The sequence below is a fragment of the Anaerocolumna jejuensis DSM 15929 genome (assembly GCF_900142215.1).
GTDB lineage: Bacteria > Bacillota > Clostridia > Lachnospirales > Lachnospiraceae > Anaerocolumna > Anaerocolumna jejuensis.
In genome coordinates, this window is the sequence record NZ_FRAC01000008.1 from 342,042 (window position 1) to 399,712 (window position 57,671).

Below are 57,671 nucleotides of genomic sequence, written 5' to 3' on the forward strand. Positions count from 1 at the left end.
ATCATCTGAAAGGTTCCATCCTTGCTGCCATCATCGATGATAACCAGTCTACTGCCATTTCCTGCCTTTTCTGCTACCTGATACCATTCATTAAGGACCCTTTCTATATTCTCTTCTTCGTTATAAGCTGGTATGATGATATACAGTTTATCCACGAAAACCTCCTTTGAAGGCATTCAATACACGCCTTACCACACCGTCCATATTATAATAACGATACTCCGCAAGCCTTCCAAGGAAAACAACCTTCTCTTCCTTTTCAATCTCTGCCTGGTAAAGCTTAAACTGCTGCTGGTATTCTTTAGTAGGGAAAGGATAATAAGGCTCGCCCTCGCTGGTGGGGAATTCTTTTAAAATAGTGGTTTTTTTATGTTCCTGTCCTGTAAGTTTTTTGAATTCCGTAATTCTTGTAAAGTCGTAGTCATTGGGATAGTTGACCACCGGCGCTTCCTGATATTCTTCCCTGGAATAGGTCTCAAACTGAAATTCAAGGCTTCTGTAAGCCATCTTCCCATGTTTATAATCATAGAAATAATCCGTCGGGCCGGTATAGATTAATTTATCATATTCCAAGTCCCTGATAATTTCTTTATAATCCGTATTCAATAATATCTTTATTTTCTTATTCCGGGTCATGTTTTCACACAGCTTTGTGTAGCCATATTTGGGCATTCCCTGATATTTGTCGCTAAAATACCTGGTATCCCTGTTTGCCCTGATAGGAATTCTTGAAATAACAGCGGTATCCAGCTCAGCCGGGTCAACTCCCCACTGCTTTCTTGTGTAATTCTCAAATATTTTCTTATAGATGTCTTCTCCAACCTTGCTAAGCGCCACATCCTTGCTGGTGCGGATTTCATCCACAGACACAGCCTGCTTCGCCAAAAATTCCTCCACCTCAAAGCAGCTTAAATTCAGGTTATACATCTTATTGATTGTCTCAACCGTAATGGGCATGGGTATCAGATTCCCGTCCACATAAGTCAGGACCCTGTGCCAGAAATGGTACCAGGGAGTAAACTGGCTTAAATAATCATAAACTTCCTTATCATTTGTATGAAAAATATGGGGTCCGTAATTGTGGATCAGGATACCTTCTTCATTATAGGAATCATATACATTTCCTCCAATATGGTTTCGCTTCTCAATTACCAGAACCTCTTCATCCAGCACTTCTGCTATTCGCTCAGCGGCTGTCAGACCTGCCAGCCCTGCTCCTACTACGACGTATTTATACCTCATACGCTTCTCCTTTAATTTTCCTTATTTATACACTAACAACCATGCCTTCCCAGTACGCGCCGCAATATTGAGCCGAGGATTTCACAGGCACTTGTGTGAAAATTGCTTTTTAATTTTCACACTAACACCCATGCCTTCCCAACGCGCCGCAAGATTGAGCCGAGGATTTCGCAGGCACTTGTGTGAAAATTGCTTTTTAATTTTCACATTAACAACCATGCCTTCCCAACGCGCCGCAAGATTGGGCCGAGGATTTCGCAGGCACTTGTGTGAAAATTGCTTTTTAATTTTCACACTACGTCCAAAAGATTAATTACGGCTACCTGCTCCTTTGTAGGCTTGTCCAGGACAGCCAGACGGTTTGCCTGGTTTATCAGTATCTTTTCAAATATATTACGTATTCCTCTGGCGTTGCCAAATTCCTTTGTTTTCTCTGCATCCATAGCAGCTAAATACTCCGTTATGTGCTCTATGGCCTCCTCTTCTACCGTAAGGCCGGCCTTTCCGGCCATGCTCAAAAGAATCTCTGTCAATTCCTTCGCCGTATAATCCGGAAATTCAATAAAACGGTTAAACCTCGAGATAAGTCCTGTGTTGGACTTTAAGAAGGATTTCATTTCCTCCTTATATCCCGCAACGATGACCACCAGATTATCCCTGTTATCTTCCATAAGCTTCACCAGGGCGTCCACCGCTTCCTTTCCGAAATCCCCGGAAAGGTTATCTCCTGCCAAAGAGTAGGCTTCGTCAATAAACAATACTCCACCTAAGGCTTCTTCTACCACTTCCTTGACCTTAAGGGCTGTTTGCCCGACATAGCCTGCCACAAGGCCGCTTCTGTCAGTCTCTACCAGGTTTCCCTTGCTTAAGATTCCAAGCTCTTTATAGATGGCTGCTACAAGCCTTGCCACTGTTGTCTTTCCGGTTCCTGGATTCCCCGTATATACCATGTGATAGGATATATTCATGGCAGGCATACCGTATTCTTCTCTGATTTTCTTTACTTTAATCAGGTTAATCAAAGAATTGATTTCCTTCTTTACCTCATCAAGTCCTATCAAAGCATCCAGTTCCGACAGCAGTTCCTTTAAACCATCCTTTTCGGTCTCAGCGTCAGTGTGTGCACTACCAGCTGTCAGCTCCTGCTTTTCTGCCACGGCACTTTTTTGGCTCTTAGGCGTATGGCTCTCTTTTGAGCCGCCCCTGTCATTATGCGTTCTGTCTTCCCCTGCCATTCTATGGGAGGTCTTTAAAAATAAGGGCGTTGTGCTGAATTCCTCACTGTTGATCTTCCGGAAAACCTCCCTTTCGCCCATACGGTAAATATAGGTATCTCCGCTGTTATAAAAAACATTCACCTTTTTATAATATGCCATAAGATAGGAAGCCGTATCCCTGTTTCTTGCCTGGCAAAGGTCTGTCAGGGCAAGAAGTATGTTAAACAGGGCATCCATAAAAGTCGCCGCCATGCAATCCTTCTTCTCCAGATCATATAAATTGCACAGCTGAAGAAGGATGGGCGGTGAATTCACAATCCTGTCCGCAGCTTCCCTGATGCCTTCAAAGGATATATTTTCCTTTTCTATGCCAAGGATGTCAGTCTTTGTAATATCCAGGATAAACTCCATGTCTTCCCTGTGATAAGTCTTGCAGAACAGACTGAGTGACACACACAGGGCCTGAACATAGAGGGCAAGCATGTCTTCAACGCTTTTATGGATGACGCTTTCAGGGGTCTCCCAATAACCTTCCTCCGATAGTACGAGGGATAGGTCATTTAATTTATCATAATTCTCATGTCCGATACAGTATAGGGTTTCCTTAGAATAACTGCTTTGCATATGCCCTCCCTGCTGCTTTCCATTCTGTACAGGTAAATGTTAGAAATATTATACAATATACAAATTAAAATAAAAAGAGAAAAGTAAAACAGCTTCGTAAAATAATTATAAAGTCCCACCCTTAAATTCCACGATTTTCAATTTAAGCTCCGGCGATTTCAAAAAGATAGCCTCAAGCTCTTCTTTTGTCAGCTTCTTTGCCGCCTCATTGGCCTCCATCAGCACCTTTGCATCCTGATAGATATCTCCCAGCTTAAATTCCATCTCACCACTTTGACGTATGCCGAACATATCTCCCGGGCCTCTCAGCTTTAAATCTTCTCCGGCAATATAAAAGCCGTCGTTGGACTGGTTCATGATTTCAAGCCGCTTCCTGATATCCTTCCCCTCCCTGCCGCACACCAGTATACAGTAGGATTGATACTTCCCTCTTCCGACTCTGCCCCTTAACTGGTGAAGCTGTGCCAGGCCAAAACGTTCTGCATTTTCAATCATCATAACGGTGGCATTGGGAACGTTTACACCGACCTCCACTACCGTGGTTGAGACCAGCACCTGTATTTCTCCTTTAGAAAACCGCTCCATTATATCATTCTTTTCCTGAGGCTTCATTTTACCGTGGAGATATTCCACATGGGCAAAGGGCAGTGCTTCCTTTAGCTTTTCCGTGTATTCTATTACATTTTCCGCCTCTATTACTTCGCTTTCCTCCACCATGGGGCAGATAACATAAGCCTGGCGACCTTCCTCCAGCTGCTTTCCAATAAAACGGTAGGCAGTACTCCGGTATCCGGTATCAACCACACAGTTTTTAATCGGAAGTCTTCCTGCCGGAAGTTCGTCTACCAGGGAAATATCCAGATCTCCATAGAGTATGATTGCCAGGGTTCTCGGAATTGGAGTGGCGCTCATAACCAGGACATGGGGATGCTCTCCCTTACCGGAGAGCATCTCCCTTTGCCTTACTCCAAAACGGTGCTGTTCATCCGTTACAACAAGGGCAAGCTTCCGGTACTCCACCTTTTCCTGAATAAGTGCATGGGTTCCTATAATAATCTGCACCTCTCCTTTTTTTATTCTTTCATATACCCCTCTTTTAGCGGCTGCCGTCATGGAACCGGTAAGCAGGACTGTCTGAATCCCAAACTCCAGAAAAGCATCACTGATTGTCTCATAGTGCTGCTGGGCAAGGACTTCCGTTGGCACCATCAGACATCCCTGATAGCCGTTCAATGCAGTTAACAGTAAGGATAGAGCCGCAAGGACCGTCTTTCCGGAACCCACATCTCCCTGAACCAATCGGTTCATGGTATGCTCTGACTTCATGTCCTTCCTGATTTCTTCCCAGGCCCTTCTCTGGGCTCCTGTTAAATCATAGGGAAGACTGTTTTCGTAATCTCCGCAGCCCTGCCTGTCCTCCAGCACAAAGTTGTTCTTCCAGCTTTTTTTGCTTTCCTTAAGATAAGACAACGCCAGGGTGAACTGGAAGAATTCATCAAAAACAAGCCGCCTTCTTGCCTGGGCAAGCAGCTCCTTATCCTTTGGAAAATGCAGTTCCAAAAGGGCATTCTTACTGTTCATCAGCTTATATTCTTTTATAACAGCTTTGGGAAGGTAATCCTCCGCCATCTCTGCCTCTCCCATAGCTGTTTTTATTGCTTTTGTCAGAAGATTATTGGTAATTCCTTCTGTCAGAGGGTAAATGGGCTGAAGAATATTCATTTTTCTTTGGTATTCCTCTCTGGTGTAGATTTCCGGCTGCTCAATTACCAGCGCCCCATTCTTACGCGCAGCTTTTCCCCGGAAGATATAATGATAGCCTGACATAAGCCTGTTCTTTAAAAAGGGCATATTGAACCAGCTAAGACTCAGGCTTCCGCTTACATCCTTCACCCGGATAGTGATAATCTTTAAATTTCTTACCTGCTTTACAAGGGGCGAGGTGATAATGGAGGCTTCTATGGCTGCCTTTTCCCCCTCCTTTACGGAAGTTATGGGAACCGGCGGCTCATAGGTATCATACCCTCTTGGATAATGTCTGACCAAATCCGATACGGTAAAAATAAGTAATTTATTCAGCGCTTTTTCTGTTTTTGCACCTATGCCCTTTACCTCTGTTACAGAATCTGTAAGCTTTAATTCCTTCATGATAACCTCTTTCCTGCCGGGAAGCAGAGTCATAAAAAGGTCCTCTCCGCTAATAAGAGTGACTGCACAGCCTTTCTCCTCCAGCTTCAAGAACCTTATTTTATCTATTCAATCTATTCTACTGACAGAACGTAATAATAAATCGGCTGGCCGCCATAATGGATTTCAACCTCTGTCTCAGGGAACTTTTCTCTGACGCGTTCCGCCAGAGCATTGGCAGTATCCTCTGTTATCTCTTCTCCGTAATATAAACTGATTAGTTCAGAATCCTCATCCGTAAGGCCGCATACCAGTTCATAGGTCGTTTCTCCGATATCAGAGCCTACGGAAAGTATGGTCTTCTCATCCAGTCCCATGATGTTGCCCTGCTTGATTTCCTTACCGTCTATATTGGTATCCCTGACTGCATAGGTAACCTGACCGCTCTTAACCTTTTTCATCTCAGCAGTCATTCTGGCTTCGTTTTCCTCTGCGGTCTTATCGTGCACATAATTGATTATGGCCGTAATTCCCTGAGGAACAGTCTTTGTAGGAATGACTACGATATTCTTATCCTGAGTAAGCTCTTTAGCCTGATTAGCCGCCAGAATGATATTACTGTTATTGGGCAGGATAAAAATAGTATCCGCATTTACTTCCTCAATAGCATTCAGCATATCTTCCGTACTGGGATTCATGGTCTGCCCTCCGGCTATGATATAATCCACTCCCAGCCCTTTAAAGATTTCATTGATTCCTTCTCCTATGGATACGGAAATGAACCCTACATCCTTTTTCGGCTTTTCCTTTACCTGTTCTTTTGCTTTCTTTTCCTCTGCCTGCTGTCTGGCAAGATTTTCAGCATCCTTAATCAGTCTTTCATGATGCTCTTCCCTCATGTTGTCAATCTTCATTCTGGAAAGTGAACCAAAGGTCAACGCTTTCTGAATGGCAAGTCCAGGGTCATTCGTATGTACATGAACCTTGACAATGTCATCATCAGATACTACTACAAGGGAATCACCGATAGATTCCAGATAGGCTTTAAATTGTGAATCCGTTTTTTCGTTATATTCCTTCTCCAGCATAATAATAAATTCCGTACAGTAACCGAATTTAATATTTGCCGTATCAATATTCTCTCTGTTCACTGCTGTTCCGGATTGACCTCCCTGGGCAGTCTTTGCTCCTTCCGTTCCATTAGGAATACTGCTTCCTTCCTGAACGCGGTCAAAATCCACTTCTTTGCCAAGAAGTGCATCATAAGCTCCTTTTACGATTTCGAGAAGTCCCTGGCCGCCGGAGTCTACCACGCCAGCTTCCTTCAGCACAGGTAAAAGATCAGGTGTCTGTTCCAGTACTTCCTCCATGTGCTTTATTATCTCATAACAGAAATAGACAAGATCCTTTGTCTCGGCAGCAAGGCTTGCCGCCTTTTCCGCACCGCCTCTTGCAACGGTAAGGATTGTTCCTTCCTTGGGCTTCATTACAGCCTTATATGCGGTTTCCACAGCTTTTTGGAAAGCAGCGGATAAAGCCAGGGTATCCAGTACCTGGTATTCCTTAATTTCCTTACAGAAGCCTCTTAAAAGCTGGGAAAGAATAACGCCTGAATTTCCTCTGGCTCCTCTCAGGGAACCGCCTGATATTGCTTTTGAGAGCCCCTCCATGGTGGGATTTTCCATCTGGTTCACTTCACGGGCCGCTGACATAATAGTTAGTGTCATATTAGTACCTGTATCACCGTCCGGTACAGGAAAAACATTCAATTCATTAATATATTCTTTTTTGGATTCAATGCTTTTTGCTCCCGATAAAAACATCTTCCGGAGCATACCAGCATCTATAGTATTTATAACCACAAATCTATTCCTCCTTAACAGTAATTCTTCTGCTAGTCAATGACTCTTACGCCTTCGACAAAAATATTAATTTTAGTGACTTCCATACCGGTAAATTCTTCTACCTTATACTTGACATTACTGATTAAGTTCTCTGCTACAGCCGAGATACTTACTCCATATGCAACAATGATATGCAAATCAATAATTATTTTATTATCTTCCAGCAAAATGTTCACACCATGCTTCAGACTTTCCCGCATAAGAAGTTTAACAAGGCCGTCTTTCATATTGACCGATGCCATGCCCACAACGCCAAAACACTCAACCGCTGATGAACCTGCATATTTGGCCAGCACATCGTTATCTATCGATACTTCACCAATTTTTGTATTCATGTGTCCCTTCATAGGAATCCTCCATTCTATTAATATTAACTATGACGAATCTACGCGCAAGGTAAAGGCGGTATTATTAACGTCTCTAGGTTTCCATTCCTTTCTATTATAACCTTTTTTTATAGAAAATGGAATACTAATTTTATTCATAAGGCATTATGTATGCTCTTTTATAGTATTCCATAAATTTTTCCATTTATAAGCCCATTTTAATAGTAAGAAAAAATAATCTGCATATATTGTTTAATAAGAAACTATCTGACATTATTTACCACTTTAATTTCTTACTTTACTGAAAATGAGGTCTGCCTATGAAAAGAATGATTGGTTTTATCCTTTTCTGGATAGCTATCGGTATGACAATTATGCTGTTTATCACAAACGGAGTGCTTGCCATATTGATTATTATCCTTCTTCTTATCCTTGGATATAATTTATTTGCCTGCTAACTTCCGCCAGGCATAATAATAGACGAAAAATAAGCCCGCTGTTTCAACAGCAGGCTTATTCTTCAATGCCATTATGTATCTTCGCACAAAAAATCAGGACCATCGTGTTACCGATGGCCTTGATTATAAATAATTATGCACGTTCCACTTTACCTGATCTAAGACATGAAGTACATACATAAGTTTTCTTTGCTGCACCGTTAACCAGAATCTTAACAGACTTCACATTTGCCTTCCACATCTTATTTGATCTTCTATGAGAATGACTCACAGCATTTCCAAAGTGAGCACTTTTTTCACAAATTGCACATTTAGCCATTAAAAGCACCTCCCTAGGTATAATCTAAGTCTTTCGACCTGCAAACAAAACCATTTTAACAGATGAACCGGCATATTGCAAGAGAAATTTTATAATATATTAATTATTCACTTTGGCCTGACTGTCTTTTTAAAGCTTCATCCACCTTATCGGATACATCCTCCGGCTTTTCCGCCTTATCCTTCTTGAACTTATTCAGTACATCCGGTACCATATCCAGTAACTTTGTGACACTATCCTGATTCTTTACATTTACAAGGCGGGCAGAACCGTTCTGAATCACCAGTACTGCGCTTGGGGTTATCTTTCCGCCCATACCGCCGCCTGCATTACTTTTACTGGTATCCTTTGCAAATGCACCGGCAGCAACGCCAAAGCTTACATCTACCAGGGGCAGGATGACCGTTCCATCCTCAAATTTTACTGCATCACCCACAACAGTTTTTGTAGTAATAAAATTATCCATTCCTTTAAACAATGACTCTACGGTGTTATTAAAGTTGTTATCTGCCATTAGAATTCCTCCTTCAAGGTTTGAAAGTTTTTAATGAGAGCCCTTATATCACGGTTTCGAATTACTTTAATTCCAAGTATAAGTAGAATAATTCCGCGTATTCTTCCTTTGCAATAGAAGTTTCCCTTTAATACCTCATTTTCAAAATCAGGTATTATCTGTACGGAATCTTTGTATATTCCCATAAAGGCGGCTGCCACACCCAGAAGCTGCCCCGTTGAGCAGGGATCTCCTGTTCCGAATTCGATATAAGCCTTGACTTTCCTTGGCCCCATATGCTTCAGCAAGCCCTTTATTCTCTCAAATCCATATTTTAGTCCAAGCTTATTTGTTTCATTCTGAAAAAACCTTTTAATCAAATTATATTTATCATAGATATTAGAAAGGCTAAGACTGAGATTTTTTACTTTTTCCTTCACACTTTCAAAGAAGGCTTTCAGTTTATTCCACAGATTTTTTATCCGTCTTCCGATTTTTCTTATAAAACGAAAGCTTCCTTCCGTGGAGCCATCAGGTTCTTTCACATCAACAGATATCTCCTCCTGAAGGACCTGCTGCTCTTTTTCCCTGGCCTTTTCGTTGTTCTCCATACCGGGAACTGCTTCGGCTGCCGCTTTTGTTATCCTCACAGCTTCTGCCCTTTTAATGGATTCTGATTTCTCTTCCGTATTGATGGATACTGATTTTTCTATTGTGTGGATATCCGGAGCTGCTTTTATGTCAGCTGTCAGGTCAGCCTCTTTTCTCTTTTCGGCCTGCAGGACAGCATCTGTCATTGGGGCTGTCTCCGGTTCCGTTATAGCCTTCGCTTCAGGTATGGACAGCTGTCCCTCTTCTGCTTTTCTCTTAGCCTTCGTTTTCTCTTTTTTTCCTTTTGCCAGGGACAGTTCACCGTTCTCTGTCCTTTTCCCGGATTCCCGGCCCTTTTTGCCTCTTAGAGAAAACACTCTTTTCTTTTTTTCGGAAGCTTTTTCTTCTTTCTCTTCTTCCTTTTTCGAGCTGTCAAATAATATTTTCCCAAAAATTTTTAATCTCATTCGGAAATTCCCCTGGAGATCACTTTCTTCTTCCAGAATTTCAGTAACATCCGAAATTTCTATATCTTCTCTGCCGTATTCCGCCGTAAAGCTCACTATTCTTAGAAGCCATGTAAATCTTGCCGCTGCCTTGAAATCCTCTTCATATTCTGCATTCAGCTTATAACGAATGGGCACAAACAATGCAATTAAAATAAGTGCAATAAGTAATCCCAGTACAGAAGCAAGAATTATACCTATTATTTTTAAAACTATGAAAACAATGTGGATCATAGATTCCCGGATCCTCCTGTAAAAACTCTATTGGCACTTAAAAGTTAAAAATATTCCCTTACTAAAAAGCCACCGGTCTCCCTGTATATTTCTTCCATCATGCCTCGAACCAGCTCTCTTGCTTCGCTTTTGGAACCGGCAAGCCCGATAATATACATTTCCTTTTTTTGATAATAAGGAAAACTCAGCTCGTTGGCATCTATTATATCCAGCAGATTATCGGGATTGGAAGCATAGGTGATGCAAAAAACCGCAAAGGTCAGCTTTCCGTTTTCCACGGACTTCATAACCTTTTTCTTTCTGCTTTCAATGCTTTCTCCCAAATAGAGCTTGTCCGCCCATCTTATCATAACGTCCTCTTCCTCAATATCAAATCTTATTCTCTTTATTCCCCTTAAACACTCACTGGTTTTTATTGGAATATTTCGCCTGACGTGTACATTATACCACAGATGGAATGGAAAAATACAGACTAATTATCAAAAAATGACTGTATAATATGAATACAGGCAGTCTTTTCGGCCTGGTCCTGGCATTGCTCCAGGCTGCTTTCTATATATTCTTTCATTTCAGACTGGTTCTTAAAGAATACCGGGAGCTTTGACAGGGTATTTGCCATAATTGCCCTTGTTACCGCCCTCTCACTTTCTGAAAAGAGACTGGATAGCTCGTTTAATACCTCTTCCTGGGTTTTTGTGATATCCTCTTCCTGTACTTTCTCTTCCTTGTCCGCCTTCTCCAGGTCAATAAATAAGCTGCTGGAAAGAAGCTTTTCCGATAACAGCACGCTGTTAAATACCGGTCCAAGCATCAGGCCTTCAATAAGGTCCCCATACCGTCCTTTAACTTCCGGAAGATAAGCCTCAAGCTTACTTAATTCTTCTATCAATGTCTCCTGTTTTCCTTCCGTATAGGACAGCTTCTCCTCCATTTCCTCGCCGAGGGGTTCAACTCCTCTGGCAAGGAATTTATTGTTTACCCCACCTATGATATCCCTTAATTTATCCATATCCTGAGGGAGAATCAGATACTTCATTTCTCCCTTTAAATTCTCAAGCTTATATCCGCCTTCCATATAAATATAAGGAGAGGATAACAGCATGACATACAGGTCATTGATACATTCCTGCAAGCCAAAGTAAAAATCCACTCTTGTATTAATATATACGGCAGATACTTCTAAGAGCTTTGTAAGCTCTTCGTAACGCTCTTTTGTAATTTCCTTGTATTTCTCACCTGCAAATTCCTTTCTCAGGTTAAGAAGATAAGGATATTCCTTCATTTCCTCCGTACCATAGAGCATGGAACAGGTCTTAATCATATAGAGAAAGCTGTCAAGAGCACTTTTATCCCCGTCCTTATAAAGGGAAATACTGCTCTTTAGCAGTTCGAAATATCTCTGTTTTGTCATTCTTATGGGAAGCTGTCCCAGCACCTCTTTGATTTTACCGTTGACCACCACATTATCCTGAGTATCAAAAATATAAGCCATGGCACTTTGTACAAACTCTTCCGCAGAAGGTTCTTTCTCCGCCTCCTTGAATCTGTGTTCAATACGGTTCAGGACATATTCATATACCTGAAAAATATCCGTATAGGCTGTAAGAACCTGCATTTTCTGAATGCAGCTGTTACGGAGGGTATGTAATCTGGCGATTCCCTCCTCCGTCTTGCTTCCGGCCTCTCCGCCCAGAAAATATTCCTTCAGCAGCAGGTTAAATTCCTCTAAGAGACCATCCTCTTCCCATCCATTCGGAAAGGTCTCCGTATAATACTCATAAAAGGTATAGTAATGTATGGTAAATTTAACCTCCGCATATTGACTGTAAAGGTTAATAAGCTGGTTGATAAAAACCGGCAGGCTCCTGTCAAGCTCCTGTCCTTTTTCAATATCCATGCATACTGCCCTTAAATGCTTATTCATAACAAAGGTTCCTCCTAAAATCAATTATTCCTGTTTTTCATTATCCATTCCAAGACACTTTGAATCTTTTCATCCCAATATTTCCACTGATGATCGCCCGGTGATTCTTCATAGGTCAGCTCGTAACCAAGCTTCGTAAGATGCTCCTTCATATGCACATTCTGCTCATAGAGAAAATCCTCCGTACCGCACCACATGTAGAGCTTCGGGAGAGGCTTACCGGATTCTTTTAATCTGGCTGCTTCTGCAAATAAATCGTTGGAGCCATTCTCTACCTTATCAAGGTCTCCAAAGACACTCTGCCAGTAGCGCTTTTCTTCTTCTGTTTTACCCCATCCGCTGACAGTTGCCACATCCAGGCCTCCTGAAAGGGACGCAGCCATACCGAATGTTTCAGATGCTGAAAGTCCAAGCTTCATGGCGCCATAACCGCCCATAGACAATCCTGCTGCAAAGGTATCCTCTCTTCGGTCGGATAAATTCGCAAAGAAGGAACGGCAGATTTCAGGCAGTTCCTTTGAGATAAAGGTCCAATAGCGGTTGCCCCATGCCATATCGGTATACCAGCCAAGATGGGTCGTGGGCATGACAACAGCTATTCCCAAATCACTTACATAACGTTCGATTGAAGTTCTTCTCTGCCAGATAGTATGGTCATCGCTCATTCCGTGAAGCAGATACAGGGTGGGGATTTTTCCTTTATTTCCTTTTCCCTCCATACCAATCTGTCCCTTTGTCTGCTGAGGCAGAATAACATCCATCTGCATACACATTCCAAGTACATCGGAAAAAAAATCCACATGCAATAACGCCATAATTTCCTCCATTTCTAAGAAAACAGACAGATATTTCAGTTCCTGCCTCATATCTGCCTGTCTCATTTTTATTTATAATTTAATGATTGTCATTTCCCGGTTTCTTAACATGTTCATGGGTAAATAAATGATCCATGCAATACTCATAATTTCCGTCACATTTGGAACAGAACCTGAATTCCAGATTCTCATCGTCAAGCTCCGTTCTTCCGCAGACTGCACATTTATGGCGGGTAACCTGCCTTCTTCCGTTGAAGTCCACTACATTGCTGCCCTTCTCACCGCTTTTCACCTGACTCTTGAACTGCCTCTTCCGCTTGACCTCATTGGGTGAAAACCTTTTGTAATTTCTGCCGGAAAAGAAATATAACAGGAAATTGCCAAGAGCCAAAACAATTGCAACAGCCAGGAAATACTCACCGGCAGCAATTGCCTGCACTAACTGCAGTCCGATAAAAGCCGCATCCAAATAAGCCAGGTACTTGATCTTGATAGGTATTATGAAGAAAAAAAGCACCTGTGTATTCGGGTACAGGGTGGCAAAAGCCAGGAACATGGCATAATTGATATAATCCATGCCAAGAGGCACACTGACACCTGTAACCAGATAGTTTACAACCACCGCCAGTACATTTAACAGCAGGCCGCTGAGATAATACAGGTTGAAGCGAAATGCCCCCCAGGTATTCTCCAGTGCCGAGCCAATCATATAATAAAAATAGATACCGATAGCAGCAAATAACAGGTTACCAAACTGCGGCTGAATTAAAAAGGTAACGATTCTCCATACCTGTCCCTGGAGCAGCTTTTGAATATCAAGCATCAGATATTCCTGATAGAACTGGGGATTTATCTGATTGACTATAAAACCTGTAGCATAGAGAATGGACACATAGAGCATCAGGTTATGGATTGCATATCTGCCGAACTTGCGTTCCAGCTTATTCAAAAAATTCATTCATTCACATCCCTTTAATTATTCCTAAAACAAATCTTTCTTACGGAATACCATAGCAATAACAGAGGTCACAAGAAGGGTAATAATAATAATAGTAACAAATCCATAGGACTTATTCAAAAAAGGCATCCCGCCTACATTCATTCCGAAAAAGCTTGCAATCATGGTGGGAACTGACATTACAATGGTGACCGTTGCTAAAAATTTCATTACGATATTCAGATTATTGGATATTACGGAAGCAAAAGCATCCATGGTTCCGCTTAAAATCCCGCTGTATATATTAGCCATCTCAATAGCCTGCTTATTCTCTATGATGACATCCTCCAGCAGCTCCGTATCCTCCGGATATTGCTTGATAGTGTCTATCTTGAGCATTTTTTCCAATACTACTTCATTGGACCGCAGGGAAGTAGTAAAGTACACGAGACTTTTTTCCAGTTCCAAAAGGTCAATCAATTCGCTGTTCTTTGTTGAAATGTGCAATTTATGTTCTATCTGTTCACTTCTTCTGTCAATAATCCTTAAGTACTGTAAGAATACTGAAGCATTTTTATACAGAATCTGAAGTATGAACCTTGTTTTCTTAAAGGTATAAAAATCTCTTACCCTGCCGTCCATGAAGCCTTTTAAAACCTTGGTTTCTTCCAGGCATACCGTAATAATCATATCTTTTGCTACTATTATAGCAAGTGGTATTGTAACATACCTGTCCTTATCATTTCTCTCTTCCATCGTGGGGATGTCCACTAAAATCAGGGTATAATCATCCTCCACTTCAATTCTTGAGCGTTCCTCTTCATCCAAAGGCGCTCTTAAGTGGTCAATGTCAATATGGCATCTCTCCGATATTTCCAGCAACTCCGTTGCTGATGGGTCTGTCATAACCACCCAGCATCCTGTCTCAATGCTATCAAGATAATGTATTCCGTCCTCAAATGTCTTTAAAATCTCAATCATGATACACTCCTTCTACTGCACAGCAAAGCAGAAGAAGTTATAGACCTAAACTGCCCCGTACAGTGCGTTATTTTGTTTTAATCGTCGGTACTTACAACTGGGTCCCGCTTCCATACGGTGTTTACGTCCTTTCTCTAAAATTGATACCATTGGCATCCTTTGTTTATTGTCATTTGGTGTCCACTACATTATATGTTTTCTCATATTTAATGTCAAATAAAAATCTTGAAAAGAAAGGTGAAATTTTTATGAAGACCACAAAACAGGTACCGGGATATCCCTCAATAATTCTAACTGTATCAGGAGATATTCCTATGATTGGTATTTTAAGCTGAAATTATGTATGAAAAAAATACAGGGTGGAGAATATGCAGGTTTCATTCAAAGAAGGTGTTTTTCCTTCACACCTTCTTTGAATGAAACCTGCATTATTCAGCACCTTCTGCCAAAGTATAGAGGCCCTTATACAATATCATTGGGAATATTAAGCGTAGTTCCCGGTAAAAGCATGATGGAATTTAAACCGTTATTCCTGATGATATCCTCAATGTCTATTCCAAATTTATCTAAAATTGATTGTATGGAATCGCCTTCCTCCACCATATACTCAAATACATTCTCCTGAGTGGCACCCTCAACAACCGGAATACAGATTTCATCGCCTACCTGAAGATTATATATGTCTACAAAGGGATTTAGTCTTAAAATCAGAGGCAGCGGGACATTATACTCTCTGCTGATGCTATAGAGGGAATCCCCCTGCCCGATTACATAATTCATACAACTGTATTCTCTGAAATTTGTGCTCATTCCTTTCACGTTCTTCACCTAATAGTCTCTTTTCCCGCAACAGACCCGAGCCGGTTACGTTTCTCTTCCTTATATTATATTATCAAAGAGCTTCCATTGTTCCAAATATTGTTTTTTCTCTCTCAAAACTTACTATAAATTCCCATTAATAGTAAGCCAAAAAAATTCCGGTGTTGAACTTCCTATTTTTGTGTCGTATAATATAGCTTAGCGGAATTACGCTATAGGACTTTGTAATCATTTTACAATCATCTCATATACTATAGTGTTACAATTCTTGTAAGGAGGTAAAACGTTTGAGCGATTATAAAAAACCATTCACTTTAGGAATCGATATTGGCTCCACTACCGTTAAAATTGCGGTATTAAATACAGAAAACAAAATCCTCTTCTCTGAATATGAGCGGCATTTTGCCAATATTCAGGAAACCCTAGCCAAGCTGCTGACCAACGCGAAGGAACAGCTGGGTAATATGGAAGTAGCGCCCATGATAACTGGTTCCGGTGGCCTTACCATATCAAAGCATCTTGGTATTCCTTTTATCCAGGAGGTTGTCGCCGTATCTACTTCCCTTCAGGATTATGCTCCAAAAACCGATGTAGCAATCGAACTTGGCGGTGAAGATGCCAAGATTATATATTTTACAGGCGGAATAGAGCAGAGGATGAACGGTATCTGCGCAGGGGGTACCGGCTCCTTTATAGACCAGATGGCTACTCTCTTGAATACGGACGCTTCCGGTCTTAATGAATATGCCAAAGAATATAAAGCCATTTATCCCATAGCTGCCAGATGCGGCGTATTCGCCAAATCGGATATCCAGCCGTTAATTAATGAAGGGGCTACAAAACCGGATCTTTCCGCTTCCATTTTTCAGGCAGTGGTAAATCAGACCATCAGCGGTCTGGCCTGCGGCAAACCCATCCGGGGAAATGTAGCTTTTCTTGGGGGACCCTTACATTTCTTAACTGAGCTGAAGAACGCGTTTATCCGCACACTGAATCTTACGGAAGATCAGATAATTGCTCCTGAGCATTCCCATCTCTTTGCAGCCGTAGGCGCTGCCATGAACACCAAGTACGATACGGTTGCCACCCTTGATGATATTATCCAGAAGCTTCACCAGGGAATTACCATGGATTTTGAAGTAAACCGCATGGCTCCCCTGTTTAAGGATGATAAAGATTATCAGGAATTTAAGGAGCGTCATTCCAGACAAGCCGTTAAAAAAGGTGATCTAAAGACCTATAAAGGTGACTGCTTCCTGGGCATTGATGCCGGTTCCACCACTACTAAAATTGCAGTTGTAGGGGATGACGGAACCCTTCTTTATTCCTTCTACAGCAATAATAACGGCAGCCCTTTAAAGACCGCCATAAAAGCAGTAAAAGAAATCTATTCCCTACTTCCCAAAGAAGTCAGAATAGTCCGTTCCTGCTCCACCGGCTATGGTGAAGCTCTCTTAAAGTCCGCTCTTATGCTGGATGAAGGAGAGGTGGAAACCGTTGCCCACTACTATGCTGCCGCCTTTTTTGAGCCAAAGGTGGACTGCATCCTGGATATCGGCGGACAGGATATGAAATGCATTAAGATCAAGAACAGCTCCGTGGACAGTGTCCAGTTAAATGAAGCCTGCTCCTCCGGCTGCGGTTCCTTTATTGAGACCTTTGCCAAATCCTTAAATTATGAAGTAGCTGACTTTGCCGAGGTTGCCCTCTTTGCCAAAAATCCTGTTGACTTAGGCTCCAGATGTACTGTGTTCATGAATTCCAAAGTGAAACAAGCACAAAAGGAAGGGGCACAGGTAGCAGATATCTCCTCCGGTCTGGCTTATTCCGTTATCAAAAATGCTATTTTTAAGGTTATCAAGATTACGGACCCCAAGGACCTGGGCGAGCATGTAGTCGTACAGGGCGGTACCTTCTATAATGAAGCAGTTTTAAGAAGCTTCGAACTTCTTACCGGCTGCGAGCCTGTAAGACCGGATATTGCGGGAATCATGGGTGCCTTTGGCGCAGCGCTGATTGCCAGGGAGCATTATCAGGGCGAGGAAACCACCCTGCTGTCCCTTGATAAAATCAACGAATTGACCATTGAATCCTCCATGGCCAGATGCAAGGGCTGTACGAATAACTGCCGTCTTACCATCAACCGTTTTACCGGCGGAAGGCAGTTTATCAGCGGTAACCGCTGTGAGAAAGGTCTTGGCAAGGTAAAGAACAAAGAAAACGTACCGAATTTATTTGATTATAAATTGAAATCCCTCTTCTCCTATGAGCCCCTTGCTGAGGATAAAGCTCCAAGAGGTGTCGTGGGAATACCAAGAGTCCTTAATATGTATGAGAATTATCCCTTCTGGTTCACCTTTTTTACAGAGCTTGGATACCGTGTAATCCTCTCACCTGAATCCACCAGGAAGATTTATGAGATGGGTATCGAATCCATTCCCAGCGAATCGGAATGCTACCCTGCAAAGCTTGCCCACGGACATATCATGTGGCTGATCAAGCAGGGCGTAGATTTTATCTTCTATCCAAGTGTTCCTTATGAACGCTGTGAGGTGCCCGGTGCCAATAACCATTATAATTGCCCTATTGTTGCCTCCTACAGTGAAAATATCAAGAACAATGTAGAAGAACTGAGAAGTGATAACATACGTTACGAGAATCCCTTTATGTCCTTTGAAAATGAAGAAATCCTGACCAACCGCCTGGTTACCGTTATGAAGGGCATTAATGATGCTTCCGCCAAGGAAGTAAAGGCTGCCTCACATAAGGCCTGGGCTGAACTGGAAGCCAAGAGAATCGACATTCAAAGAAAAGGGGAGGAAACCGTTGCCTACCTTAAAGAAACCGGTAAGAAAGGCATCATTTTAGCCGGCCGCCCCTACCATATTGATCCCGAAATCAATCATGGTATTCCCGAACTGATTAACTCTTACGGTGTTGCCGTATTGACAGAGGATTCCGTTTCCCACCTGGGAAAGGTCGACAGACCTCTTGTGGCAGTTGACCAATGGATGTATCACTCCAGGCTTTATGCAGCGGCTGCCTACGCAAAGACAGTGCCCAGTCTGGAATTGATTCAGTTAAACTCCTTCGGCTGCGGTCTGGATGCTGTTACAACTGATATGGTTAATGATATTCTAACCAAATCCGGTAAGATTTATACCGTATTAAAAATAGATGAGGTAAATAATTTAGGAGCTGCCAGAATCAGAATCCGTTCTCTTTTATCCGCTGTCAGCGACAGAGACAGAAAGAAGCTCTCCTGTGATGTACCGATTGCCTCAGATGCTCATACCAGAGTTGTATTTACCGAGGAAATGCGTAAGAATTACACGCTTCTTTGCCCCCAGATGTCACCCATTCACTTTGATATCCTGCAAAGTGCCTTAAAGTCCGGCGGCTATAATGTTGAGATACTTCCCAATGATAACCATTCCGCAGTGGACGTAGGCTTAAAATATGTTAATAATGATGCCTGCTACCCTTCTCTCATGGTAGTCGGACAGATTATGGATGCACTCCTCTCCGGAAAATACGACTTGAATAAGGTAGCCGTTATGATTACCCAGACAGGCGGAGGCTGCCGTGCGACCAACTATATTAACTTTATCCGAAGAGCCCTTGCAAAGGCAGGCATGACCCAGATTCCTGTCATATCCTTAAGCGTGACCGGACTTGAAAAGAATCCGGGTATGAAATATACGCCTAAGCTGATTATGAGCGCTATTCAGGCTCTGGTATACGGCGACGTATTTATGAGGGTACTGTACCGCACAAGGCCTTACGAAGAGGTTCCCGGTTCCGCCAATGCCCTGCACCAGAAATGGAATGAAAAGTGCAAGGCATCCGTAACCAATGCCAAATGGGGTGAATTTAAGAAAAATATCCGAGGCATCATCGAAGACTTTGATAACCTGCCTCTTAAGGATATCAAAAAGCCCAGAGTCGGTATTGTAGGTGAGATTTTAGTTAAATTCCTTCCTGCCGCCAATAACTATCTGGTTGAATTATTGGAGGCAGAGGGAGCAGAAGCTGTTGTTCCGGATTTATTAGACTTCTTTATGTATTCCTTCCATAACGCCACCTTTAAGGCTGAAAATTTAGGCTTTAAAAAGTCTGCGGCAAGAATAAGCAACATCCTTATTCAAGCGCTTGAACTTTGCAGGAAGGAAGCACGGGTTTCTTTTGAAAAGAGCAAACGCTTTACTCCTCCCGTACCGGTAAAAACCCTGGCTGACTACGCCTCTCCTATTGTATCGGTTGGTAACCAGACCGGTGAAGGCTGGTTCTTAACCGGTGAAATGGTTGAATTAATCCATTCCGGCGTCAGCAATATTGTGTGCACCCAGCCCTTTGCCTGCCTCCCTAACCACATCGTAGGAAAAGGTGTTATTAAGGAGCTGCGTCTGCGATATCCTGACTCCAATATCGTAGCTGTGGATTATGACCCCGGTGCCAGTGAAGTTAACCAGTTGAACCGTATCAAGCTGATGCTTGCAACAGCTGTTAAAAATATGGAAAATAAGCCTGCTCACACAATGGAAGTAAAAGATTCTTATCACACCCTTCCGGTCACTTCCAAAACAAGTCTGGATACGGGTATGTAAAATAAAAAAAGCTTTAGTCAATAAATGAGGCGGAATTCAGAGAATTCCGTCTCATTGCTGTATAAAAGCTCATTGAAATTTTTCTTATAACAGAACTATAATTTGTGACAATCGGGAAAATCATTATAAGGAGTAATCTTTTCATCTATTAATGCTGCTTTAGGGATTTGATTGCCTTCAGGCTTAACGATTTTATCAGACTTCCTCTACAAGCAGGACACCATCTGCACTGTTAAGTAACTGTATAATATCCGTATGTGATTGTTTCTTCTCCAGGCGAAGTGTAAGTAATACCGCAACTTCCGTCTTATCGGCAAGCTTAAATTTCGTAACTTCCACGTCGCTGATTTTCATATTGTACTGTTTTACATATTCAATAAAACTTCCTACAAAGGAAAGCCTGGCAAATTCTATATAAAGGTCCATTACTTTCGTAGAAGCGGCCACATGATTATCTAATTTATGCAAAACGGACATTACAAACAAAGTCATGAGGCAGCCGATTATTGCTCCGGCATAAAAGCCTATTCCGATAGAAAGGCCGACACAGGCCGCAACCCAAAGCCCGGCTGCCGTGGTCAGTCCCTTGACCCGGTTACGTGCGGTTACAATAATTGTACCCGCCCCCAGAAAGCCGATGCCGCTGACTACCTGGGCCCCCATTCTGGACGGGTCTACATTGGCATAGGTTTCCGAAATGTACTGGTTGGTAATCATAACCAAAGCAGAGCCCACGCATACCAGCATATAGGTCCGAAAACCCGCTGGCCTGTTTTTTCTTCCGCGTTCAATTCCAAGTATTCCTCCGCAAATAAACGCCAGCAATAAACGTACAAAGGTTGACAGAGCATTTAAGTCTCTTAAAAATTCAGGCATTTATTTCTCCTCCTCTTCCCTGCTATGGCATTCCCGGCTGCCTATTTGCTAATCTGTCTGCAGGCAGCAGGGCTGATGCCATAAACGCTGCGGAAGTTCTGGCAAAAATAAGAGCAGTTCGTATAACCGATTTGTTTGCTGATATCGACTATTTTCATGTTTGTATTTTCCAAATATTCTTTTGCCCTTTCCATTCTGTATTCCTTGATAAATTTTACCAGGGTTGTCCCTGTTTTCTTTCTGAAAATATAACTGAGATAGCTTGGTGTTAAATACACTTCCTTTGCCAGCTCTTCCAGGGTAATATCCCGCTGGTAATTGTTGTGGATATACTGAATAACAGTATCCGTAATTTTATTATTTTGCTGTTCGTTTTCCTTCACTTCCAATTTTTCAATACTTTTTTCCATGATTTCAATAATTTCTTCATAGCTGCTGCATTTTAATATCTGCTGCATTTCTCTGCTGAACTCATATTCGCTCAGCAAATTTTCACTGATAGCTTTCAGCATCTCGGAAAAAATATAATTCATATACATTTTGGAAAAGCCCTGCCGGTAGCGGTAATGCCTGCAAAAATACAGAACACATTGGCGCAGGCTGTAAGTATCCTTCATGGTAGCATAGTAATGGATACGGCTTATCAAATCACTCATATATTCCGAAGAAGCATTTTGTTTTAAAGGATAGGAAATGACAGGCGTATTGCCTGTAAAGAACCTGGATTCCTGTATTTCCTCAAAAGCCGCATACTCTGCCGGAATTTGAGTATAGTTGTTAAATTCCCTGCTGAGTACAATATAGCAAAGGGTTTTATACTCCTCTTTTAAAAAGTCATATATCTTTTCCCCTAACCGTACAAACTCCTCCTGGTCTGCCCTATAATTTTTCAGGAATAGAATACTTTGATACTGATTAATATTAAGGTAATCAAAATTTGCGGTAAGATTTTCTCTTAAGCCTTTTTCAATTATTTCATTGGATATTTCAAAGAAATTATCGCTGGTCTCAATTAAGAGCATTCTGGTGTATTCCTTGAGATAACCGATATGCATATTGCTTTTATTTGTGAAAGGAAGCTTATCCGGTAATATGCCGTTTAACAGATTGAGCAGAAGGTAATCCCGCTCATAGTTCCGTTTCGTTTCATCTTCTTCCAGTTCCAGAAGGATTTTATCAAAAACCTGTTGAAACTCATCAATATTAACGGGTTTTAAAACATAATCCGACACGCCGAGATTTATTGCTGTTTTGGCATAACCAAATTCTCCATATGCACTGAATATAATAATCTTAAGCTTTGGCTGCAGGTCCAATGCATGTTTGGAAAGCTCCAGGCCATCCATAAAAGGCATCTTGATATCAGTGCATAATATATCATAGTTTTCCGTTTCTAATCGCTTCAGGACCTCCTCCGAAGATTCAACAGAGGCGGTCTCAAATAAATCCCCGTACTGTCTGATTAAAAATTCTATCCCCTGTCTTTCTATCTGTTCATCATCAACAATTATAACTTTATACATGATATTTTCCTTCCATCCTAAGCTTATAGATAAAATCCTGCAATTCTTATTCCTTCACTGAGCCCATTACTATTCCGGTTACAAAATAGCGTTGTAAAAACGGATAAATTAACAGCAGCGGCACAGTGGATACCACTATCTTAGCGGAATTCATGGCCCTGTTTGACAGCTTTGCCATTTCTTCCAGCATTTCGGGATTGGTACTGTACATCTCTGAGAAATTAACGGTTAACTGCTGTATGTATGTCTGCAAGGGGTATTTCGTTGCCGTATTAATGTAAATCAGACCGCTGAAATAATCGTTCCAATGGGTCACAATACAGAATAGGGTTATGGTGGCGATGGCAGGCAATGAAACCGGCAAATATATTTTAAGCAGAACCTGCCATACAGTGGCACCGTCAACTGTGGCTGCTTCATCCAGGGATTTGGGCACCGCTTTAAAGAAATTCATCATCAATATTACATCGAATACAGGTACGGCATGGGGTAATATCAATGCCCAGATACTGTTTAATAAATGCAGGTTTTTAACGGTAATATACAAAGGTATTGTACCGCCGCTGAACAGCATGGCAATCATTAAGAGCATCATATATTTATCACGCTGCCTGAATTCATTTTTAGCCTTTGACAAGGGATAAGCCATAAGGATAACCAGGGTTAAATTTAATGCCGTTCCTAACACTACCCGAAGTACCGATATAAAAAACGAACGCCAGAATTGAGCATCTTCCAGTATTTTGCTATAGGAGGCCAAATTAAAACCAACGGGCCAGAACCAAACGATATTTCCCGTAGCCGCTGCCTGATTACTGAAGGAAACCGCTACTGTGTTGACCAACGGCAGCAGACAGGCAAGTGCAAACAGAATAATCACAATCCAGATAATAAAATCAGCGAGTATTCCGCCGATACTTTTCTTTCTATATTTACTCATAATCTATTTTCCCTTCCCTAGAAAATCTGATAATTGGCGAATTTCTTCGCTAACAGGTTAGAGGACATAATCAGAATAAAGCCAATTACGGATTTCATTAATCCGACGGCAGTCGCAAGGCTATACTGCATGTCCACCAGTCCTATACGATACACATAGGTATCTATGATATCAGCAGTTTCGTAGACCAGGGGATTATATAAATTAAAGATCTGGTCAAAGCCGGCATTTAAAACCTTTCCTAAACTGAGTGCCGTCATGAGGACTATGGTAGGCGCAATGCCGGGCAATGTAACATGAATCATTTTATGGAACCTGTTGGCACCATCCAGGGAGGCAGCTTCGTACAGGCCCGGGTCAATTGCCGTTAAAGCGGCAAGATACACTACGGAATCAAAGCCGAATTCCTTCCAGGTGGAAGTTATGATCATGATGGGTCTGAACCAGGAATTGCTGGCAAGGAATATGATGGGATCCCCTCCCAAAGCCTGAATGACAGAATTAACGGGACCGGTATAATCAAAAATATTTCTGACCACCGTTGCCAGAACTACCCAGGACAGGAAATGGGGCAGGTACACCAGGGTCTGTATGGTCTTTTTCATAGTCTTAAGACGTATTTCATTTAATAAAAGTGCAAAACCAATGGCAACAATCAAGCCCACTACAATTTTTTGAACAGCTATTATTAAGGTATTTGCAAAAATAAGCTTACTGTCAGGCAGATTAATCATATAGATAATATTATCAAGTCCGACCCATTTGGATTTAAAAAATCCTTTTGCAGGAACATATTTTTGAAAGGCCATCACTAATCCCAGCATGGGAATATAAGAAAATATCAGTAATACGATAGTTCCGGGCAGCAGCATCAAATGGTAATTAAACTGCTTGTATTTGTTCTTCAGCATTATAACCTCTTCCTTTTATATCATTTATTATATAATCAGCTAATGTCATCAGACATTAGCTGAAATAGAATAGGTGTGAAAGAAAAGCACTTTCACATTCCATTATTTATGGCAGTACCGCAGACAAGTCTGCGGTATGCAACGGGAGCAGGTGTGAAAGAAAAGCACTTTCACATTCCATTATTTATGGCAGTACCGCAGACAAGTCTGCGGTATGCAATTAAGTGTGATTATTTTGAATTGACTGCGTCTGTGACTTCCTTCGTAATTTGTTCACCGCCCTGTGCTTTCCATGAGCTTACAAATTCATCAAAGTAATCAAGGGGCTTGTCACCAACAACAATTTTCAGAAGGGCTTCTTCCTCCAGCTTCTGTAAAATTCCCCATTTCAGAGACATACTTTCCGTTGTTCCAAAAAATACAGGGTCAACGGCCTTCAATCTGCTATCATCAGCTGCTTCCGAACCTACCATCCTTGCCATATAGGTCTTCCACTGGTCACCGGTGGCATTTTTAGGATCGGCCAGATACCCGGAAATGGTCTCATATAAACCGTATTCAAAGCTCATCAGGTTACTGGGGTCTATTTTTTTATCCAGAGCATCCTGTAAGTTTTTATGTGATATCGAAACTGCGTCATTATAGTCCACATTAATACTTAAGGGATTTGCCATTGCATGGACACCTGTTTCTGTCTGATACTTGGTCAATTCATTGTCTTTGCTGTCCTGATAACGGTTGTAATCAAAGATTACGCTTAAGCTCTTAGCCGTTATCTCCGGATATTCGAAGCCTTTTCTGACTACGATGTAGTTGCTGCAGGGGTTTTGGGAATAATAAGTCAACTCCCCGTTTTTATCAAGGGGGCATACATAGGGAACCCACTCTGCTTCTTTATTCATTTCATAGGAATCTCCCCTTGGCAGCCACCAGGGTCCAAATGCAGCGCCTGCTGTACCATTTACAATCAGAGAGGTGACATCATCGTATTCTCTTACTGCAAACTGTGTGTCAATTAATCCTTTGGAATACCAGTCGGATAAGACACCCAGGGCGGACTTCATTTCCGGTGCTGTTGAACCGTAGTAAACTTCACCATTACCATTCTTCATCCATTGCTTGGGATAGGCAAAGAGAGAGGCAAACAGCGGGTCCCATGTATAGGAACCTCCGTAGCTGCCGGCTATGGTTGGTAAGCCTACCAAGCCAATTGTTTTGCCTTTGCCGTTCCCGCCAGGGTCCTTTGTAACAAACTCACTTAAAATATGCTCTACATCCTCTAATGTTTTTGGCTCTGCAAGGCCCAGTTTGTCCATCCAGTCCTTACGAAGCCAGAGCAGTTTGTTGCTGCCTTCAATGGAAGTGCCGGGAATAGCCATAATCTTTCCGTCATAGGTCACCATACCCCATATTCTTCCATTATAAGAATCATAGATTTCTTTGATTTTATCACTCATACAATTATTATGGACATCTGTCAAATCCTGAATCAGATCATTTTCCACCAGCTGGTCAAGGGTCGACAAATCATTTACAATCATAATGTCCGGCAGCTCACCGCTTGCAATTGCCAAAGAAACTTTTTGCTTGTAAGCGGTTGTTGTATTGGCTTCAAAGACATTTTCATTTTGTATATTCAATTTATCCAGCAGATATCTGGTATAACCATTATTTTCATATGTATCCCCCTCCGCCATACGGGCCTCTGCTGTTGTTTCCTTTGCCATTGTATAGGTTATGGTTTTCGGGTATTTACCAAGAGGTGTTGTCTTAGCTTCCTCCATGTCCTTATCTGTTTCTGATTTCGGTGTATCCCCGCTTACATCCTTTGTTACATTCCCTCCATTACTTTCCTTGCTGCAGCCTGCCCCTCCTATTACCATGGCAAGGATTAAAATCCCCGTCAGAAGGAAACGCACTTTTTTACTTTTCATACCTGATTCTCCTTTCATCTCCTGTACCCTCATACAGAATAATCTTAAGCACCTCTGCTTATTAATTAGTATAATTGCACAAAGGAAATGAGTAAATATCACATTTTTTAGATATATGTTTAGATTTTATGATGTTTTCAAAACCGCCTTATCAATTTTTTATATCATCCTGTTTATGTGCTGGTACTGCTATGGTTATACATGTCCCAACCCCGGGAGTGCTTACAATGTTTACACCGTATTCCGTACCATAGTAAAGTTTAATCCGCTCATTTACATTTTTAAGGCCGTAACCTTTGGAATTGACCTCCAGGAGCTGCCGCAGCGTTTCTTTCTCAATGCCGGGACCATTGTCCTCTATTGCGAATGTAATAATATTGTTAGATATTTCCGCAGTAATATGCAATATTTTATCACCGCTTTTTCTGCAATCAAGGCCATGCTCTATGGCATTTTCCGCAATGGGCTGTAAGAGCAGTTTTATTATCTCGTACCGGTAAATCTCCTCATTAATATCATATACAGTAATAAAGCTGCCTTCATGGAGAATGGACTGTATTTCGATATAGGATTTTGTGTTTTCCAGTTCCTCCCGGACACTTATGATATTATTGCCTCCGTTCAAGGCAGTGCGGTAAAACTTGGCAAGCAGCTGGGAGGTTCTGCTGATTTCCTCAGCGGATATCATGATAGCCTTCCAATTGATGGAGGACAGGACATTATAGAGAAAATGTGGATTGATTTGGGCCTGCAGGGCAATCATTTCTGCCTCTTTCTGCTGGATTTTACTCTGGTAGACTTCATTTATCAGGGTGTCTATTTTTAGAATCATATGGTTAAAGCTGACCATCAGCTCCCCAATTTCATCTTTTCCATTGCTGGTTATAAGGCTCTTCATATTATTTTCATCGATTGCTTTCATATGGTGGGATAACAATTCTATCCGGCTTACGATGAGTTTGGAGAAAAGCATACTAAATGCCAGCAGCATAATAATACATATGCCGATTGCAAACAGCACTGCTTTCAGGATACTGCTTATATCAAAGTGTAAGGTAGCTACCGGTTTATAAAAGATAACTCTCCAGTCCGATTCGCCTAAGAGCTGATTTGTAACAATGTAATTCCTGGGGCTTTTCAATAATTGCTCCAACTCAAGCTTATACTTTCCATTTTTGCCCTTAAAATCCGCATAAGCATAGACAGCCTGTCCGCTGTTATCCACTACATACAGACCATAATTGTCCGTAATCTGGTTTAATTCTTTAAACAGGTTTTTATTTTTCAGGTATAAGCACAGATAATTGGAATTGGAACTCTGATATCCGATTAATCTGCGTATGACAAACATACGGCCATTATCATATATCCAGGTATTTTCATAGTTTTCCTTAATGTTGCGGAACCAGGGCTGGGAATTTATATTTTCCAGCGGTAAAACCGTTGTTCCATGCCGCACTAAATTGCCGCTGTTATAAATCGTCACCTGGGTGATATCCGGCTGTAAGTACATCATGGAATTAAATAAAGGCTTTACAATATTGGTAAAGTTATAATACATATCATAGACAGTATCTTCGTAATCGCTGTTTAATACATTGATAATATTTTCATCAAAGGAAATATAGTCCGATACGCTGATTAGCTTGTTCATATTCCTGTCCGTCTGCCCCATTGCCTGTGTCACCAAATGTTTAATTGAGGTCTGGGATTGTTCAAGCAAGAGTTCTTTCGCCTGCCGGTAAGAGTGCAGCCCCAATACCGTAATTGGGATGACACTTAAGAAAATATAGGAAATCAAAAGCTTCTTCCGAAACTTCATATCCAGAAATTTTTGTATAATATATTGCAGCATATTTTTAATCCTCTGTTACTTTCACTGTTTGCTGTCCCCGCGCCATTCTTCCATTCGCCTGGTTTCGTTCTAACCTTCATGCCTTTCTCAGTGCACCTCAATTTTGTGCCGAGGATTTCGCAAGCACAATTTGTGTGTGAAAATTGCTTTTTAATTTTCACACAAACAACCATACCGTCCCAACGCACCGCAAGATTGGGCCGAGGATTTCGCAGGCACAATCTTGTGTGTGAAAATTGCTTTTTAATTTTCACACAAACAACCATACCGTCCCAACGCACCGCAAGATTGGGCCGAGGATTTCGCAGGCACAATCTTGTGTGTGAAAATTGCTTTTTAATTTTCACACAAACAACCATACCGTCCCAACGCACCGCAAGATTGGGCCGAGGATTTCGCAGGCACAATCTTGTGTGTGAAAATTGCTTTTTAATTTTCACACAAACAACCACACTTTCCCAACGCGCCGCAAGATTGGGCCGAGGATTTCGCAGGCACAATCTTGTGTGTGAATTATGCTTTTCAATAATTCACACTAGACACATTGTATAGAGAGAATCACATTGTGTCAATTAATATGTGCATATTCATAAAAAACTTGACATAAAAACCGAAAATGCTATAATATCTACCATACCCTCGTACAAAATAATGAATAAATTTACCTGGAAAGGAAAATAATGCGTACGAATTTTCATACCCATACCTACCGTTGCAAGCATGCCGTTGGGACAGAATTGGATTATGTAACGGAAGCTGTTAATAAGGGATTATCCATTCTGGGCTTTTCAGACCACGGCCCCTTTAAGGATAACCGTTATGGCCTGCGTATGGATTTTAGCAGTCTGGAACCTTATATTGATACTGTGAACGAATTGAAAAGAACGAAAATGAATGAAATAACCATTTATTCCGGATTAGAAATCGAATATGATCCGAAGGATGAAGGCTATTATCAGGAATTACTTGCTGATTACCGACTGGATTATCTGGCATTGGCACAGCACTTTTATGTAACGGATACCGGCAGTCCAATCAATATCTATTCTGTTACAGACACCGTCCAATACATCGATTATGCCAATTCCATCGTGAATGGTATGGCAACCGGATATTTTAAGTTTGTTGCTCATCCTGACATTATGTTTGTCAATGACCTTCCCTGGGATGATAACTGTGAGATGGCCTGCGACATTATAATCTCCGCAGCCGCAGCAAATAATTATATTTTAGAATACAATGCCAACGGATACCGACGTGGCATTCATCAATTTACCGACGGAGAACGCCTGCAATACCCCCACCCGAAATTCTGGGAAAAGGCAGCAGGGACCTCTGTACCTGTAATTGTCGGCTCAGATTGTCATAATCCGGTTCAGATTTGGGATGAGCATATGGAATATGCCTGCAAGGCAGTTAAGGAATACAGGCTGAATGTAATTACTGATATATTTTAAAATTTATTTCATATTGCTTAGAATTGGTATTTCTCATTCCAAAGGGATTCCCCTTTTAGGTATTTGACAAAACACGCGAAACGATAATGGAAGATAATGGTACGCAAAAGCACCGGTTTCACTGGGTTTTTGCGTACCAATTTTTATATTCTCCCATTTCGAAAGGGGCTCTCGGCATTGCAGAGTTGGGCACTCTTTTTAGTGGTATAAATTATAAAGAGATATCCGGTGCTATTGATTCACTTAGATTTATGGATTTCATCACATCCGCCGCCGCCCTGTGCGGGCAGATGATGAATTATAAGACCATCTCTGATGCTGCCGGAATTGATCAAGTTACCGCTAAAAACTGGCTCGGAATTTTAGAGAGACTGGGCATTGTGTTTTATCTCCATCCCTATTCCAACAATATGCTTAAACGGATGGTAACGAAACCAAAACTTTATTTCTATGACAGTGGTTTGGTGGCATACCTGACCAAATGGAGCGACAGCAATACTCTGATGAATGGTGCCATGAGCGGCGCGATTCTTGAGAATTTTGTGGTATCTGAAATTGTCAAAAGCTATCAGAACTGTGGCCGAGAAGCTTACATTTATTACTATCGGGATAAGGATACCAAGGAGATAGACATTCTGCTGGAGGACAGCGGTAAGTTATACCCCATGGAAATCAAGAAAACCGCAACTCCGCAAAGCCAGCTTACTCGAGTGTTTGGGGTAATTGATAAAGCGTCCTTAGAACGTGGAACGGGAGCGGTGCTTTGTACGACGGATAGATTGTCGGCATTTGACAGCCAGAATTTGATTGTGCCCATATGGGGAATATAGAAGATACTGGTATCCGGCACCACTACGATAAGATATCATAAGCCTCTATAATAATTGAATCTTTCAACCATATTATAATCATAATCAATTCTATTGTCAATTGAATCAGTTTCTGAATCTGTAAATCAAAATGGGTATGCTGATAAACAAATAGCTAAATCGAACAAAATGTCAAAGATAAAAGCACAAACTATAGCATCTGTTATAGTTGACATTTTCAACAAATATAACTATAATTGAGTTATTAGTTAACTAATAAATATTTAACGAGAGAAGGCTATCCTATGCCATTAAATCCAGTTTTCAATGAATTGCTAAAAACAGATTTCTCAAATTTATATTCACCACTTAGTATCGACTTGGTATGTAAAAAATTAAGGGAAACCTTTAATCATTAACTTGGCTAGCGCAGAAACAACAAGCCATAATCGTAAACAGAGGAGTGTATACAATGAATCCTGTGGAAAAGAATGATACACACAAGATTGACCTTCATGCGCATTACATACCAGGGGCATATAAGAAAGCACTGTTGGAATGTGGTGAAAAAAATCCCGATGGATTTCCGACCCCAGCGTGGAGTTCTGAAGAACATCTGGAAGCTATGGAGTGTCTTAATATAACTGCATCTATGCTTTCTTTATCATCTCCACATATTAACTTCGGAGATAAAAATGCCGCAAAAGCATTAGCCCGTGATGCGAATGAATACGGAGCGGAACTTGTAAGAAAGTACCCCAGGCGTTTCGGCTTGCTTGCATCCCTGCCACTGCCTGATGTGGAAAGCAGCATTGCAGAAATTCGATACGCGATGGATGTCCTGCATGCCGATGGGTTCTCACTGCCTTCCAACACCCGCGGAGTATATCTGGGTAATGAACGCTTGGATCCAATACTGGAAGAACTGAACAAATATAAATCCGTTGTTGCCATTCATCCCAATAAGCCCGGCAGCATCCCCGCTGATGTCGTCGAAGAATTGCCGATCCCCATAATGGAGTTTTTCTTTGATACGTCACGAACTGTCGCTAATATGATACTAAAGGGTACCGTTACCCGCTTCGCAGATATTAAATTTGTCATACCCCATGCCGGAGCATTTTTGCCGATACTTGCAGACAGACTTGCGGCGGCCATTCAGATGATGCCTTCAATCTTTAATGGTCATATTGAAAATAATAGCATAGATGTTTACTCCGATTTAAGAATACTTTACTATGATGTCGCCGGCGTCTGCCTGCCAAGGCAGCTTCCGGCAATGATGCAGCTTGCTGATGCTGATCATTTCTTATATGGCAGTGATTTTCCATATACGTCTTTGCCCGCATGTATGAAACTAGAAGAGGCTTTGAAAAATACGGATTTGCTCACTGAAGAACAGCGTCGGCGTATTAATTACGCAAATGCTTTGCAGCTATTTCCACGGTTGTCACAAGGTGAGTAAATATAAAAGTGCCAGGCTGGGTTCTTATGTACTTTTGTCGTCAGCTAAATTAGGCAAACAGCGACTCAATAAAAACAACCTCTCAGCACCTAAATTGATGTTTTGAGGTCGTTTTCATAACTGTTTTGCCTAAAGCCTCACAGAAAAAAGAGACTTTATTTAATAATCTTAGCAAATTTCTTCTTACCGATTTTCATGACATCACCGCAGACCAGCACACTGTCCAGTTCCTCCAGGGAAAGGACCTCTCCGTTCAGGGATATTCCTCCCTGGGACAAAAGCCTTCTGAATTCACTGCCGCTTGGAACATATTTTTCCTCAATCAGCTTTGGGATAATTCCCCCAAGGGTATCCTTATCCAGGTCGATTACCAGTTCCGGTATGGCTGCCGGAATCCCTTTTTTCATAAAGGCTTCCCTGTAATATTTCTCAGCCTCCTCTGCCTCCTCCTTATGGTACAGGCCGGTGATAATTCTTGCCAGCTCATACTTTACATCTCTGGGATTTCGTCCTTCCTCCAATTCCTTCTTAAGCCCTGCCACCCTATCGGGATGCTCATCCGTAACAAGCTCATAGTACCGGATAATCAGGGAATCCGGCACCTCCATCACCTTTTTGAACATGACAGTGGCCGGCTCATGGATACCGATGTAATTACCAAGGCTCTTACTCATCTTCTCTACTCCGTCAAGTCCTTCCAGAATCGGCATGAATACCGCTGCCTGAGCCTCCATCCCCATCCACTTTTGAAGGCTTCGCCCCATCAGTATGTTAAAGGTCTGATCGGTTCCTCCGATTTCAATATCTGCTTTCAGAGCCACCGAATCATAGGCCTGCATCAGGGGATAAAAGAATTCATGAAGGCCGATGGGAATATTGTTTTTATATCTGTCAGAGAAATCATCCCTTTCCAATATTCTGGCAACGGTAACGGAAGCTGCCAGCCTTATGACTTCTTCAAAATTCAGCTGCTTCAGCCAGCTGCTGTTAAATACCACTTCCGTCTTTTCTTTATCCACGATTTCAAAAATCTGCTCCGTATAGGTCCTGGCATTCTCCTTCACCTGCTCTTCACTGAGGGCTGCCCGGCCCTTTGATTTTCCCGTAGGGTCTCCGATTCTCCCGGTAAAATCTCCGATTACAATAACCGCTCTGTGGCCTAGCTCCTGCATCTGACGTATTTTACGAAGCACAACGCTGTGTCCCAGGTGAATATCCGGGGCACTGGGATCAAGTCCCAGCTTTATGGTGAGTCCCCTGTTTTCAGCAATTGCTCTCGTTAGTTTATTCCTTAATTCCTCCTCTCCTACAATTTCCTTTGCTCCCTTGGCAATAATCTTCATCTGCTCTTCTACGGTTTTCATTTTCTTTTTGTCCTTTCTCATTCATTTATGGGTCTCATACATTTATGAGATAAGCACGCATTCTTTGGCCTTTTCGCAGTACACCTGTTTTTCTGTCATTTTATTTCATAAATTTCCTGCTTGTAAGCAGAACCTTTTATAAAATAAAAAAAGCCCCCGTCCTTCTGCTGAAAGGACGGGAGCATATATCCCGTGTTACCACCTGTTCTTTATAAACAATTCGCATTGCTTACCTCTTCAAGTACTCCATTAATATGGGTTATACTCTAGCACTATAACGTGTGCAGGTTACGTCGCAGCCTACTTAAATACTGTTCGGTGCGCAGCTCAAAGATGTATTCATAACCAGACTGCCATACGCCTCTCATCTCCCGGCTGCTTTCTGTTTGGATTACCGATTATTACTTCTTCTTATCATTGCTTTTAAGATTTATGAAATTGTATATATTATATTTACGTTTACCCTGTTTGTCAAGTTGAAAATTTTTAATATTTTAAATATTCTTATTGACCGAATCGGTCGACGGAGTTATAATAGCATCGACCGAATCGGTTTACATCAAAAAAGGAGGTGAACATCTTGGAAAAATTCGAAAATCTGCCGGAGAAAAAGCAAAAAACCATCATAGATGGAGCCCTTAAAGTCTTTGCCGCAAACGGCTATAAAAAAGCTTCCGTTAGTGACATTGCTTTGGCAGCCGGTATATCAAAGGCCATGGTTTTCCACTATTTCGGAACAAAAAAAGGGTTGTACCTGTACCTTATCAGATTATGCAGTGATATCATAACAAAAGAAATAAAAAAGAATTTTGACAGCACGGTAACTGATTTTTTTGATCGCATTATCCTAAGCTCTGACATCAAGATTGCCGCCATGAAAAAATATACGGCAATCCCAGCCTTTCTGACCGGCATGTATTATGAAAAGGACGAGGAGGTAAGGGAGGATATTGAAGCCCTTCTGGCTGAGGGCGATGAATTCAGAAAACATCTTACCTTTGACGGCCTTGATACCTCCAGATTCAAGGATAACGTTGATGTAGCTCTTGTTCTGAAAATGCTGGTGTGGATTGCGGAAGGATTCAGCAGTGGTTCGGCCCTCAAAACCGATGAAGATATTGAAGCAATGTGCAATGAATTCTATAAATGCCTGAGGCTGTTAAAAGAGAATTTATATAAAGACCCATAAGTTATGGAACTCTTGTGGTATGCCAAATGATAGTATTTATAAATTAAAATCTCTTATTGGAGGAACTTTTATGAATGTTATTGAGATTAAAAACTTGACAAAAAGCTATGGAAGTGCCAGAGGAATTACAGATGTTACGCTGAATGTGGAGCAGGGGGAAGTATTTGGCTTCATTGGTCCTAACGGTGCCGGCAAATCTACTACCATCCGTACTTTATTAGGACTTATTCATCCGACAAATGGAACTGCAACCATTTTCGGAAAGAGCTGCATAGAAGACCCAAGTGTCAGAAAGGATTTGGGTTACCTGCCGTCAGAGGTATTTTATTATGATAATATGAGGGTCATTGACCTGTTAAAATACTCCGCCAGCTTCTATGGAAAGGACTGCACCGCCCGCATAAAGGAGCTTGCAGAAACAATGGATCTGGATTTGAAGAAAAAAATAGAGGACCTATCCTTTGGCAATAAGAAAAAGGTGGGAATTGTCCAGGGACTTCTCCATGAACCAAAGCTCATCATATTGGATGAACCTACCAGCGGGCTGGACCCATTGATGCAGCAGAAATTCTTTGAGCTTATTGAACAGGAAAATAAAAAAGGAGCCACCATATTCTTTTCCTCCCATATTCTAAGCGAGGTACAGAGATTGTGCAGCCGTGTTGCCTTTATAAAGGACGGTAGGATTATTCGGCTGGAGAAAATAAGCTCCCTTCAGGAAAACAGCTACAAAAGAATTCATCTGGAGGCAAAATCCGGTCTCTCCGACAGCCTGTTCAAGGTACCTGGTATCAGCGATTTAAAGCTGGAAGAAGGAAAAGCCGATTTCATCTTTAAAGGCAACATTAATGATATCGTAAAGAAAGCAGCAGAAATCAACCTTCGCAATATTTCCATCAGCGAACCGGACCTGGAAGAAATCTTTATGCATTATTACGCAAAGGAGGATTAGATTATGAATATCTTTCTCTTTGAATTAAAAAGCCTGCGAAAAAATACCATTATATGGACTTGTTCCCTGTTCGCGCTGGCAGCTATTTATTTAAGCCTGTTTCCCAGTATTGCAAAAGATGCAGCGGACTTTAAGAACCTTCTTAGCGGCTATCCTCAGGCAATCAGAGATATGCTCGGCATCCAGCTTGACTCCATTGCAACCCTTTTTGGATTCTATTCCATGATTTTTGCCTTTATCCTTTTAGGCGGTGCCATTCAGGCTATGAATCTTGGACTTTCCATGCTGTCCAAAGAATCCAGAGAGCGGACTGCCGATTTTCTGCTGGTTAAGCCGGTTTCCAGAACCGCCATAACAAGCTCTAAAATCCTGGCTTCCCTTACGTCCCTGCTGCTGACCAACGCCGTATTTTTTCTTGCTTCTTTCCTTCTTGCCAATGCAGTAAACACAGGAAATCTGGATTTTAAGTTATTTTTCCTGATAAATATCACTTTGCTCTTCATTCAGATAATATTCTTCTCTCTGGGCTTAGTGGTATCGGTATTTTTTAAAACCTTAAAATCCGTATTGCCTTTGTCACTGGGAATAACTTTAGCCCTGTACATGGTGGGCTCCCTGCTGGCCTCCGGAGCTGATGCAGAAATTGTACGATATTTTTCACCTTTTAAATATTTTGAGATACCCTATATCATTAACCACGGAAGTTATGAAATACCCTACCTCCTGACCGGTTTAATCATAACTGTTGTCTCAATAGCTGTAAGCTATGTTGTCTATAACAAAAAAGATATTCATGCAGTCAGTTAGTAACGATAGGATGCTATCGTCAAAATTAGGAGGTAAATTATGAATGTTTTTTTCCGTGAACTAAAAGCGAACCGCAAAGCTCTCCTGATATGGTCAATCTGTATGTTCCTGCTGGTTATCAGTGGAATGGGCAAATATACCGCCTATACCTCCGGCAATAACAGTGATGTGTTCAACCAGATGCCCCATTTGGTCAAGGCGCTGTTTGGCTTTGCAAACTTTAATGTAACTACAATAGATGGTTTTTATGCCTTCCTGTTTATATATCTTTCCATTACACTGGCAATTCATGCAATACTTCTGGGCTGCGGAATTGTTTCAAAAGAGGAAAGGGATAAAACCACAGAATTCCTTATGGCAAAACCAATATCCAGAAGGAGCATCCTTACGGCAAAATATGCTGCTGCCATTGTAAATCTTATTATTATAAACCTAGTGACCTACATTTCCTCTGTCATAGCCGTAAATCAATTTAAAACCGGAAAGGAAATGAATATAACCATCCTGCTGTTTATGGTAACCATGCTTATTATGCAGCTTATATTCTTCTCTCTGGGTACCCTTCTTGCTGCTCTGGTCAAAAAGCCGAGAACTTCTTCCTCAGCAGCTGCCGGGATATTGCTTGTTTCCTACTTTATCGCCAGGGTAACAGATTTAAAGAGCGAGCTGAATATCTTAAATATCCTGTCACCCTTTAAATACTTCGATTACGGCAGAGTTCTTAACGGAAACGGCTTAAGTCTTGTCATTGTTATAATATCTCTTCTTCTGACCGTAATTTTTACTGTATTTACCTACCGTTTCTATGAAAAGAGGGAATTCAGCATCTAGCCTAAAAGTATGTATTGATATAAGTTGTAATAAGTTTTAATTAAAATTTGATTTGAGTGACAAAAGCCTTGCTTCAAAAGGAACACAGGCAATTTACACAAATTTACGTATTTAGGATTATATTGAAACATCCTCAATCTGCCAGTCAATAGGGGTAATTCCATTAGCCTTCAGGAAATCATTGGCTTTGCTAAAGTGCCTGCAGCCGAAAAATCCCCTATAGGCTGAAAGAGGACTTGGATGAGGCGCCTCCAGGATAAGGTGTTTGGGATTGGTAAGCATGGGCTTTTTCATTCCCGCAGGCCTTCCCCAGAGCAGGAATACAACAGGCCTGTCAATGGTATTTACTGCATGGATCACCGCATCGGTGAATTCCTCCCAGCCTTGACCCTGATGGGAATTGGCCTGATGAGCCCGCACCGTAAGCACAGTATTCAAAAGAAGCACTCCCTGCTCGGCCCACTTCACCAGGTATCCATTATTAGGTACCCGAAGCCCCAGATCCTCCTCAAGCTCTTTATAAATATTCAGCAAAGAGGGCGGAATTTCTACATCCGGCTTCACGGAAAAGCATAGGCCATGGGCCTGGCCCACATTATGGTAAGGGTCCTGGCCAATAATGACCACCTTAACCTTGTTCAAGGGTGTCAGATGAAAAGCATTAAAAATGTCATCTGCATTTGGATATATTATATGGTTACCGTATTCTTCTTTTATAAAACGATAAAGCTTTGCATAGTAATCTTTGTGAAACTCTTCTCCGATTGCTTCCAACCAGTCATTTGTTATTGCACTCATATCATTTAATCCTTTCTTACACTAATCCCGTTACTACTAAGATAATCCTTTAAATCCCTGATTTCAAGTTCTTTGTAATGAAAAAGAGAAGCTGCAAGGACTGCATCCGCCTTCCCCTCAGTAAAAGCCTCGAGAAAGTGCTCCTTTTTACCGGCACCGCCGGAAGCTATCACGGGAATGGAGACATTTTCCGATATGGTTCTGGTAAGCTCCAGGTCATACCCATCCTTGGTCCCGTCACAGTCCATGCTGGTAAGGAGAATCTCTCCGGCTCCAAGCCTGTCTGCCTGCATTGCCCACTCTACCGCATCAATCCCCATATCCACACGTCCGCCGTTCTTATATATATTCCAGCCAAGGCCATCCTCCCGCTTTTTTGCATCAATTGCAACAACCACGCATTGGCGCCCGAACTTATCTGCCGCTTCGGATATCAGAGTGGGATTTAAGATAGCAGCGGTATTTACTGCAATTTTATCCGCTCCTTCTCTTAATATGACCTTAAAATCATCAATGCTTCGAATCCCCCCGCCTACGGTGAAGGGGATAAATACTGTCTCTGCCACTCTTCTTACCATATCAAGCTTAATAGCTCTTGCATCAGAGGAAGCCGTGATATCTAAAAATACCAGTTCATCGGCGCCGGCCTTATCATATTCCTTTCCGACTTCTACCGGATCACCTGCATCCCTTAGGTTCAAAAAATTAATTCCCTTTACAACACGCCCGTTATGGACATCCAGACATGGAATAATCCTCTTTGTAAACATATGCTGCCTCCTATAGTCCTGCGAAATTTTTAAGTATTTTAAGTCCTACCTCACCGCTCTTTTCCGGGTGAAACTGGCAGGCAAAAATATTGTCCTTTTCCACCGCCGCATGTATTGTAACTCCATACTCCGTGGAAGCCGCTGCTTCCTCTTCCTTATCCGCTTTCAGGTAATAGGAGTGGACAAAATATACATAGGACTGATCGGGAATTGAAGCAAAGAGTTTCCTGTCCTTTTTGATAGTCAGGGAATTCCATCCCATATGAGGAATCTTAAGTCCGAAGCTATCCGGTATACGTAGAATTTTGCCCTTTAGAATTCCAAGGCCGGCAACTCCCGGTGCCTCATCGCTTTCATCAAACATAAGCTGAAGTCCAAGACAGATACCAAGGAACGGCTTACCGCTGGCTGCTGTTTCCTTTATAACATCCACCAAGTGGTAATTTTCAAGCTTTTCCATGGCTTCTCCGAAGGCTCCGACACCGGGCAATATTACCTTATCCGCTGCAAGTATTTCTTCCCTGCTTCTTGTTATTACCGCATCTTCTCCAAGATAATGCAAAGCCTTCTCAACACTTTTTAAATTACCTGCATCATAATCAATTATAGCTATCATGTCCTTGTCCTTTCTGTTATGCTTCTTTGTTCCTTTATTTTATAATAGCTGATTTATAAAAACAAGTCTTTAAGAAATTTTATGCATTTTTATTCGGATACTTTTATTTTTTGTTTGTTCACATTTTTGATTATTCTTATCTTTAAAGTTAAGCTTCTATTATCCATCACAGCGTTACTCACGTTTATAGTAACAATCAATTATAAAAATAAACAATAAAAAATGATTATCCCAAGTTTCAGGATAATCATTTTTTAACAAATCAGGAGCTGGACGGTATCCTGACTGTTAAAGGCAGGACCAGCGGTAGCCCATGGGGTAGCGCATGGACGCAAAAGAAGTATTTTATTTCGCCAATAACGCTTGAAGTATACCGTTCTGTTAAGTTAGCAATTTAGCACACAGACATAAGTACTCTAACCCATTGCCATATCAAGCAGCCCTACAATTGTGGATATGGCAATTGACTTCATGTTGCTAAGCTCCACATCATTTCTCTTATATCGAATGTGCTCATGGCATAGCTGTTCAATGATACCATAGCATATGCGAAGCCTCTCTAACAGTAAATCACCTAAATAGCCAGCGGCTACGAGTTTTTCATACAGTGTTTCTAGCATCTTGCTTTCAAAATGGTTAAAGAGGACTTGTATGTCGTTATTAAGTAATGCCAATGCTAAAAATTCATTGTGCGCAGCTGCATTCATCGTGTGTGATGCAATGGATAAGTCAATGAACTTTTCAATTACTACGGCAATATTCCCTCTGTCAATAGTTGAGCAAAATATTGGGCGGAACTGTTCTTCCAGCCGAAAAATATATAAACCAACCACTTCTTTTAGGATGTCTTTTTTGTCATGAAAATAGCTATATACTATCCCGGTAGATACACCGGCGGCCTTTGCTATTTCTGCTGTATTGGTTCTATAGTATCCTTTTTCGCAGAACAAATCATAACTGGCGTTAATAATGGCAGTTCTCTTTTCTATGGAACGTTTTTGCTTAGGGATGCGAATTTCATTGGCGGACACCTTTACACTCACCTGCCTTTACTTTATTAGTATTATACAATGCCGAAAACAAAAAAGCAATTAAACATGAAATATTTTTCACGTTTACACTTGACAAAGCCCAGCGTTTTGTATATGCTACAAACATGAAATAAATTTCATATTTTAGGAGGGATAGAATGAATAGCAGAAAATTAAGAACTACACCAAAGCAGTACACCGTTTACCTGATTTTTATGCTCATTGCCTGCAGTGGTGCTGTTGTTTGGCAAGTATGCCTGCCAAACTTTGCAGAACAATTTACCAGTTGGGGAAGTGCTTTGGGATGGCAGCGGGAAATAGCATTGTGGAATATCGGTATCATTGCAGCAATTATTTTTACCTTAGTAAAAAAGAATGTGGAAATGATGAAGCTGCTCACGATACAATCGACAATTTTATGCTGGCTGCTGGGCATCAATCATTTGGCAGCACTTTTAATGAATTTCTCATTTACATATACAATACACATTTTAGGAGTTTTTGAGGTTATGCTGTTAGGCGGAATTTGGGGAACAATTTTGCTGATTAAATCAAGAACATAACTTTTAAGGACACGAGGGTACATGATGATTACCAAAGGGTGGACATTGGCAAGAACCGTACCCGGCAGCTTGACATCTATTACTACTTCATCGGCATCCTCTACTCGCCGGAGGTTGCCGCTCTGCTGTACATCAAGACCTTGGACACAAGGCAAGAGGGTGGCGGTTGAGTACCTCCGCCGTAAAGCCAGTTAAAATTGAAAATAGGAGCAATCTTTCGATTGCTCCTATCTCCCAAATATTCAATGCCGCTATGAATCTTCGACATGTGTCAGCATAAATGCACTCTTGCAGTTCCATCCGGCTATTGCCTCCTGCCGGGAGGCATCCTCTTTCTTACCTATCCAAGGATAATATCATTTTATTGTACCTGGTTTGAAAGCTTTGTCCCAATGAATCTAATTATGCTATAAAATTCTTTAAATACCCTGCGCTGAGAATCACCGCTTTTTTGGCATCCTCGATGGAGTTTTCAAAAGCTTTATCCTCTACTTCGATACAGGTATAACCCTGATATCCGATATCGGTTAACGCAGATACATATTTACCCCAGTTCACATCTCCCAATCCGGGAAGCTTGGGGGCCATATACTGGAGGGAGGTTGCCATGATTCCGACATCCTCCAGCTTCTCTTTATAGATCTTAATATCCTTATAATGTACATGGAATATTTTTTCTTTAAATTCATACAGGGGCTTGATATAGTCTATCTGCTGCCATACAAAATGGGAGGGATCATAGTTCAGTCCAAAATTGTCATAATCCAGTATTTTAAATACTTTTCGCCATATAGCAGGAGTTGTCATTAAATTTTGACCGCCAGGCCATTCATCCTCCGTAAACAGCATGGGACAGTTCTCAATTGCAACCTTTACACCCTTTTCCTTTGCATGGTCCAGAATAGGGGGCCATATTTCCTTTATAAGCTCCAGGTTCTCACTGACGGTCTTTTTACTGTCCCGGCCTATAAAAGTTGTTACCATATTTATCCCTAATTTTGCGGATGCATCGATTAATTTGTGTAAATGCCCTATATAAATATCTCTTTTTTCCTTATCCGGTTCCATGGTATTGGGATAGTAGGCAAGGGAGGAGATTTCCACACCCTTCTCCTTTAAATACCTCTGTATACAGGCACATTTTTCCTCATCCAGGGTATCTGCATCGATATGGGTAACTCCCGCATACCGGCGCACTGCTTTTCCTTTAGGCCAGCAGCAGACTTCCACACATTCAAGCTTATTATCTGCTGCAAAATCAATCATTTCTTCAAAAGAAAGCTCTCCCAGAATAGCACTTACAAATCCTAATTTCATAAAGCTCTTTCCTTTCAAATGTAAATTGGTATTTCGTGTTATAAAATAATAAGTTTCCTTATCCCAATGATATTCTTGCAGGAACTATTCAAAAAATACTTCCTTCCCGGTTGCGGCTGACTGATAGATGGCATCTAAAATTTGTGTTACTACGAAAGCCTGCTCCGGCTTTACCAGCGGCTCCCCGTCATTTTTAATAGCCTCCAGCCACTGCTTCGCTTCCAATACCCCTTCGGTCATTTTCTTCCCGCTGAAATAAGCAACTGCTCCGCCCGGTGAAAAATGTTCTTCTGTCAGCTTACCGTGATGACCTCTGTTATATACTAATTTATCTTCTTTATCCGTTACACTCATACCCGAACGTATCTCGGCTCCGGCTTTTGTCCCGCACAGAGTCGTTGCTGCTTCTTTCGCCCCCAGCATATTCAGCGCCCAGGAGCTCTCCAGATAAATCGTTGCCCCATTTTCCATCTTTACGTAACCAAAGGCAGAATCCTCTACTTCATAGGTTTTAGGGTCCCAGGGTCCGAAAATATTACTCTCTGCTGCTTCCGGCAGATGGCCCAGCTTATAAAATACGGAACCTGTTGCTGATTTGGGTTTATAATTATCCATTGTCCAAAGTGTCATGTCAAGGGCATGAGTTCCAATATCAATTAATGGTCCGCCGCCTTGAAGAGCCTTATTGGGGAATACACCCCAGGTGGGAACAGCGCGCCTGCGGATTGCATGTGCTTTTGCAAAATAGATATCCCCCAATTCTCCTTCCTGGCATGATTTATACAACGCCTGAACCTCCTGACGGAAACGGTTCTGATAACCAATGGTGAACTTTTTACCGGATTTTTTCCAGGCGTCCATCATCATTTTTGCCGCCTCCGTATTATGGGCCATTGGCTTTTCACACATAACATGCTTTCCTGCTTCAAATGCTGCGACCGTTGCGGGACAATGAACTACATTGGGCGTAAGTACATGGACCAAATCCACCTCCGAATTTTTAAGCATTTCATGATAATCCGTATAGACCTTCGCTCCCTCCACACCAAATTCCCTGGCTGCCTGTACTGCCCTCTCCTCGATGATATCGCAGAATGCGACCATTTCGCACAGCTCAGGTAAATCCTTCAATGATGGAAAATGCTTGTTAAAAGCAATTCCTCCGCATCCTATAAATCCAATTTGTATTTTTCCGTCTTTCATAGCTACCTCCGTTTGTTTTAAATTATTTACTCAAAATCCACTGATTTTCTTAGCTCAGCAGATTTTCTTACCGCTTCCATAACCTGTAATACTCTTCTTACCTGCTCCGGCCTTACAATCAATTCCTCCGTCTCATTTATAAATCCAAGAAGATTTCTGAAAAAATCATTCCAGTCATTGTGTTTTCTCGTTATTTCCGGTAAAGCCTCGGTGCAGACAACATCTTCCGCTTTGGTCGAAAAAGTTCTGGTCGGACCCGCATCTAAATTCTTAACGTTCTCCGGTAAGGCCTTTTGCATAATACCGGCACGATAGATGGCCCCCGTATCTGCTTTTATATTTTCCACCACCATGGTTCCGCTGTCTCCGGATACATACCATCTTGGCATTTTATTCAGGAGGAGGGTCCCCAGCTCAATTTCTGCTGCCAGTCCGCTTTCAAAATACAGCATAACCTTAAAATAATCATCCACCTCTTCATTGACCACACTTTTCATGTCAGCACATATCTGCGTGATTTTACCTGGTATCAAATCCAATATCTGATCGATTAAATGCACGCCCCAGTCGTAAAGCATTCCTCCGCCATACTGCTTATAAACATGCCAATCATGCATTTTTCCGAAAACACCGGAAAGGCTTGATTTGACCATATAGACCTTTCCAAGCTTATTCTCGCTGACTGCCAGCTTAACCATGGAGTAATCACGGTCCCAGCGTCTGTTCTGGTCCACTGTAAATATAACTCCGTTTTGCTGTGCTGCTTCGTACATTTGGTCAAATTCATCAACGGTAAGCGCACAAGGCTTCTCTACAATAATGTTCTTTTTGGCATATGCAGCATCAATGGCAATCATTTTGTGGAGATGATTTGGTACGGAAATCATTACCCAATCTACTTCATTATCTAATAACAGCTCTTTGTAATCGCTGTAACGCTTTATACCTTCTTTCACCTTTTCTAATTGCTTTGAATCCGTATCACAGACAGCAACTATTTCAACCTCATCCATTGTACCGGCATGATTATTGTGCCATTGTCCCATAAAGCCATATCCGATTATGCCTAATTTTAATTTCTTCATTCTGCCACCTCTCAGTAAAGTTATAAGCCATGGAATCAATTAACTGTTAGAGTACTTTCTATTTCATGCTATTATTATCCCTTATCCCACTAAACTTCTCTATGGCTTTTCTTTAGGAATCCTACGCATATCTTTACCCGAAAAGAAAGCGGCCTTTACAGGAATAGGAAGCTGCTTCCGCTACTTTTTTGGCCACATGCTCCACTACTCTTTCATCAAAAACCGATGGTATTATGTACTCCGGCTTCAGTTCCTTCTCGGAGACCAGTTCAGCAATTGCCACTGCCGCTGCCAATTTCATATCATAGGTTATATTTCTGGCTCTTGCCTGTAATGCTCCTTTAAAGACACCAGGAAAAGCAAGGACATTATTGATCTGGTTCGGATAATCCGATCTGCCTGTGCCCATGACCCTGACACCAGCTTCTAAGGCATCCTCATAAGTGATTTCCGGATTGGGATTTGCCATGGCAAAGACGATGGCGTCCTGATTCATGCTTTTTACCATTTCCTTTGTCAATGCTCCTCCTATGGATACCCCGATAAATACATCCGCTCCTTTTACCGCATCGCTGAGAGTACCTTTTTTCTGCTCCTTATTGGTAAGCACCGCCAGCTCCCTTTTATGCTCTACCATTCCCTCCGGCCTTCCCTGATATAGAATACCAAATTCATCACACACTGATATATTTTTCACACCTGCTGCCAGCAGCATCTTAATAATTGCTGTTCCGGCGGCACCCGGTCCATTAAGTACCAGCTTGATTTCATCCAGCTTTTTATCCACTACTTTTAAAGCGTTAATCAAAGCTGCTGTCACAACAATAGCAGTTCCATGCTGGTCATCGTGGAACACCGGAATGTCCATTTCCTCCTCCAGCCTTTTTTCTATCTCAAAGCATTTGGGAGAGCTTATGTCCTCCAGATTAATTCCGCCAAAACAGGGTGCCAGAAGCTTTACGGTCCTTATAATTTCTTCTTTGTCCGTAGTATCCAGACATATTGGTATGGCATCGATATTACCAAACTTTTTAAATAAAACTGCTTTTCCCTCCATGACCGGTATTGCGGCAGCTGCTCCGATATTGCCAAGGCCAAGGACTGCTGTACCGTCCGATACCACAGCTACCATATTTCCTTTGGAGGTGTATTCATATACCTTTGAGATATCCTTATGTATTTCCCTGCAGGGCTCCGCCACTCCCGGTGTATAGGCAATGCTTAAATCGTCCCTGTTTTCCAGCTTCACTTTGCTTTCTACCGATATTTTTCCTTTGGTTTTGGCATGGCTTTTTAAAGCCTCTTCAAAATAATTCATTTTACCTCCCGTGCCTATCACAAGCTTGCTTGTGATACTGCTTAAATAGTAGATTTAAAATGCAACGTATTTTTAATTTAATCCCGCCTTTTCTTGAAGGGTATTTTCAGAGAAGTTGTTCAATAATGCCTTCCCGGAAATTCCAGGCTCCGTCATAGAATAGGGATTTAAAATAATATCCAGCTGCTCTTTTGTAAGCAGGCCGTCTCTTAAGATTAAATCCTTTATGGAAGCTCCGGTCTTAATTGCTTCCTTTGCCAGGACTGCTGCTTTCTCATACCCAACAAAGGGGCAAATCGCAGTAATGATACCTACACTGTTATCCACCATACTCCGGCAGCGTTCAACATTTGCCGTAATACCGGTAATACAGTTATCCACCAGGGTGCTGACTGCGTAAGCAAGGGTTTCTATGGACTGGAATAAGTTATAGAATATGATTGGCTCAAACGCATTCAGCTCCAGCTGTCCGGCTTCCGTTGCCATGGCTATTGTCATATCATTGCCAATAATATTAAATGCCACCTGATTTACGACCTCCGGAATTACCGGATTCACTTTTCCCGGCATAATGGAGGAGCCGTTCTGCTTTTCAGGCAGATTGATTTCACCAAGACCCGTTCTGGGACCGGAGGACATAAGCCTTAAATCATTGGACATCTTGGATAAATTCACGGCACAGGCTTTTACAGCTCCCGATACAAAGGTATATCCATCCAGGTTCTGGGTCGCATCAATTAAATCATAAGCCTGGACCACCGGTAAGCCTGATATTAATGCGATATTTTTAACTACCTTTTGGCAATACTGGACATCTGCATTCAAGCCTGTTCCAATGGCCGTACCTCCCAGATTTAAATTGCTCATCTCCTGTTTTGCATTTTCAAAGCGTACAATATCCCGGCGGATTGCGCTGCTATATGCCTTGAATTCCTGCCCAAGGCGGATTGGCACCGCATCCTGCAGCTGGGTTCTTCCCATTTTAATGATATTGTCAAACTCTTCCGCCTTTTTTATCAAGGCTTCATATAAGCGCTCCAGCTGCTTCTGGGCCCTGTTTAATAATTTTAAAGCAGTCATTCTGCCGCAGGAGGGAAATACGTCATTCGTTGACTGGCCGTAATTTACATGGTCATTTGGATTGACAATTGCGTAATTGCCTTTATCCCCGCCCAGTATTTCTATGGCACGGTTGGCAATTACTTCATTGGCATTCATGTTTAAGGAGGTTCCCGCTCCTCCCTGAATCGGATCAACGATGAACTGGTCATGCATTTTACCGGCTATGATTTCATCACAGGCTTTCACTATGGCATCGGCTCTTTTTTTATCCAGGTGCCCTATTTCATAATTTGTTATTGCCGCCCCCTTTTTTATCTGGGCAATACTTTTTATTAATTCCGGATGCATGTTCATACCTGTAATATAAAAATTTTCGGCTGCCCGTAATGTCTGTACCCCGTAATAAACATCCAATGGAATTTCCTTCGTTCCGATGGAATCATGCTCCATTCTGACTTTCTCCCTTTTGTCCGGCTTCATCATAACTTTTCTCCTTTGATTTATGTTATCTTGCTTTTATTATAGTTTTCAGTTATCATAGAATCAAATATATATATCTTTATATTACTTATAGATTTTTATTTATAACACGGAGGATAGTCCTATGTTTCAGGGTAAGGAATATGTTTATGAAGTATACAAGACAAGGAGCTTTTCCAAGGCAGCAGCCAACCTATACATTTCACAGCCTTCCTTAAGTGCTACCGTAAAAAAAATAGAACAGAGGCTTGGCTCGCCTATTTTTGACCGCAGCACCAATCCAATCCAGCTTACCGAATGCGGACAGAAATATATCCAATATATTGAACGCATATTGGACATGGAAGGCGAATTTCAGAATCAGCTCAATGACTTATCCGAACTTCGTACCGGGAACCTTACCATAGGCGGAAGCAATCTGTTTTCCTCTTATATCCTGCCTCCCCTCCTTACCATGTTCATGAAGAAATATCCTCTCGTTCATGTGGATATCATAGAAGCAAACACAAAATTATTAGAAAAACAACTCTTTACGGGAAATCTGGATCTGGTAATTGACAATTACCAGTTTCCGGATTCCATCTACAGCCATCACCATTTTTGCCTGGAGCATCTGATTCTTGCAGTTCCAACCGGTTTTGGCTCCAACAGCTGTTTGACCGATAAGCAGTTAACTGCAAAGGATATCGTCAATAATAAGCATCTGGAATCCTCCACTTCTTCTGTTTCCTTAAAGGAATTTAAGGAAGAACCCTTTCTGCTGCTGCGCTCCGGAAATGATACAAGAGAACGCTCGGAACTGTTATTTAAAGCAGCCCAGATAACGCCGAATGTTGTATTGGAGCTGGACCAGCAGGTTACTGCCTATCATGTTGCATGTTATGGCATGGGCATAACTATTATTTCAGATACCCTGATCAAAAAGGTTCCGGTCGATTACCGGGTTGTTTATTATAAATTGGAGGAAGACATCGCTGCCAGAAATATTTATTTTTATCATAAAAGCACCAAGTATATTACACGGGCGATGGAGGAATTTCTTAAAATGTCATGCCAGACTTCTCATACTTTATAAATTTAAAAATAATAATAATCCTAAGTCTGCCGTCAAAAGGGTATGTATCCAATGAAGTAAATTTCTAAAATAGAAAAAACAGACTTCAATTCACGTTAAAAAGGAATTGAAGTCTGTTTTTGCTGAATATTTTACCTTAAACTGGGCACAAATTTTATTCAGCCGTTTATGAAACGCTTAGTAAATATAAACGCATCAACAGTTTTGCTCTTTATATAATTAAGTACCTAAAATAAATCACCGGCTGCTTCTGCTCCAGATAACAAAATATATACAGGCAAACACAAGGGGTATGACACTGGCGAAAAACATATTTCCATAACCGAAGCTCTGGGCAAGCAAGCCTCCAAGTATGGGACCGACTGCCTGACCCAAATCACCGCCTATATACATTGTACTGCATGCAACACCTCTTTTTTCCGGTATTACCCTTCTCAAGGCTTCTGTCTGCAGGGCCGGCTGTGACATACTCTGGGCCATTGCCTTGGCAGCCGCCGCTATTATCAGCAATAATAAACTATTTGCCCAGCCTATCAGCAGCAGTGTAACGATTCCAAAAATAAATGCCGGATATAAATTCTGCTTTAATGACCATTGGTTCATTTTCCTTGCCATTAGTATTCTTGTAAGGATTAATACAACAGCATTGACGGTAAAATGCCAGCTGCTGCCGTGGATTCCTCTCTCAGCGGCAAATACCACAAGATAGGTGCTGACAATTCCGTTCATCATAGTAAAGGATGCATTTACACCACTCAGACCAATCAGCTTCTGCTCCACAATCCGGGGCACCGAAAAAACGTCTGTTATTCGGAACTCTATTTCGCTTTTTCTATGTATATAGGGGAACATGGCCGCTATAAAAGCAGCAACAAAAAGCATAGCAGTACTCACTAACATACAGACACGATATCCATAGGAATCACTGAGCCAGATACCAATAGCAGGTCCGATTGCCATGGAGGCTACGGACATAATTCCGAAATAGCTGACCGCTTCACCGATTCTGGCTTCCGAAACACATTCACTAACCAGAACAAGGCTGGCCGTACTGGAGATACCAAAGGCAATACCATGGAGTCCTCGAAACAATAAAATCACAGGAATACTTGGAATAATGGAATATAGGAATAAAGAAGCTCCCATAAGCAGGGTGAATATATACAGCAGCTTTTTTTTATTCAATGCGTCCACCAAAAGACCGCTGACCGGTCTTGAAAGCAGGGAGGTAAAAGCAAATAAACCGGCAGCCACACCGCATACAAATACGCTTCCGCCCAGAGTTTTCAGATAACCGGTCAAAACAGGCGTCACCATATTGTAGCTCAACCAGCTGAAAAAATTAGCAACGGAGACCAAAATATATGCTTTTCCCCAAAGGGTGTCAGGTTTTTCTTTCATCACTCCCAAATAATCCCTTTGAATTTTCGGAATCCTTCCATACTCCGCTTAATGCTATCCAGCTGGTTCAGTTTCGTAGCATCCTGTTCCAAAAGAATATATTCTATGCTGCCCAATTCAATGGCAGTATCAATAATTCCCTGGATATCCATCCGTCCATAACCGATTTCAATAAAATCATCATTGCATTTGTATTTTACAAAAGTTTCACGGTCAATATAAGAGTCTTTTCCAACCACATCAAACATATTAACCGGCGTGGAGGTATCCCTGGAAAAATCCTTTTGATGCAGCATTTTGATACGGGTACCGTACTGCTTCATCATTTCAATAGGGTCCAGGCCTCCGCGAAGGGTCCAAAAGGTATCCAGCTCCAGGTTGACATGCCCGGGGTCCGTATTTTTTATTATGGTATCCAAAACCCGTTCTCCTTTGAATTCCTGGAACTCCTGATAATGATTATGATAAAGGAAGGTCATTCCCTCCTGAGCCGCCATATATCCCATCTTTTCATAATATTCGGCTTTCTTCAGCACATCATCCCTGTCCTTAAAAACCTCCATAGGATATACGAGAACGTGGTTTCCAATCTTCTGATTATATTCAATGACCCTTTTATAATTTTCATCATTAAAAGGGAAAATGTGGGCACTGATTACTTTACAACCGGACTTTTTCATTAACTCATTCAGTTTCTCCGCAGTTACGCCAAAGCCCACTCCATCATCTTCCATTGCATTATGATTTGCTACTTCAATATATTTATAGCCGGCTTCAGCTACCTGTTCAATTGTTCGGATTGGATCTTCTTTCATTAACTCACGTACGGAATACAGCTGAATTCCTACCTTTAATTCCATGTTTTACACCTATATACCGCAGTCAGGCCAGCAGACCATTCTGCGATACTGCCGCTAATAAAATGGAGTGAAAGAATACTATACGGCATCCTTTCTTTTTCTTTATTTTCTTTCACTCTTGCTCCCATTGCATACCGCAGACCTGTCTGCGGTACTGCCATAAATAATGGGGTCTGAAAGTACTTTTCTTTTACACTTCTCTTCTTTTCTTTTACATTATATCCTTCGGTTTACAAACTGCAGCTGCTTTTAAATAGATCAACGTTTTAACTTTATGCTTGATCTATTCAATAAACCTTGTATTTTCATTATAATCATATATATATAATTTCTCTATGCATTTCCTTTACACACAATACGCAAATCTTTACTCTGTAAGCTCTGCGTTTTTTCGGAATACCGTAGGGCACACTCCATATTCTTTTTTAAAAAGCTTATTAAAGGTCTTAACATCCTGAAATCCTGATTTATAACAGATTTCCGTAATAAGCATTTTTTCAGTCAGCAATAACCACTTTGCTTTCTCAAGGCGCAGTTTCTTAATGTATTCCTGAAAGGTAACCCCCATGCGCTCACTGAAGAAACGGGATAAATAGGAGGGATTAAAGCCTACTGCATCCGCACAGCTTTGCAGCTTGATTTCTTCACAATAATGAAGTGCTACATATTCAAGAATATCCTTCATCTTGGATAACTGCTTGTTAACGCTTTTCTCTTTCACTCTGGACATTTCCCGAAGTGAAATAAGTATAAGGCTGTTTACCAGGGTTTTAACGGACAGATGCCACACATAATCCTTTTTTAAGTACTCCGCATACATTGCCTCAAGAATTTCTCTGATTTTGTCCCTTGTACCGGCTGCCCAGTGTCCGCTATACATGTCGAGCTTATTCAATTCATTCTGAATCCATATCCAGTCTTCCTCATCCTTTGTCCAGGTTCCCATAATCTTTAAATCAAACTGGATAACCAGACGTTCACAATCCTCCGACCCCTTTGCAATGCTGTGATTTCTAAATGGTGGTATGATACATATATCTCCAGCCTGCATAAGAAATTCTTCTTCGCAGCTCACCTTCAGCCTTCCGGAACGAATAACGATGATTTCCACCTCCTGGTGGCAATGGTTCATGAATACAGCATTTCCCTTCATGATTGCACCTTTAAACGGATATAAAATATTCTTCATTTCATTCTCGTATATCATAGCAGCCTGCACCTTTCATTCTTATGGGTAATCTGGTAAACTCAATAAACGCATACTACTGTTTTACTGTTATTCTGTTTTACTGTTATATTGTACTACTTTTATTTTGCATTACTGTTATTCTGTTTTACTTCTATATATTACTGCTCACAATAATTCAGTATCAAATCCGCTGCAATAGCAAAGCCCGGTCTTAAACTATCTATAAAAATCCATTCCTGTTTTGTATGTGCGCTTCCTCCAAGGCATAAACCTATTGTTACCGCAGGTATACCATAAGAAAACGGAATATTACAATCGGTGGAGGCAGAGGTAAAGCCTGTCTCTCTACCTGATCTGCTTTCAATGATCTTTTTGCATAACTGTTCCAGTTTCTTCTGATCTATATTATCCTCCCCTTTATTACCGCAGGGGCGTTCTCCTACTACTTCTACAGCAACCTGTACTCCACTCTGTCTGTATTCTTCTATCATCTTTTCAAAATAGGCCTGTACCTGCTGCATGCTTGCACGGTTGTCCGACCTGATTTCATACAGCATTTCTGCCTGCTGGGCAATGGAATTCACAGAAGTCCCGCCCTGAATCATCCCTACATTATAGGTTGTTTTACTTCCATCCTCCGGCACCTGATATTCATATAAGCGCTCCGCTAATTCCGCCAGTGATACAATTGCATTTTCATTTCCAAAATCAAAATAAGAATGTCCGCCCTTCGTCTTTATTTCGATTCGGTAACGCATGGACCCCACCGCACAATTGCAGATTTCATTTGTATAACCATCAAAGGAAACCACCTGCAGCAGACGCTCTTTATATCGTTTGACTAAGGCTTTGGAGCCTTTGAGATTTCCCAGACCCTCTTCGCAGGAATTAGCGCAAATCACAATGCCACAGGTTGATTTCGGCCTGTTAGCAGCCAAAAACCTTCCCATCATCAGCAAAATTGCCACATTAGCCGTATCATCGCCTACCCCGGGAGAAAAAAGTTTTCCATCCTCCTCTTTTATTCCCATTGGTTCCAAATCGGGAAATACGGTATCCATATGTGCCATAAAGATAACTACAGGTCTTTCCTCCCCACATTCATAGGGATAAATAACATTGAGGGCTTCATCGATAAATACTCCCTCAGCCCCCTGTTCCTCAAGCCATTTTTTACAAAACTCCGCCCGCTTTTCTTCTTTATGGCTGGGTGCTGGAATATTACACAGCTCTTTAATCAGCTGAATCAGCATGTCATGGTTTTCCTGCAGATAGCTTTCAATTATTTTTTTCATCTAAAACTCCTTCTGTCTGACTGAGGCTGCTGAAAAAGTCTCATTCGACTAGCAGCTTATGCATCAGTATTAATAGAAATAGAGCTGTCGCATTCTAAAATGCGGCAGCACTATCTCATTTTTAATTCATTAATTTGAAGCCTGTATTTTCTTAGCCCTTTACTGCACCAAGGGTTATTCCCTTCGCAAAGTTATTCTGGATAAAGGGATAAACAATTATGATTGGCAAAATACCAATTACCGCAATTGCCATACGCACTGTTCCGGAAGGAATACCGGATAAATCAACGCTTTGGCCTGCCGAAACATTTGAAGACAGGAATTGAATTTCCTGAATCATACGGTTTAAGAGATTTTGTATTGTAAATAAATCGGTTCTGGTTGTTAAGTAATACAGACCATTCTGCCAATCATTCCAATATAAAATCATAGTAAATAAGGCAACTGTTGCAATTATCGGCTTTGCCATAGGAACTGCAATTTTGCGGAAGGTCTGCATCTCACTGGCACCATCAATAGCTGCCGCTTCCAGGACTTCTTCCGGTAGGCTTGTCTGAAAATAACTCCTCATAAGCATGACATAGTATGCTCTTACTAATAGATTCGGTATGATAAGAGCCCAGATTGTATTTTTAATATGAAATGTACCGGTATACATTAAATATGTTGGTACAAGACCACCGTTAAATAACATAGTAAAAAATACATAGAATGTAAGCATCCTTTTTCCGGGCAGGTCCGGTCTTGATATTGCATAGGCTAACATAGTTGTGACAACCAGGCTTATACACAGACCTATAATCGTAATATAAAAGGACATACCATATGCTTTTAATATGAGTCCGCTGCTTTGATAAAGATATTGGTAAGCAGCCAGACTGAATTTTTCCGGCCAAAACTGATATCCGTTACGCACCAGGGTATTATTCTCTGTGAAAGAAGAAATTACTAATAAAAACAGAGGAATAAGGCAAATAGTGACTGCGAGGATCAGAAATGTGTTTGCAAATATATTAAAACGTTTTGTATTTGATGATTTTATATTCTTCACCCCTTCCTAAAAGAATGCATTCTCTTTATCTGCCTTACGTACTAATAAGTTCGCTGTCATTACAACAATAAACCCAACCAGAGATTGATACAAGCCTGCTGCCGCACTCATACCGATATTTCCCTGCTGCAATAAACCTCTGTAGACATATGTATCAATAACATTGGTTGTTGAATAAACAGCCCCTGAATTCATTGGTATCTGGTAGAATAGTCCAAAATCAGAATAAAAAATTCTTCCTACCGCCAGCATTACCATCGTAATAATAACCGGCTTTAATAATGGCAAAGTTATATAACGGATTTTTTTCCATGGACCTGCTCCCTCCAGCTCAGCAGCTTCGTAATATCCTTTATCGAATCCTACTACCGTTGCAAAATACACAATACTGGAATATCCGGTACTCTGCCAAAGAAATACGAAAACGATAATAAACGGCCAGTATTTCGCTTCATTATACCAGGATATAGGGTCTTTCCCTGCTAATCCTAAAATCGTGTTATTTATAAATCCAGAATCAGCACTGAGAAATGCATATACAAGATAACTGATAATAACCCATGAAATCAAATGCGGGAGTAAAATAACACTCTGATAAAACTTTCCCATTTTTTTGCTTGCAATTTCACTCAAAAGAATTGCAATTGTCACTGCTAATAAATTACCAAGAATAATAAATGTAATGTTATATAATATTGTATTTCTGGTAATCGTCCATGCATCGGCAAATAAGTAAGTAAAATTCTTTAAACCAACCCAGTCACTTCCCCAAATACCCTTTTTTGCACTAAAATTCTTGAAAGCAACAACCAGGCCGCCCATAGGCATATAGTTATTTATAAAAAGATATAATAATCCTGGAAGTGCCATTAAGTATATTGGCAAATGTTTTCCTAATAACTTCTTTTTCACTTAATTTGCCACCTTTCCTGCAAACTTACTTGTCCCAATTTTTTATTTTACATTGTTATCTGCGGCCCATTTATCAAGCTGCTTCTGTTTCTCATCTATTATTTTCTGCAATCCGACATCATAAAGCTTTTTATTCATTTCTTCCAAAGCTGAATCAGGAGCTATTACACCGCATTCCAGACTCATGCGATACTGGTCATAAACATTTTGTACTGCCGCAATTTCATTGGCTACAGTATTATTATTAAATACAAATCCATATGCCTTTGAAAATACTCCTGTTTTATTCCATTCCTCTGTTTGCTTCCATACATCAGGATCGTTTCCTTTCCATACATAGGCATTGAATTCATTTCCTAAGGACCATACCATACTGGACATGTTGTAACCGCTGTTACTTGCATCTACACCACTTGGATAATCAATTGTACCGTCATTATTCAATACATAGTGTTTATCTTTAATTCCGTATGCCATTAAATTAATAATATCCTTATCCGTATACATAAGATTAATAAACTGCATAGCTTTTTCAGGATATTTGCTGTTTTGAGGAATTGTCCACTGCCAAATGTTACCTGTTACTGTTAAGGTAGGAAGAACCTGGCAATATTCTACATCATATCCGGATGAGTTCTTTTCCTGGATTTTAATACCCGGTTTTCCGGCGGTATTATATGCAAACAGGTTACCTGCCTTCATCAGGGCCGCACCGCCTTCTGTTACATTGGTAATATCTTTGCTGATATATCCCTTCTCATACCACTCCCGAACTACCTTTAAATATTCCTTATATTCCTCTGTTTCAAAAAGGTCAACAACTTTCAGGTTCTGTCCGCTGTCTGCTAAAACTCCGAAATTATCCCCCAACTTATCCCAGCGGCTATTAGACTGTAAAAAAGAATACCCTACGCTGCTGGTAGATAAAATAGTCATATCAGGCTCGCTTTTATGGACAGTTTCAAATACTTTAGTCAGCTTATCATACGAGTCAATCGTCGAAGCATCGATATTATACTTGTCGCAAATATCTTTTCTCAGAATGAATCCGCCCATACCGCTGGCTGAATCACATTTGATAGGGATAGTGTAAAGCTCACCGGCAAATTCACCGCACTTTAATAAATTCTCACCTAGGGTTTCTTTAATTCCCTGTCCGTACTTATCCAGTAAATCCTGTAAAGGACGTATCTGCTCACCTGCATAAGCAGATGGTATGATACTGGCATTAGCCCCCATAACGTCCAACTGTTCAGACCCCGACAGCATTAAAGTCATCTGCTGCTTATAGGAACCGGAGGGTATAATCATCAGTTCGACTTCCGCATTGATTTTTTCACGGGTAATTTCGTTGATTTTTTCCTGAACATCTTTCAAATCCGCCGGAGTTGTCCCAAAGGTCCTGAGAGCAACCACCAATTTGTCAGCCTTCTCTTTCTCGTTATCCTTTGAGCCTGTGGTTGTTGGTTCCTTCTCATCAGATACCTTTTTACTTGCGCATCCTATTAAACTGAAAGACATTACGATTGCCAATAAAACCACCAATATTTTTTTCATATAGTCGTATTCTCCTTTTTTTATTTTATCTCCCGGGAAATTATGTACTTAGTTTACCATATTCCACAAATAGCACATATAAATTTTCTGTCTTACTATATAACTTTTCTGTTTAATATTATTATCTTTATATCCTTCTTATTAATTCTGTACAATTTGAATTTCAATAAACATAACCATATGGCATAAACATCTACTTCTTGCCCTTGAAATTAATCTGCCTGTTCTTCCGAAACTGCAAAACACAACCTGCCAAAGACAATATCTTTGGCAGGTTGTGTTTTTCCGGTTGATTGCCTCCCAGGTTTCCGAAGTACTATTAATTTTATGAAATCAAGTCATAGGTACCCGGCTGACGTGAATTTTTACCTGTCCTGTAATCCCGGACGGACTCTTTGGCTCTTCTGGAGAAAACATTGTCGGACCGCACATTTTAAAAACCTCTCTCTCCAATGTAGTTGCCACTTCAATAACAACATCATTTTCTCCCTCTTGCACAAATTTTGATATGTCATACCGGTAAGCCGGCACAATCTGAATCCCCGTACTCACTCCATTAATAAATACCTCTACTCCTTCTGCGGCATCGGTAATTTCTAAAATCACCCTGGATAAATCTTTTACATAAAACTTATTTTTATACTGCACTAAGCCCGAAAATGCAGGCTCTTCTTCTGCCAGTCTGTCCGGAAGGGATACCTCTTTTTCCTTTGTAAAATCAGGGTAGTCTATACTTCGGCATATCGCACGTTTCCAATTCTTATTGAAAGGAAGCTCCTCCATTTCCGTCTGATAAGGTATTTCCGTATATTTTTTTTCTATAATTCCAGGCTCATCAAATATTATAATCAAACTTTTCCGTGGCTCCAGAGATACCTGAAAACGGGTAGTGTCTTTGCCGCTTTCCAGCATTTCTATTTCCTCGATTCGATTATCCCATGCATTGTATACATAGCACGCCCCTGTCTGGGGAACAGTAATGAATCCTGTATATGTCTCATCTGCTTCATTTACAAAATAATAGATATCATTTTCCTTTCGGTAGTGAAGA

At 41.2% G+C, this 57,671-nt stretch carries 50 protein-coding genes and 1 other annotated feature (2 of these 51 cut by a window edge); of the genes, 11 read left to right on the forward strand and 39 right to left on the reverse strand.

Going from position 1 to position 57,671, the window contains the following annotated elements:
* The 6 genes from BUB77_RS07675 to BUB77_RS07705 all read right to left on the reverse strand — a co-directional run.
* Positions 1-155 carry the 5' portion of a glycosyltransferase family 2 protein gene (locus tag BUB77_RS07675; protein ID WP_242962415.1) on the reverse strand. 553 nt of this gene lie to the left of the window's left edge, so 155 of the gene's 708 nt are visible here — the first part of the coding sequence; the start codon lies at positions 153-155; its stop codon lies off the left edge, out of view.
* The gene (gene glf / locus BUB77_RS07680) at positions 148-1,242 is read right to left on the reverse strand and encodes a UDP-galactopyranose mutase (RefSeq protein WP_073274453.1); all 1,095 of its coding nucleotides are present in this window, start codon (positions 1,240-1,242) and stop codon (positions 148-150) included. Before glf ends, BUB77_RS07675 begins: the two co-directional genes overlap by 8 nt.
* 290 nt (positions 1,243-1,532) lie before the next feature.
* Complete coding sequence (locus BUB77_RS07690; RefSeq protein WP_073274456.1) at positions 1,533-3,083, reverse strand: AAA family ATPase; 1,551 nt, start codon at positions 3,081-3,083, stop codon at positions 1,533-1,535.
* Between the two features lie 105 nt (positions 3,084-3,188).
* Positions 3,189-5,264 carry an ATP-dependent DNA helicase RecG gene (gene recG / locus BUB77_RS07695; RefSeq protein WP_242962417.1) on the reverse strand — a complete coding sequence of 692 codons (2,076 nt, stop codon included), beginning with the start codon at positions 5,262-5,264 and terminating at the stop codon, positions 3,189-3,191.
* 80 nt (positions 5,265-5,344) lie between these two features.
* Positions 5,345-7,072 (reverse strand): DAK2 domain-containing protein, encoded by a 1,728-nt coding sequence (locus BUB77_RS07700; protein WP_073274458.1) that lies wholly within the window; start codon positions 7,070-7,072, stop codon positions 5,345-5,347.
* 32 nt (positions 7,073-7,104) lie between these two features.
* Positions 7,105-7,461, reverse strand: coding sequence for an Asp23/Gls24 family envelope stress response protein (locus BUB77_RS07705; protein WP_073274460.1), 357 nt, complete (start codon positions 7,459-7,461; stop codon positions 7,105-7,107).
* 299 nt (positions 7,462-7,760) lie between these two features.
* On the opposite strand from BUB77_RS07705, the gene BUB77_RS29835 reads away from it, so the two are divergent.
* Complete coding sequence (locus BUB77_RS29835) at positions 7,761-7,898, forward strand: hypothetical protein (RefSeq protein ID WP_170866610.1); 138 nt, start codon at positions 7,761-7,763, stop codon at positions 7,896-7,898.
* Between the two features lie 133 nt (positions 7,899-8,031).
* On the opposite strand, the gene rpmB is transcribed toward BUB77_RS29835, so the two are convergent.
* From rpmB to BUB77_RS07750, 9 genes are all read right to left on the reverse strand, one after another.
* Positions 8,032-8,217 carry a 50S ribosomal protein L28 gene (rpmB, locus tag BUB77_RS07710; protein ID WP_033166847.1) on the reverse strand — a complete coding sequence of 62 codons (186 nt, stop codon included), beginning with the start codon at positions 8,215-8,217 and terminating at the stop codon, positions 8,032-8,034.
* 103 nt (positions 8,218-8,320) lie between these two features.
* The gene (locus BUB77_RS07715; protein ID WP_073274462.1) at positions 8,321-8,731 is read right to left on the reverse strand and encodes a GerW family sporulation protein; all 411 of its coding nucleotides are present in this window, start codon (positions 8,729-8,731) and stop codon (positions 8,321-8,323) included.
* Complete coding sequence (locus BUB77_RS07720; protein WP_073274464.1) at positions 8,731-10,041, reverse strand: DUF2953 domain-containing protein; 1,311 nt, start codon at positions 10,039-10,041, stop codon at positions 8,731-8,733. Before BUB77_RS07720 ends, BUB77_RS07715 begins: the two co-directional genes overlap by 1 nt.
* A 44-nt stretch (positions 10,042-10,085) precedes the next feature.
* Positions 10,086-10,391: a hypothetical protein gene (locus BUB77_RS07725; protein ID WP_073274466.1), complete on the reverse strand. Its 306-nt coding sequence runs from the start codon at positions 10,389-10,391 to the stop codon at positions 10,086-10,088.
* Between the two features lie 122 nt (positions 10,392-10,513).
* The gene (locus tag BUB77_RS07730) at positions 10,514-11,965 is read right to left on the reverse strand and encodes a hypothetical protein (protein ID WP_073274468.1); all 1,452 of its coding nucleotides are present in this window, start codon (positions 11,963-11,965) and stop codon (positions 10,514-10,516) included.
* A gap of 20 nt (positions 11,966-11,985) precedes the next feature.
* Complete coding sequence (locus BUB77_RS07735; protein WP_073274623.1) at positions 11,986-12,780, reverse strand: alpha/beta hydrolase; 795 nt, start codon at positions 12,778-12,780, stop codon at positions 11,986-11,988.
* 79 nt (positions 12,781-12,859) lie between these two features.
* A complete protein-coding gene (locus BUB77_RS07740; RefSeq protein ID WP_073274469.1) occupies positions 12,860-13,738 on the reverse strand; it encodes a flotillin family protein in 879 nt (292 codons plus the stop codon).
* Positions 13,739-13,762: 24 nt separating this feature from the next.
* A complete protein-coding gene (locus BUB77_RS07745; protein ID WP_073274470.1) occupies positions 13,763-14,698 on the reverse strand; it encodes a magnesium transporter CorA family protein in 936 nt (311 codons plus the stop codon).
* 462 nt (positions 14,699-15,160) lie between these two features.
* Positions 15,161-15,526, reverse strand: coding sequence for a LysM peptidoglycan-binding domain-containing protein (locus BUB77_RS07750; protein WP_084123987.1), 366 nt, complete (start codon positions 15,524-15,526; stop codon positions 15,161-15,163).
* Positions 15,527-15,804: 278 nt separating this feature from the next.
* Between BUB77_RS07750 and BUB77_RS07755 the strand changes: the two genes are divergently transcribed.
* Positions 15,805-20,124 carry a 2-hydroxyacyl-CoA dehydratase gene (locus BUB77_RS07755; RefSeq protein WP_084123988.1) on the forward strand — a complete coding sequence of 1,440 codons (4,320 nt, stop codon included), beginning with the start codon at positions 15,805-15,807 and terminating at the stop codon, positions 20,122-20,124.
* A 195-nt stretch (positions 20,125-20,319) separates the two neighbouring features.
* Here BUB77_RS07755 and BUB77_RS07760 read toward each other — a convergent pair whose 3' ends face one another.
* The 6 genes from BUB77_RS07760 to BUB77_RS07785 all read right to left on the reverse strand — a co-directional run bounded on the left by BUB77_RS07760 (position 20,320) and on the right by BUB77_RS07785 (position 28,163).
* A complete protein-coding gene (locus tag BUB77_RS07760) occupies positions 20,320-21,000 on the reverse strand; it encodes an MgtC/SapB family protein (RefSeq protein WP_073274472.1) in 681 nt (226 codons plus the stop codon).
* A 41-nt stretch (positions 21,001-21,041) separates the two neighbouring features.
* Positions 21,042-22,523, reverse strand: a complete 1,482-nt coding sequence (locus BUB77_RS07765; protein WP_073274474.1) for a response regulator — start codon at positions 22,521-22,523, stop codon at positions 21,042-21,044.
* 46 nt (positions 22,524-22,569) lie between these two features.
* Positions 22,570-23,463 carry a carbohydrate ABC transporter permease gene (locus tag BUB77_RS07770; protein WP_073274476.1) on the reverse strand — a complete coding sequence of 298 codons (894 nt, stop codon included), beginning with the start codon at positions 23,461-23,463 and terminating at the stop codon, positions 22,570-22,572.
* A 17-nt stretch (positions 23,464-23,480) separates the two neighbouring features.
* Entirely contained in the window at positions 23,481-24,374 is an 894-nt protein-coding gene (locus tag BUB77_RS07775) for an ABC transporter permease (protein WP_073274478.1), read from the reverse strand.
* A gap of 230 nt (positions 24,375-24,604) precedes the next feature.
* Positions 24,605-26,308, reverse strand: a complete 1,704-nt coding sequence (locus BUB77_RS07780; protein WP_170866611.1) for an extracellular solute-binding protein — start codon at positions 26,306-26,308, stop codon at positions 24,605-24,607.
* Positions 26,309-26,459: 151 nt separating this feature from the next.
* Positions 26,460-28,163, reverse strand: coding sequence for a sensor histidine kinase (locus BUB77_RS07785; RefSeq protein WP_073274482.1), 1,704 nt, complete (start codon positions 28,161-28,163; stop codon positions 26,460-26,462).
* 680 nt (positions 28,164-28,843) lie between these two features.
* Between BUB77_RS07785 and BUB77_RS07790 the strand changes: the two genes are divergently transcribed.
* From BUB77_RS07790 to BUB77_RS07800, 3 genes are all read left to right on the forward strand, one after another.
* Positions 28,844-29,620, forward strand: a complete 777-nt coding sequence (locus BUB77_RS07790; RefSeq protein WP_170866612.1) for a histidinol-phosphatase — start codon at positions 28,844-28,846, stop codon at positions 29,618-29,620.
* An 86-nt stretch (positions 29,621-29,706) separates the two neighbouring features.
* Positions 29,707-30,450, forward strand: a complete 744-nt coding sequence (locus tag BUB77_RS07795) for a DUF4143 domain-containing protein (RefSeq protein ID WP_330392520.1) — start codon at positions 29,707-29,709, stop codon at positions 30,448-30,450.
* Between the two features lie 451 nt (positions 30,451-30,901).
* Complete coding sequence (locus BUB77_RS07800; RefSeq protein ID WP_073274486.1) at positions 30,902-31,894, forward strand: amidohydrolase family protein; 993 nt, start codon at positions 30,902-30,904, stop codon at positions 31,892-31,894.
* 155 nt (positions 31,895-32,049) lie between these two features.
* Here the strand turns inward: BUB77_RS07800 and tyrS are convergent, their stop codons facing one another.
* The gene (gene tyrS / locus BUB77_RS07805; RefSeq protein WP_330392521.1) at positions 32,050-33,279 is read right to left on the reverse strand and encodes a tyrosine--tRNA ligase; all 1,230 of its coding nucleotides are present in this window, start codon (positions 33,277-33,279) and stop codon (positions 32,050-32,052) included.
* A 147-nt stretch (positions 33,280-33,426) separates the two neighbouring features.
* Positions 33,427-33,685, reverse strand: a binding site (T-box leader).
* A gap of 153 nt (positions 33,686-33,838) precedes the next feature.
* Between tyrS and BUB77_RS07810 the strand changes: the two genes are divergently transcribed.
* From BUB77_RS07810 to BUB77_RS07825, 4 genes are all read left to right on the forward strand, one after another.
* Complete coding sequence (locus tag BUB77_RS07810; RefSeq protein ID WP_073274488.1) at positions 33,839-34,447, forward strand: TetR/AcrR family transcriptional regulator; 609 nt, start codon at positions 33,839-33,841, stop codon at positions 34,445-34,447.
* Between the two features lie 70 nt (positions 34,448-34,517).
* Entirely contained in the window at positions 34,518-35,399 is an 882-nt protein-coding gene (locus tag BUB77_RS07815; RefSeq protein ID WP_073274490.1) for an ABC transporter ATP-binding protein, read from the forward strand.
* 3 nt (positions 35,400-35,402) lie between these two features.
* Positions 35,403-36,206, forward strand: coding sequence for an ABC transporter permease subunit (locus BUB77_RS07820; protein ID WP_073274492.1), 804 nt, complete (start codon positions 35,403-35,405; stop codon positions 36,204-36,206).
* Between the two features lie 39 nt (positions 36,207-36,245).
* Entirely contained in the window at positions 36,246-37,037 is a 792-nt protein-coding gene (locus BUB77_RS07825) for an ABC transporter permease subunit (RefSeq protein WP_073274494.1), read from the forward strand.
* 117 nt (positions 37,038-37,154) lie between these two features.
* On the opposite strand, the gene BUB77_RS07830 is transcribed toward BUB77_RS07825, so the two are convergent.
* The 4 genes from BUB77_RS07830 to BUB77_RS07845 form a co-directional block, all read right to left on the reverse strand.
* Positions 37,155-37,835 carry a uracil-DNA glycosylase gene (locus tag BUB77_RS07830; RefSeq protein WP_073274495.1) on the reverse strand — a complete coding sequence of 227 codons (681 nt, stop codon included), beginning with the start codon at positions 37,833-37,835 and terminating at the stop codon, positions 37,155-37,157.
* Positions 37,836-37,840: 5 nt separating this feature from the next.
* Positions 37,841-38,605 (reverse strand): imidazole glycerol phosphate synthase subunit HisF, encoded by a 765-nt coding sequence (gene hisF, locus BUB77_RS07835; protein ID WP_073274497.1) that lies wholly within the window; start codon positions 38,603-38,605, stop codon positions 37,841-37,843.
* A 10-nt stretch (positions 38,606-38,615) separates the two neighbouring features.
* The gene (hisH, locus tag BUB77_RS07840) at positions 38,616-39,221 is read right to left on the reverse strand and encodes an imidazole glycerol phosphate synthase subunit HisH (RefSeq protein ID WP_073274498.1); all 606 of its coding nucleotides are present in this window, start codon (positions 39,219-39,221) and stop codon (positions 38,616-38,618) included.
* Between the two features lie 416 nt (positions 39,222-39,637).
* Positions 39,638-40,252, reverse strand: a complete 615-nt coding sequence (locus tag BUB77_RS07845; protein WP_073274500.1) for a TetR/AcrR family transcriptional regulator — start codon at positions 40,250-40,252, stop codon at positions 39,638-39,640.
* 158 nt (positions 40,253-40,410) lie between these two features.
* On the opposite strand from BUB77_RS07845, the gene BUB77_RS07850 reads away from it, so the two are divergent.
* Positions 40,411-40,815, forward strand: a complete 405-nt coding sequence (locus BUB77_RS07850) for a hypothetical protein (RefSeq protein ID WP_073274502.1) — start codon at positions 40,411-40,413, stop codon at positions 40,813-40,815.
* 402 nt (positions 40,816-41,217) lie between these two features.
* Here BUB77_RS07850 and BUB77_RS07855 read toward each other — a convergent pair whose 3' ends face one another.
* The 5 genes from BUB77_RS07855 to aspA form a co-directional block, all read right to left on the reverse strand.
* Positions 41,218-42,132 (reverse strand): sugar phosphate isomerase/epimerase family protein, encoded by a 915-nt coding sequence (locus BUB77_RS07855; RefSeq protein WP_073274504.1) that lies wholly within the window; start codon positions 42,130-42,132, stop codon positions 41,218-41,220.
* An 84-nt stretch (positions 42,133-42,216) separates the two neighbouring features.
* Positions 42,217-43,335, reverse strand: coding sequence for a Gfo/Idh/MocA family protein (locus BUB77_RS07860; RefSeq protein ID WP_073274506.1), 1,119 nt, complete (start codon positions 43,333-43,335; stop codon positions 42,217-42,219).
* Positions 43,336-43,361: 26 nt separating this feature from the next.
* Positions 43,362-44,420, reverse strand: a complete 1,059-nt coding sequence (locus tag BUB77_RS07865; RefSeq protein ID WP_073274508.1) for a Gfo/Idh/MocA family protein — start codon at positions 44,418-44,420, stop codon at positions 43,362-43,364.
* A 133-nt stretch (positions 44,421-44,553) separates the two neighbouring features.
* A complete protein-coding gene (locus BUB77_RS07870; protein WP_073274509.1) occupies positions 44,554-45,738 on the reverse strand; it encodes an NAD(P)-dependent malic enzyme in 1,185 nt (394 codons plus the stop codon).
* Between the two features lie 72 nt (positions 45,739-45,810).
* Positions 45,811-47,283, reverse strand: a complete 1,473-nt coding sequence (gene aspA, locus BUB77_RS07875) for an aspartate ammonia-lyase (RefSeq protein ID WP_073274511.1) — start codon at positions 47,281-47,283, stop codon at positions 45,811-45,813.
* 121 nt (positions 47,284-47,404) lie between these two features.
* Here aspA and BUB77_RS07880 point away from each other — a divergent pair, with 121 nt between their 5' ends.
* The gene (locus BUB77_RS07880; RefSeq protein ID WP_073274513.1) at positions 47,405-48,355 is read left to right on the forward strand and encodes a LysR family transcriptional regulator; all 951 of its coding nucleotides are present in this window, start codon (positions 47,405-47,407) and stop codon (positions 48,353-48,355) included.
* 237 nt (positions 48,356-48,592) lie between these two features.
* On the opposite strand, the gene BUB77_RS07885 is transcribed toward BUB77_RS07880, so the two are convergent.
* The 8 genes from BUB77_RS07885 to BUB77_RS07920 form a co-directional block, all read right to left on the reverse strand.
* The gene (locus BUB77_RS07885; RefSeq protein ID WP_073274515.1) at positions 48,593-49,756 is read right to left on the reverse strand and encodes an MFS transporter; all 1,164 of its coding nucleotides are present in this window, start codon (positions 49,754-49,756) and stop codon (positions 48,593-48,595) included.
* Positions 49,756-50,616, reverse strand: coding sequence for a sugar phosphate isomerase/epimerase family protein (locus tag BUB77_RS07890; protein ID WP_073274517.1), 861 nt, complete (start codon positions 50,614-50,616; stop codon positions 49,756-49,758). Before BUB77_RS07890 ends, BUB77_RS07885 begins: the two co-directional genes overlap by 1 nt.
* A gap of 367 nt (positions 50,617-50,983) precedes the next feature.
* A complete protein-coding gene (locus BUB77_RS07895) occupies positions 50,984-51,823 on the reverse strand; it encodes an AraC family transcriptional regulator (RefSeq protein ID WP_073274519.1) in 840 nt (279 codons plus the stop codon).
* Between the two features lie 140 nt (positions 51,824-51,963).
* Entirely contained in the window at positions 51,964-53,100 is a 1,137-nt protein-coding gene (locus BUB77_RS07900; protein ID WP_073274521.1) for a M20/M25/M40 family metallo-hydrolase, read from the reverse strand.
* 151 nt (positions 53,101-53,251) lie between these two features.
* A complete protein-coding gene (locus BUB77_RS07905) occupies positions 53,252-54,151 on the reverse strand; it encodes a carbohydrate ABC transporter permease (RefSeq protein ID WP_330392522.1) in 900 nt (299 codons plus the stop codon).
* A gap of 6 nt (positions 54,152-54,157) precedes the next feature.
* Positions 54,158-55,063, reverse strand: a complete 906-nt coding sequence (locus BUB77_RS07910) for an ABC transporter permease (protein WP_073274523.1) — start codon at positions 55,061-55,063, stop codon at positions 54,158-54,160.
* A gap of 42 nt (positions 55,064-55,105) precedes the next feature.
* Positions 55,106-56,620 (reverse strand): ABC transporter substrate-binding protein, encoded by a 1,515-nt coding sequence (locus BUB77_RS07915; RefSeq protein ID WP_073274525.1) that lies wholly within the window; start codon positions 56,618-56,620, stop codon positions 55,106-55,108.
* 333 nt (positions 56,621-56,953) lie between these two features.
* A protein-coding gene (locus BUB77_RS07920) for a glycosyl hydrolase (RefSeq protein WP_073274527.1) crosses the window boundary here: on the reverse strand, positions 56,954-57,671 show its 3' portion. It continues 1,949 nt past the right edge of the window; only the last 718 of its 2,667 coding nucleotides appear in the window; its start codon lies off the right edge, out of view — the gene reads right to left on this strand; it ends in the stop codon at positions 56,954-56,956.

Coding starts and splice junctions, on each gene's coding strand:
- BUB77_RS07690 (WP_073274456.1), bottom strand. CDS start 3,083: ATGCAAAGCAGTTATTCTAAGGAAACCCTATACTGTATCGGACATGAG.
- BUB77_RS07880 (WP_073274513.1), top strand. CDS start 47,405: ATGTTTCAGGGTAAGGAATATGTTTATGAAGTATACAAGACAAGGAGC.
- BUB77_RS07895 (WP_073274519.1), bottom strand. CDS start 51,823: ATGATATACGAGAATGAAATGAAGAATATTTTATATCCGTTTAAAGGT.
- BUB77_RS07705 (WP_073274460.1), bottom strand. CDS start 7,461: ATGAAGGGACACATGAATACAAAAATTGGTGAAGTATCGATAGATAAC.
- BUB77_RS07765 (WP_073274474.1), bottom strand. CDS start 22,523: ATGTATAAAGTTATAATTGTTGATGATGAACAGATAGAAAGACAGGGG.
- glf (WP_073274453.1), bottom strand. CDS start 1,242: ATGAGGTATAAATACGTCGTAGTAGGAGCAGGGCTGGCAGGTCTGACA.
- BUB77_RS07860 (WP_073274506.1), bottom strand. CDS start 43,335: ATGAAAGACGGAAAAATACAAATTGGATTTATAGGATGCGGAGGAATT.
- BUB77_RS07780 (WP_170866611.1), bottom strand. CDS start 26,308: ATGAAAAGTAAAAAAGTGCGTTTCCTTCTGACGGGGATTTTAATCCTT.
- hisF (WP_073274497.1), bottom strand. CDS start 38,605: ATGTTTACAAAGAGGATTATTCCATGTCTGGATGTCCATAACGGGCGT.
- BUB77_RS07815 (WP_073274490.1), top strand. CDS start 34,518: ATGAATGTTATTGAGATTAAAAACTTGACAAAAAGCTATGGAAGTGCC.
- rpmB (WP_033166847.1), bottom strand. CDS start 8,217: ATGGCTAAATGTGCAATTTGTGAAAAAAGTGCTCACTTTGGAAATGCT.
- BUB77_RS07825 (WP_073274494.1), top strand. CDS start 36,246: ATGAATGTTTTTTTCCGTGAACTAAAAGCGAACCGCAAAGCTCTCCTG.
- BUB77_RS07775 (WP_073274478.1), bottom strand. CDS start 24,374: ATGCTGAAGAACAAATACAAGCAGTTTAATTACCATTTGATGCTGCTG.
- BUB77_RS07795 (WP_330392520.1), top strand. CDS start 29,707: ATGGAAGATAATGGTACGCAAAAGCACCGGTTTCACTGGGTTTTTGCG.
- BUB77_RS07820 (WP_073274492.1), top strand. CDS start 35,403: ATGAATATCTTTCTCTTTGAATTAAAAAGCCTGCGAAAAAATACCATT.
- BUB77_RS07800 (WP_073274486.1), top strand. CDS start 30,902: ATGAATCCTGTGGAAAAGAATGATACACACAAGATTGACCTTCATGCG.
- BUB77_RS07735 (WP_073274623.1), bottom strand. CDS start 12,780: ATGGCGTTATTGCATGTGGATTTTTTTTCCGATGTACTTGGAATGTGT.
- BUB77_RS07900 (WP_073274521.1), bottom strand. CDS start 53,100: ATGAAAAAAATAATTGAAAGCTATCTGCAGGAAAACCATGACATGCTG.
- BUB77_RS07720 (WP_073274464.1), bottom strand. CDS start 10,041: ATGATCCACATTGTTTTCATAGTTTTAAAAATAATAGGTATAATTCTT.
- BUB77_RS07830 (WP_073274495.1), bottom strand. CDS start 37,835: ATGAGTGCAATAACAAATGACTGGTTGGAAGCAATCGGAGAAGAGTTT.
- BUB77_RS07725 (WP_073274466.1), bottom strand. CDS start 10,391: ATGATAAGATGGGCGGACAAGCTCTATTTGGGAGAAAGCATTGAAAGC.
- BUB77_RS07865 (WP_073274508.1), bottom strand. CDS start 44,420: ATGAAGAAATTAAAATTAGGCATAATCGGATATGGCTTTATGGGACAA.
- BUB77_RS07855 (WP_073274504.1), bottom strand. CDS start 42,132: ATGAAATTAGGATTTGTAAGTGCTATTCTGGGAGAGCTTTCTTTTGAA.
- hisH (WP_073274498.1), bottom strand. CDS start 39,221: ATGATAGCTATAATTGATTATGATGCAGGTAATTTAAAAAGTGTTGAG.
- BUB77_RS07890 (WP_073274517.1), bottom strand. CDS start 50,616: ATGGAATTAAAGGTAGGAATTCAGCTGTATTCCGTACGTGAGTTAATG.
- BUB77_RS07745 (WP_073274470.1), bottom strand. CDS start 14,698: ATGATTGAGATTTTAAAGACATTTGAGGACGGAATACATTATCTTGAT.
- BUB77_RS07790 (WP_170866612.1), top strand. CDS start 28,844: ATGCGTACGAATTTTCATACCCATACCTACCGTTGCAAGCATGCCGTT.
- BUB77_RS07915 (WP_073274525.1), bottom strand. CDS start 56,620: ATGAAAAAAATATTGGTGGTTTTATTGGCAATCGTAATGTCTTTCAGT.
- BUB77_RS07885 (WP_073274515.1), bottom strand. CDS start 49,756: ATGAAAGAAAAACCTGACACCCTTTGGGGAAAAGCATATATTTTGGTC.
- BUB77_RS07850 (WP_073274502.1), top strand. CDS start 40,411: ATGAATAGCAGAAAATTAAGAACTACACCAAAGCAGTACACCGTTTAC.
- BUB77_RS07770 (WP_073274476.1), bottom strand. CDS start 23,463: ATGAGTAAATATAGAAAGAAAAGTATCGGCGGAATACTCGCTGATTTT.
- BUB77_RS07870 (WP_073274509.1), bottom strand. CDS start 45,738: ATGAATTATTTTGAAGAGGCTTTAAAAAGCCATGCCAAAACCAAAGGA.
- aspA (WP_073274511.1), bottom strand. CDS start 47,283: ATGATGAAGCCGGACAAAAGGGAGAAAGTCAGAATGGAGCATGATTCC.
- BUB77_RS07785 (WP_073274482.1), bottom strand. CDS start 28,163: ATGCTGCAATATATTATACAAAAATTTCTGGATATGAAGTTTCGGAAG.
- recG (WP_242962417.1), bottom strand. CDS start 5,264: ATGACTCTGCTTCCCGGCAGGAAAGAGGTTATCATGAAGGAATTAAAG.
- BUB77_RS29835 (WP_170866610.1), top strand. CDS start 7,761: ATGAAAAGAATGATTGGTTTTATCCTTTTCTGGATAGCTATCGGTATG.
- tyrS (WP_330392521.1), bottom strand. CDS start 33,279: ATGAGAAAGGACAAAAAGAAAATGAAAACCGTAGAAGAGCAGATGAAG.
- BUB77_RS07760 (WP_073274472.1), bottom strand. CDS start 21,000: ATGCCTGAATTTTTAAGAGACTTAAATGCTCTGTCAACCTTTGTACGT.
- BUB77_RS07730 (WP_073274468.1), bottom strand. CDS start 11,965: ATGAATAAGCATTTAAGGGCAGTATGCATGGATATTGAAAAAGGACAG.
- BUB77_RS07740 (WP_073274469.1), bottom strand. CDS start 13,738: ATGAATTTTTTGAATAAGCTGGAACGCAAGTTCGGCAGATATGCAATC.
- BUB77_RS07715 (WP_073274462.1), bottom strand. CDS start 8,731: ATGGCAGATAACAACTTTAATAACACCGTAGAGTCATTGTTTAAAGGA.